The 47,769-nt window shown below is 44.1% G+C and carries 51 protein-coding genes (1 of these 51 cut by a window edge); 3 read left to right on the forward strand and 48 right to left on the reverse strand.

Features of this window, described 5'->3' with window-relative positions; translation table 11 throughout:
• From AC6CHU_RS16995 to AC6CHU_RS17070, 16 genes are all read right to left on the reverse strand, one after another.
• Nucleotides 1–177, reverse strand: partial view of a response regulator gene (locus AC6CHU_RS16995; protein WP_498122472.1) — the 5' portion only. 510 nt of this gene lie to the left of the window's left edge; the window shows 177 of its 687 coding nt (coding positions 1–177); the start codon lies at nt 175–177; its stop codon lies beyond the left edge, outside the window.
• Nucleotides 178–199: 22 nt separating this feature from the next.
• Nucleotides 200–1,786 carry a sensor histidine kinase gene (locus AC6CHU_RS17000; protein WP_498122474.1) on the reverse strand — a complete coding sequence of 529 codons (1,587 nt, stop codon included), beginning with the start codon at nt 1,784–1,786 and terminating at the stop codon, nt 200–202.
• Nucleotides 1,787–2,004: 218 nt separating this feature from the next.
• Nucleotides 2,005–3,315 carry a UDP-N-acetylglucosamine 1-carboxyvinyltransferase gene (gene murA / locus AC6CHU_RS17005; protein ID WP_159863220.1) on the reverse strand — a complete coding sequence of 437 codons (1,311 nt, stop codon included), beginning with the start codon at nt 3,313–3,315 and terminating at the stop codon, nt 2,005–2,007.
• A 33-nt stretch (nt 3,316–3,348) separates the two neighbouring features.
• The gene (locus AC6CHU_RS17010) at nt 3,349–4,089 is read right to left on the reverse strand and encodes a YwmB family TATA-box binding protein (RefSeq protein WP_159863221.1); all 741 of its coding nucleotides are present in this window, start codon (nt 4,087–4,089) and stop codon (nt 3,349–3,351) included.
• A gap of 271 nt (nt 4,090–4,360) precedes the next feature.
• Nucleotides 4,361–4,612, reverse strand: a complete 252-nt coding sequence (locus tag AC6CHU_RS17015) for a DUF1146 family protein (protein ID WP_251283427.1) — start codon at nt 4,610–4,612, stop codon at nt 4,361–4,363.
• Between the two features lie 281 nt (nt 4,613–4,893).
• Nucleotides 4,894–6,408, reverse strand: a complete 1,515-nt coding sequence (gene nuoN, locus AC6CHU_RS17020; RefSeq protein ID WP_498122477.1) for an NADH-quinone oxidoreductase subunit NuoN — start codon at nt 6,406–6,408, stop codon at nt 4,894–4,896.
• Nucleotides 6,409–6,414: 6 nt separating this feature from the next.
• Nucleotides 6,415–7,932 carry an NADH-quinone oxidoreductase subunit M gene (locus AC6CHU_RS17025; RefSeq protein WP_251283429.1) on the reverse strand — a complete coding sequence of 506 codons (1,518 nt, stop codon included), beginning with the start codon at nt 7,930–7,932 and terminating at the stop codon, nt 6,415–6,417.
• The gene (gene nuoL / locus AC6CHU_RS17030; RefSeq protein ID WP_498122479.1) at nt 7,929–9,797 is read right to left on the reverse strand and encodes an NADH-quinone oxidoreductase subunit L; all 1,869 of its coding nucleotides are present in this window, start codon (nt 9,795–9,797) and stop codon (nt 7,929–7,931) included. The genes AC6CHU_RS17025 and nuoL overlap by 4 nt, the downstream gene beginning before the upstream one ends.
• Before the next feature lie 146 nt (nt 9,798–9,943).
• A complete protein-coding gene (nuoK, locus tag AC6CHU_RS17035) occupies nt 9,944–10,258 on the reverse strand; it encodes an NADH-quinone oxidoreductase subunit NuoK (protein WP_159863226.1) in 315 nt (104 codons plus the stop codon).
• Nucleotides 10,255–10,776: an NADH-quinone oxidoreductase subunit J gene (locus AC6CHU_RS17040; RefSeq protein WP_251283431.1), complete on the reverse strand. Its 522-nt coding sequence runs from the start codon at nt 10,774–10,776 to the stop codon at nt 10,255–10,257. Before AC6CHU_RS17040 ends, nuoK begins: the two co-directional genes overlap by 4 nt.
• The gene (gene nuoI, locus AC6CHU_RS17045) at nt 10,773–11,192 is read right to left on the reverse strand and encodes an NADH-quinone oxidoreductase subunit NuoI (RefSeq protein ID WP_009332200.1); all 420 of its coding nucleotides are present in this window, start codon (nt 11,190–11,192) and stop codon (nt 10,773–10,775) included. Before nuoI ends, AC6CHU_RS17040 begins: the two co-directional genes overlap by 4 nt.
• Nucleotides 11,193–11,424: 232 nt before the next feature.
• On the reverse strand, nt 11,425–12,432 hold the full coding sequence (gene nuoH, locus AC6CHU_RS17050; protein ID WP_251283432.1) for an NADH-quinone oxidoreductase subunit NuoH: 1,008 nt from the start codon (nt 12,430–12,432) through the stop codon (nt 11,425–11,427).
• The gene (locus AC6CHU_RS17055) at nt 12,432–13,532 is read right to left on the reverse strand and encodes an NADH-quinone oxidoreductase subunit D (protein ID WP_159863229.1); all 1,101 of its coding nucleotides are present in this window, start codon (nt 13,530–13,532) and stop codon (nt 12,432–12,434) included. Before AC6CHU_RS17055 ends, nuoH begins: the two co-directional genes overlap by 1 nt.
• Nucleotides 13,533–13,534: 2 nt before the next feature.
• Nucleotides 13,535–14,917: an NADH-quinone oxidoreductase subunit C gene (locus AC6CHU_RS17060; RefSeq protein WP_251283433.1), complete on the reverse strand. Its 1,383-nt coding sequence runs from the start codon at nt 14,915–14,917 to the stop codon at nt 13,535–13,537.
• Between the two features lie 3 nt (nt 14,918–14,920).
• Nucleotides 14,921–15,433: a NuoB/complex I 20 kDa subunit family protein gene (locus tag AC6CHU_RS17065; RefSeq protein WP_035327895.1), complete on the reverse strand. Its 513-nt coding sequence runs from the start codon at nt 15,431–15,433 to the stop codon at nt 14,921–14,923.
• Entirely contained in the window at nt 15,424–15,798 is a 375-nt protein-coding gene (locus tag AC6CHU_RS17070; RefSeq protein WP_159863231.1) for an NADH-quinone oxidoreductase subunit A, read from the reverse strand. Before AC6CHU_RS17070 ends, AC6CHU_RS17065 begins: the two co-directional genes overlap by 10 nt.
• 532 nt (nt 15,799–16,330) lie before the next feature.
• On the opposite strand from AC6CHU_RS17070, the gene AC6CHU_RS17075 reads away from it, so the two are divergent.
• The gene (locus AC6CHU_RS17075) at nt 16,331–17,053 is read left to right on the forward strand and encodes a LysM peptidoglycan-binding and 3D domain-containing protein (RefSeq protein ID WP_159863232.1); all 723 of its coding nucleotides are present in this window, start codon (nt 16,331–16,333) and stop codon (nt 17,051–17,053) included.
• Nucleotides 17,054–17,103: 50 nt separating this feature from the next.
• On the opposite strand, the gene AC6CHU_RS17080 is transcribed toward AC6CHU_RS17075, so the two are convergent.
• Nucleotides 17,104–17,331, reverse strand: a complete 228-nt coding sequence (locus AC6CHU_RS17080) for a hypothetical protein (protein ID WP_159863233.1) — start codon at nt 17,329–17,331, stop codon at nt 17,104–17,106.
• A 221-nt stretch (nt 17,332–17,552) separates the two neighbouring features.
• On the opposite strand from AC6CHU_RS17080, the gene AC6CHU_RS17085 reads away from it, so the two are divergent.
• On the forward strand, nt 17,553–17,738 hold the full coding sequence (locus AC6CHU_RS17085; protein ID WP_159863234.1) for a hypothetical protein: 186 nt from the start codon (nt 17,553–17,555) through the stop codon (nt 17,736–17,738).
• A gap of 138 nt (nt 17,739–17,876) precedes the next feature.
• Here AC6CHU_RS17085 and ftsZ read toward each other — a convergent pair whose 3' ends face one another.
• The 31 genes from ftsZ to prfA all read right to left on the reverse strand — a co-directional run bounded on the left by ftsZ (nt 17,877) and on the right by prfA (nt 46,511).
• Nucleotides 17,877–19,043, reverse strand: a complete 1,167-nt coding sequence (gene ftsZ, locus AC6CHU_RS17090) for a cell division protein FtsZ (protein WP_159863235.1) — start codon at nt 19,041–19,043, stop codon at nt 17,877–17,879.
• 271 nt (nt 19,044–19,314) lie between these two features.
• Nucleotides 19,315–19,722: a F0F1 ATP synthase subunit epsilon gene (locus AC6CHU_RS17095; protein WP_035327916.1), complete on the reverse strand. Its 408-nt coding sequence runs from the start codon at nt 19,720–19,722 to the stop codon at nt 19,315–19,317.
• 22 nt (nt 19,723–19,744) lie between these two features.
• The gene (gene atpD, locus AC6CHU_RS17100; RefSeq protein WP_159863236.1) at nt 19,745–21,166 is read right to left on the reverse strand and encodes a F0F1 ATP synthase subunit beta; all 1,422 of its coding nucleotides are present in this window, start codon (nt 21,164–21,166) and stop codon (nt 19,745–19,747) included.
• Between the two features lie 255 nt (nt 21,167–21,421).
• Nucleotides 21,422–22,279, reverse strand: coding sequence for a F0F1 ATP synthase subunit gamma (locus AC6CHU_RS17105; RefSeq protein ID WP_144544404.1), 858 nt, complete (start codon nt 22,277–22,279; stop codon nt 21,422–21,424).
• 155 nt (nt 22,280–22,434) lie between these two features.
• Nucleotides 22,435–23,943, reverse strand: a complete 1,509-nt coding sequence (atpA, locus tag AC6CHU_RS17110; RefSeq protein WP_159863237.1) for a F0F1 ATP synthase subunit alpha — start codon at nt 23,941–23,943, stop codon at nt 22,435–22,437.
• A gap of 24 nt (nt 23,944–23,967) precedes the next feature.
• The gene (locus tag AC6CHU_RS17115; RefSeq protein WP_159863238.1) at nt 23,968–24,504 is read right to left on the reverse strand and encodes a F0F1 ATP synthase subunit delta; all 537 of its coding nucleotides are present in this window, start codon (nt 24,502–24,504) and stop codon (nt 23,968–23,970) included.
• Nucleotides 24,501–25,022, reverse strand: a complete 522-nt coding sequence (locus AC6CHU_RS17120; RefSeq protein WP_159863239.1) for a F0F1 ATP synthase subunit B — start codon at nt 25,020–25,022, stop codon at nt 24,501–24,503. The genes AC6CHU_RS17115 and AC6CHU_RS17120 overlap by 4 nt, the downstream gene beginning before the upstream one ends.
• Before the next feature lie 149 nt (nt 25,023–25,171).
• Nucleotides 25,172–25,384 (reverse strand): F0F1 ATP synthase subunit C, encoded by a 213-nt coding sequence (atpE, locus tag AC6CHU_RS17125; protein WP_009332220.1) that lies wholly within the window; start codon nt 25,382–25,384, stop codon nt 25,172–25,174.
• A gap of 75 nt (nt 25,385–25,459) precedes the next feature.
• Nucleotides 25,460–26,173, reverse strand: coding sequence for a F0F1 ATP synthase subunit A (gene atpB, locus AC6CHU_RS17130; RefSeq protein ID WP_159863240.1), 714 nt, complete (start codon nt 26,171–26,173; stop codon nt 25,460–25,462).
• Between the two features lie 21 nt (nt 26,174–26,194).
• Entirely contained in the window at nt 26,195–26,569 is a 375-nt protein-coding gene (locus AC6CHU_RS17135) for an ATP synthase subunit I (protein WP_159863241.1), read from the reverse strand.
• A gap of 5 nt (nt 26,570–26,574) precedes the next feature.
• Nucleotides 26,575–26,796 (reverse strand): AtpZ/AtpI family protein, encoded by a 222-nt coding sequence (locus AC6CHU_RS17140; RefSeq protein ID WP_498122484.1) that lies wholly within the window; start codon nt 26,794–26,796, stop codon nt 26,575–26,577.
• A gap of 297 nt (nt 26,797–27,093) precedes the next feature.
• Nucleotides 27,094–29,358, reverse strand: a complete 2,265-nt coding sequence (locus AC6CHU_RS17145; protein ID WP_498122486.1) for a S8 family serine peptidase — start codon at nt 29,356–29,358, stop codon at nt 27,094–27,096.
• Between the two features lie 77 nt (nt 29,359–29,435).
• Nucleotides 29,436–30,725 (reverse strand): serine hydrolase, encoded by a 1,290-nt coding sequence (locus AC6CHU_RS17150; RefSeq protein WP_251283436.1) that lies wholly within the window; start codon nt 30,723–30,725, stop codon nt 29,436–29,438.
• 170 nt (nt 30,726–30,895) lie between these two features.
• On the reverse strand, nt 30,896–31,135 hold the full coding sequence (locus tag AC6CHU_RS17155) for a hypothetical protein (RefSeq protein WP_159863457.1): 240 nt from the start codon (nt 31,133–31,135) through the stop codon (nt 30,896–30,898).
• Nucleotides 31,136–31,224: 89 nt separating this feature from the next.
• Nucleotides 31,225–31,800: a hypothetical protein gene (locus AC6CHU_RS17160; protein WP_251283437.1), complete on the reverse strand. Its 576-nt coding sequence runs from the start codon at nt 31,798–31,800 to the stop codon at nt 31,225–31,227.
• 505 nt (nt 31,801–32,305) lie between these two features.
• Entirely contained in the window at nt 32,306–33,457 is a 1,152-nt protein-coding gene (wecB, locus tag AC6CHU_RS17165) for a non-hydrolyzing UDP-N-acetylglucosamine 2-epimerase (protein WP_498122489.1), read from the reverse strand.
• A 58-nt stretch (nt 33,458–33,515) separates the two neighbouring features.
• The gene (gene upp, locus AC6CHU_RS17170) at nt 33,516–34,145 is read right to left on the reverse strand and encodes a uracil phosphoribosyltransferase (protein WP_159863459.1); all 630 of its coding nucleotides are present in this window, start codon (nt 34,143–34,145) and stop codon (nt 33,516–33,518) included.
• Between the two features lie 163 nt (nt 34,146–34,308).
• Nucleotides 34,309–35,550, reverse strand: a complete 1,242-nt coding sequence (gene glyA / locus AC6CHU_RS17175; protein ID WP_159863460.1) for a serine hydroxymethyltransferase — start codon at nt 35,548–35,550, stop codon at nt 34,309–34,311.
• Between the two features lie 176 nt (nt 35,551–35,726).
• The gene (locus AC6CHU_RS17180) at nt 35,727–36,722 is read right to left on the reverse strand and encodes an anti-sigma factor (RefSeq protein ID WP_159863461.1); all 996 of its coding nucleotides are present in this window, start codon (nt 36,720–36,722) and stop codon (nt 35,727–35,729) included.
• Nucleotides 36,715–37,248: a sigma-70 family RNA polymerase sigma factor gene (locus tag AC6CHU_RS17185; RefSeq protein WP_159863462.1), complete on the reverse strand. Its 534-nt coding sequence runs from the start codon at nt 37,246–37,248 to the stop codon at nt 36,715–36,717. The genes AC6CHU_RS17180 and AC6CHU_RS17185 overlap by 8 nt, the downstream gene beginning before the upstream one ends.
• 193 nt (nt 37,249–37,441) lie before the next feature.
• Nucleotides 37,442–38,008 carry a TIGR01440 family protein gene (locus tag AC6CHU_RS17190; RefSeq protein WP_159863463.1) on the reverse strand — a complete coding sequence of 189 codons (567 nt, stop codon included), beginning with the start codon at nt 38,006–38,008 and terminating at the stop codon, nt 37,442–37,444.
• Between the two features lie 21 nt (nt 38,009–38,029).
• Nucleotides 38,030–38,470, reverse strand: a complete 441-nt coding sequence (rpiB, locus tag AC6CHU_RS17195; protein WP_035327960.1) for a ribose 5-phosphate isomerase B — start codon at nt 38,468–38,470, stop codon at nt 38,030–38,032.
• A gap of 105 nt (nt 38,471–38,575) precedes the next feature.
• Nucleotides 38,576–39,871 carry a methyl-accepting chemotaxis protein gene (locus AC6CHU_RS17200; RefSeq protein WP_159863464.1) on the reverse strand — a complete coding sequence of 432 codons (1,296 nt, stop codon included), beginning with the start codon at nt 39,869–39,871 and terminating at the stop codon, nt 38,576–38,578.
• A 16-nt stretch (nt 39,872–39,887) separates the two neighbouring features.
• Nucleotides 39,888–40,328, reverse strand: coding sequence for a low molecular weight protein arginine phosphatase (locus AC6CHU_RS17205; protein WP_159863465.1), 441 nt, complete (start codon nt 40,326–40,328; stop codon nt 39,888–39,890).
• Nucleotides 40,329–40,504: 176 nt separating this feature from the next.
• Nucleotides 40,505–41,056: a manganese efflux pump MntP gene (locus tag AC6CHU_RS17210; protein WP_159863466.1), complete on the reverse strand. Its 552-nt coding sequence runs from the start codon at nt 41,054–41,056 to the stop codon at nt 40,505–40,507.
• Nucleotides 41,057–41,169: 113 nt separating this feature from the next.
• Entirely contained in the window at nt 41,170–42,213 is a 1,044-nt protein-coding gene (locus AC6CHU_RS17215; RefSeq protein ID WP_498122494.1) for an L-threonylcarbamoyladenylate synthase, read from the reverse strand.
• A 176-nt stretch (nt 42,214–42,389) separates the two neighbouring features.
• Complete coding sequence (locus tag AC6CHU_RS17220; protein WP_159863468.1) at nt 42,390–42,836, reverse strand: GNAT family N-acetyltransferase; 447 nt, start codon at nt 42,834–42,836, stop codon at nt 42,390–42,392.
• Between the two features lie 179 nt (nt 42,837–43,015).
• Nucleotides 43,016–43,396: a KGG domain-containing protein gene (locus tag AC6CHU_RS17225; RefSeq protein WP_159863469.1), complete on the reverse strand. Its 381-nt coding sequence runs from the start codon at nt 43,394–43,396 to the stop codon at nt 43,016–43,018.
• Nucleotides 43,397–43,773: 377 nt separating this feature from the next.
• Nucleotides 43,774–44,448, reverse strand: a complete 675-nt coding sequence (gene spoIIR / locus AC6CHU_RS17230) for a stage II sporulation protein R (protein ID WP_236566187.1) — start codon at nt 44,446–44,448, stop codon at nt 43,774–43,776.
• A 127-nt stretch (nt 44,449–44,575) separates the two neighbouring features.
• Nucleotides 44,576–45,430 (reverse strand): peptide chain release factor N(5)-glutamine methyltransferase, encoded by an 855-nt coding sequence (gene prmC, locus AC6CHU_RS17235; protein WP_251283451.1) that lies wholly within the window; start codon nt 45,428–45,430, stop codon nt 44,576–44,578.
• A 7-nt stretch (nt 45,431–45,437) separates the two neighbouring features.
• Nucleotides 45,438–46,511 (reverse strand): peptide chain release factor 1, encoded by a 1,074-nt coding sequence (gene prfA, locus AC6CHU_RS17240; RefSeq protein ID WP_159863472.1) that lies wholly within the window; start codon nt 46,509–46,511, stop codon nt 45,438–45,440.
• Nucleotides 46,512–46,780: 269 nt separating this feature from the next.
• On the opposite strand from prfA, the gene AC6CHU_RS17245 reads away from it, so the two are divergent.
• Nucleotides 46,781–47,743 carry a DMT family transporter gene (locus AC6CHU_RS17245; protein ID WP_159863473.1) on the forward strand — a complete coding sequence of 321 codons (963 nt, stop codon included), beginning with the start codon at nt 46,781–46,783 and terminating at the stop codon, nt 47,741–47,743.
• Nucleotides 47,744–47,769: the final 26 nt, after the last annotated feature.

Raw genomic sequence — 47,769 nt, forward strand, 5'->3', positions numbered from 1 at the left:
ATATATGTCCAGCAGCAGCAAATCCACTTGATGGACGTTCAATAAATTCATGGTTTCCCTAGCATTTAAGGCCTTCCCGACTAACTTCATGCCCTTAACCCTTGATAAAAATTCTTCATGGATTTGCGCAATTCGGAAATCATCCTCAGCAATTACAACATTGATTACCCCACTCAAATTCCCCCTTTTTAAGAGATAATCATTTTGGCAAGTAGACAGTGAACACCGTACCATTTTCTTCATTACTGTCAAATTCAATCATTCCGCCTAATGATCGTGCTTCATCGTTTACATTCCCAAGTCCATATCCCCTATGTTTTCCCTTAGAAGAAAAACCGGTTTGAAAAATAAACGGCTTATCCTCATCCTTAATTCCATTGCCATTGTCATTGATTTCAAAAATTACATCATTTCCGATATCTGTCACAAAGAAATGAACCATATTTTTTTCTTTTTCTGCAACGGCATCAAATGCATTATTAATGAGATTTCCCAAAATAATTATCAGGGAAGATAGCTTGAATTTTTCCGGTAGGGATTCCAGCGAGCTTTCTGAGTCAATAACAAAGTTTATCTTCTTTTCCGATGCCTGCGCCATTTTCCCTAATAGGATGGCCTGGACTTTTTCATCTTGTATTTTCGATAGTAATAAATCTTCCTCTATTGAATGGATATGTGCCTCATTTTTAATAAACTCAATCGCTTCCCTCTTCTTATTCAGCTGAAGTAGGCCGAGAATGGCATATAGCTTATTGGTGAATTCATGAGCTTGAGCTCTCAGATCATCGGAATACTGCCTAACTTCTGATAGGGCATCAATCATATGCTTGATCTCTGTTCGATCACGAAAGCTTCCAACCACCCCTTTCTTTTGTTCTTCTTCAATAATTGGCTCAGTGCTGACGATCATAATTTTATCTTTGTATTGTATTTCAACATTCATTTGTTTTTCATTGTTTGAAAGGATCTTTAACATTTCTGAGGAACCAATTACTTCAGTTAATGGCCGACCTTCTGCCTGTGCCTCAATATCAAGCATATGCTGTGCAGACGAGTTCATCATAGTGATAACTCCTTGTGCATCCACAGCAATGATTCCCTCTCGCACCGATTGTAGGATTGCATTTCTTTCTCTGAACAAAGCGGCAATTTCATATGGCTCCAGATTGAGAGTATCTTTACGTATACTGTTGGCCAATAGAAAGCTTCCAAAAATTCCAATGATTAAGATCAATACGGAGGCCTTTAGAATCTTTGCGATGTCATCCCAAATAGATATATATATCGCATCCATTTCATATAAAACAACGACTGTACCCTCGACTTTTTTATATGGCCCATAATCCACCATAACTGGAGCAATCGCTTTAAGCACCTTTCTACTATTTTCCATTGTTTGGAGTACGTAATAGCTCCCATAAGTAAGTGCTTTATCTGCATTGTCATTATTCAGCTTTTTATATAAACCCTGTTCATCTGTTGAAGCAATCAGCCTCCCATCACGGCCCTGAAAAAATACAGTCATGGGCTTGGATTGATATTTAATCTGGTCCATCAATATATTAATATTTTCATATTCGCCGCCATGCCGAAAAAAATCTTGCAGGGCAGGCATATAAGACAGGGTCTTGGCCGTTTCCAAGGAAATTTCCCTTGCCTTTACCACATCATCAGCCTGCTTCATATAAATAAATAGGCCTGATAAAGAAGTGATGATAAATATAATCAGCATGAGGACCAATCCCAGAATTTTCACCTTCAATGAAACCTTTAGGAATTTTTTCATGATATCTTCATTAGCTGTTCCCTCACATACCTCTCTTTTTCTCTAATAGTAGTATAAACATTCAAAATTTTCCATGAATCCTTCTTACTAGTTGGTCAAAATGAAAAACCGCAGAATCGATTTGTCAGTCCTCTGACAGCTCGATTCTGCGGTTTCAGTTGAAAATGCACGTAAGGCGACTATTTTGACGACTCTAAAAGCCGCCTTGATTGCATTGCTTATGCGTTCATGTCAGAAACAAGACCGTTGTTAACAGGTGTTTCTTCCACTTCTGTAATACGTTCAATATCTGCTCCAAGGCCTGCAAGCTTTTCGTGGAAATTCACGTATCCGCGATCCAAATGCTTCAGCTCTGTTACGCGTGTTACGCCATCTGCCACCAATCCAGTCAGGATTAGGGCTGCGGCTGCACGAAGGTCTGTCGCAGCTACTTCTGCGCCCTGCAGATTGCTTGGTCCGTTCATAATCACAGAACGGCCTTCAATTTTAATATCAGCGTTCATGCGGCGGAATTCCTCCACATGCATGAAACGGTTTTCGAATACAGTTTCTGTAATCACACTTGTACCCTGAGCATGAAGCAATAGGGCCATCATTTGTGATTGCATGTCTGTCGGGAATCCAGGATGAGGCATTGTTTTAATATCAACAGCCTTCAACTTGTCTGGGCCCAATACACGGATGCCTTCAGCTTCTTCAATGAAGGTAACACCCATTTCTTCCATTTTGGCGATTAATGAAGCAGAATGCTCCATAACGGCACCCTTTACAAGAACGTCTCCGCCTGTAATGGCAGCTGCCACCATGAATGTGCCTGCTTCAATGCGGTCAGGAATGATGTTGTGCTCTGCACCGAACAGTACGTCCACTCCTTCGATGCGAATCGTGCCTGTTCCTGCTCCCTTAACCTTAGCACCCATTTTATTAAGGAAGTTAGCCAGGTCCACAATTTCAGGTTCCTTTGCTACGTTTTCCAAAATCGTTGTGCCTTTGGCTAGTGTTGCAGCCATCATAATATTCTCCGTAGCACCAACGCTAGGGAAATCGAGATATATTTTTGCTCCATGCAAGCGGCCTTCGGGTGCTTCCGCTTCAATAAAGCCATTACCAACCTTTACTTTCGCACCCATCGCTTCAAAGCCTTTTAAATGCTGATCGATCGGGCGGGAACCGATTGCGCAGCCCCCTGGCAATGCCACACGGGCACGGCCATTTCTTGCTAATAAAGATCCCATGACTAAAACTGAAGCACGCATTTTGCGTACATATTCAAATGGTGCTTCTACCTTCAACTCTCGAGATGCATTTACTGTTACTGTATTATTTTCAAACTCCACTTCGGCGTTTAAATAGCGTAATACTTCATTAATAGTATATACATCGGAGAGTGTTGGGACATCACGAATTACGCTTTTGCCATCACTTGCTAACAGTGTTGCGGCGATAACCGGTAAAACAGCGTTTTTTGCTCCTTCTACTTTGACAGAACCGCTTAACCTTTTTCCGCCGCGGACGATGATTTTATCCAAAGTGTATTCCCCTCCGCGTCCAATTTCTCTATATTAATATTCAATCGTTATGATGGGTGTGCCAATAACTATGTTTGTCTTGGCGCCCATTCCATTTGTCCGTAATCCAAGCTGCATGTTCATTTTATTGCCATTTGTCTCAATCGATTCATCAAAAATCGGTGAATGTGCTGATGTTGAAATAAATTGTTCTTCTTTTAATGACTCTATTTCTGTCGCATTAAAAGCGTCCAGTAATTGACTTGCAATATCAGGCAAAGACTTATTAATCTTACCATTGAATTCACCCTGGATACAAGAGAAAATTGTGGCATTTCCTCGAAAAATGTCAGAAATCTTGCTATTTATTTCTGCAGCCCGTTTGCTCTGTTCTTGTTTCCACCCCTGACCTTTGGCCTCATAAATGACATACGTCTGAACTTGACCTTTTGTGGGGGTTGATAGAATTTTTACTGCTTCTGACTGAGCATCTGTTTGCTTAATAATAGCTTTTGCTTCCCAGGATTTTTCTGTTTTCTGAAAGCTCCATTCCCAATCAGGATATTTTAACTGCAGTTCATCGGTGAATGCTTTTACTTCCTGAAGGTTCTGGTTTTCCATTTTTTCTCTCGCATGCAAAGTCCAATCTTTGATTAAAATATTCTCGCCCTGTAAAACCGAGGCCATCGATAACAGGTCAAGCTCCCCTTTGGCTACAGTCGTCTTATTCCCAATGTTTATCATCATGAAACCAATAATGGCAATAATAGATAATGTAATGAATGTTTTTTTCATCTGTAAACTCCTCCCCTTAGTACCATTGTTACCAAGGATAGAGTGAGCATACTTGGGAATTGTCGTCACTTTTTGACAAACAGAAAAGGCAGCAAATCACTGTGATTTCCGAGGCTCTTTTTGCCTTTTTATGCATACTTTGAAAACCATTTCACAAGATAGTATGTATGCAGGAAAACTAGCAACAAAAAGATTTTACTCAATAATTGACTAATTGAAAACATGTATGAAGACCTATATTTATGAAAAAATTTGACCGGTCTTGCATCACCTAAAAAAGTGTAATGTGCTGCAGTATAAGCGGGAGCTGCTGGGACCATAAAAGGTAGTCGAGAAAGAAGTTGCTGACAGATGATCCAATTACAATCGAAAGCAGAACATACAATACACGTGCCTGAAAAACATGATTTGCCCGCAATAGGGTTTCAAACCGTAATGCCTGAAGCGCCCACCAGGCCAGCGCAATAAACACCAGATGAGACATAATGCTGATGAGTGCCTGCTGCCCAAATCCTGATATCATCTTCTTCCCTCCTTTAATTCATTGCCACTTCGCTTACCTGCTTTGTGCGCTACAATACCATTTGACGTTTATACTATCAGGTAAGTTTCATAACTGGTTATTTTTTGAAAATTAAGTTTCTTTCTTTTTCGCCGTTTGTATCTCCATTATATCGAAATTGTCGAAAAAACACGAAGTTTAAAGAAGGGCAAACAAAAAGAAGGGGATATCCCCCTCCTATTTTATACCCCTTTTGTCCCTTTTTCGTAAATGTTTTTTAAAACCCCATTTTAAAAAGACCTTTATTGAAAGAAATCAGTAAACTGATTAAAATTGCCCTGCAGGAAATCTAATGCAATATTCGGTGCGACTCCAAACAGGATGGTGGCCGCCAGGCTGATGCCGATAACAGCTGTTAATGCAGCCGGGATCTTAACCCTTCCAGTGTCAGCTGCCGGCCTGAAGAACATTTGCACCATAACACCGAAATAATAGAAATAGGAAACGACAGTTGTCGCAATCATAACCGATACCAGTACATAATGGCCTTCATTCGGCACTAATGCACCCATGAAAATATTCAGCTTGCCAATAAACCCGGCTGTTCCCGGAATGCCTGCAAGTGAAAGCAGGAAGACAGCCATGGCAATGGCCAGGAACGGTGCACGGCGGTAAAGCCCGGCGAATTGGCCGATATCTTCTGAACCCGATTTATGTGTTACATGCTGGATGATTGCAAAAGCGCCCAGGTTCATGAATAGGTAGGCTCCAAGGTAAAACCAGAGCGTATCAAACATGAATAGAGACATGCTTGCAATAACAACCAGCAGGTACCCTGCCTGAGCGATGCTGGAATAAGCAAATAAACGCTTGATATTCCGCTGTCTCAGCGCAATCAAGTTTCCAATAATCATCGTAGCTCCTGCCAGGAAGGCAATGTAATCCTGAAGAGCCAGGATCATCGGAAGACCTTGTGCATCACCGGATGGTGCATTTGCAAAGATTGAAAACAGAATGCGGATTATAATGATGAATCCGGCTGTTTTGGAAACTACGCTTAAAAAAGCTGTTACCGGTGTAGGTGCACCCTGGTATACATCAGGTGCCCACATATGGAACGGCGCTGCAGCCAATTTAAAGGAAAGTCCCACCACAATCATAAAGAAGGCAAGGCCTAACAGGTAAATATGCTGTTCATTATAGAGGGATGTCAAAAATCCGGACATTTCTATTAAGTTCGTCGTCCCAGTTAATCCGTAAACATAACTCATTCCGAACAAAGTGATCGCTGTGGCGATACTGCCGTTGATCACATACTTCATGGCCGATTCGTTTGAATGCAGATTTCTTTTTCTCATGCCTGCCAGAATGTAGGACGAAATGGAAAGCAGCTCAAGTCCCACAAACAGAGTAATCAAATCTCCGCTTGAAGACATGATCATTGCCCCAAGCAATGCCGCCATGAACAGATAGAAAAATTCCCCCCTGAATTCTTCCAAGCCTTCATCTGGCTCATAGCCTAAGGCAATCAGCAGGACCATAGCAGATCCGATTAAGAGCAGCAGCTTAAACGCTATAGAAAAGGAATCCAGCCTGAACGTATCTAATAAAATGGATTCCGGACTATGCCCGAGCAGGCCCAGTAAAGAAACGAGAGCCGCGAGTATTCCGGCAAAGCCGATCCAGCCGAGGATTTTCCGGCTTTGGGATTTCGGCATAAACAAATCCATTAGTGAAAGAGCGGTCGCAACACCAAGGATGATGAACTCCGGCGTCATTATGCCCCATTCATAAGATAATAATGTTTCGAGATCCATCCTTCATCACCCTCCTATCCCAAGCATGATCGTTTCAAGTGTTGATGTCAGCGGTTCGCTCAGTACACTTGGATAAACACCAATCAGGACAATTAAGCCGACTAAGACCAGGACAGGCACGAACTCAAACTTTTTCATATCCGTTATGCCGGCAAAGTCACGATGCGATTTGCCGTATGTGATACCCAGTACCGCGCGAAGCAGGTATACAGCTGTCATAATGATTCCAATTGTACCGACTGCAGCGAGAATCGGCATTTCTTTAAACAAGCCAAGGAAGGCCATAAATTCACTTACAAACCCCGACATGCCAGGCAGGCCGAGTGAGGCCATGGCCCCTGCAAGCAGGAATCCTGCCGTAATCGGCATCCCTTTTGCCAAACCGCCAAGATTTTGAATATTGGAGGTTTGGAAGCGTTCATATAAGACACCTACAAGGAAGAACAATAGTGCTGCAATTAACCCGTGAGAAACCACCTGGAAAATCGCCCCCTGAATCCCTGCCTCATTTAATGCGCCTAACCCGATTAAAACGATTCCCATGTGGGAAATAGAAGAGTATGCCAGCACCATTTTGAAATCAGTCTGAACAAATGCCAGGAACGCTCCATACAACAAGTTCACGACTCCAAGCACAGCCAGCCATACAGCAAGGCTTTGGAATTGCTCAGGAAATATTCCCATACCGAAACGGATTAAACCGAATGCCCCTATTTTCAAAAGTACCCCGGCATGCAGCATAACAATCGATGGCGGAGCTTGTACGTGAACCCGGACCATCCAGCTGTGAAGCGGGAAAATAGGAAGCTTCACACCGAAGGCAATTAAAAGCGCAATCAGCATACCCATTTTCATATTTTCAGAGATTGGCGCAACCAGCTGCGGATTATCCGCGTTCATGGCGGCCATCAAAGCATCAATATTAGCTGTTCCGGTTCGGGCAAACAGCACCATAATGACAATCAGCAGAACAGCAGATCCAAGTCCGTTATAGATCAGGAAGCTGTATGCTGCATTTTCCTTTTCAAAGTAACCCCATTTCCCGATCAGAAAGAAGGTCGGAATCAAGGTGATTTCAAAGAAAATAAAGAAAAGAATCAGGTTCTCAGCTGCAAATACACCCAGCATGCCGACTTCAAGCAGCAGAAACAGCATGAAGTAGCCCTTCCATTCTTTTTTAATATGAATAGAAGCAATCGCTGCCAGTGTAGAAAGAACAGCTGTCAGAACAACCATGATCAGGGAGAATCCATCAAGCCCCAATTCATAATCAATGGAGAAAAGATTTCCGAGCTGGCCCGAATCACCAAACTGAATCCAGCTTACCTTTTCATTCAGCTGTTCAAGCCCTGCACCTGCCCGGTATTGGAAAAAGGCGATCAGGGACAATATCAGCGCAGGGAGTGTTGCCAGGAAGCCAACTGTCTTGATCAATGATTCCTGCGTTCTCGGCAGGAACGATAACACTAAAATACCAAGCAGCGGGGAGAAAACTAAAATGGATAGAAAATAAGCTAAGTTCATTTTAAGTACCCCCCTGTAAACGCGTAGATGACGACTAAAATAGCCAGGCCGACAAACGCCACGGTTCCATAGGTCTGAATCTGGCCATTTTGAAATTTAGAGCCGAGTCTTCCGAGTGCAATCGTAATTCCGGTTACACTCTTTACAAGGCCTTCAACCAGGAATACCTCCAGGAAGCGCAGGAATGAGCTGATAAATTTAGCCCCATTCACTACAGTCAGAGAATAAAATTCATCGATGTAGTATTTATTGTACAGAACATTGTATGAAAGCGGCATTCTGCTTGTAAGCCAGTCACGGGAAAGCGAGCGTTTGCCGTACATGAGCCAGGCAAGGAAGATTCCAAGCAGGGATACAGCTGTTGCCATAATCATTATCCAGGCAGGCCCTTCAATATGGCCATGGCCCAGGGTATGGTTATCTTCCACGAGCCAGTCACCGAGAAAGGTTCCAAACCAAGGTGTATTTACATATCCAGCCACGACAGCCAGGACCCCAAGCACTATCATCGGCAGTGTCATGACACTCGGCGATTCGTGGACATTTTTCATATCGGTTCTTGCTTCACCAGCGAAAACCATAAAGAACAGACGGAACATATAAAATGCCGTAAAGAATGCGGCAATTACCGCGAGCCAGAACAGGGCAGAATTCCCATGCGCCCACGCAGCAATTAAAATTTCATCTTTACTGAAGAACCCTGAAAATAAAGGCACCCCGCTGATCGCCAGTGTCCCGATCAGGAACAGAGGGCCGGTCACTCGCAGCTTTTTCCACAAACCACCCATATGTTCAATGTTTTGTGTATGAACTGCATGGATGACACTTCCCGCTGCAAGGAACAGCAAAGCCTTAAAGAAGGCGTGTGTCATTAAATGGAACACGCCGGCTACATATCCGGCAGATCCCAATGCCAGCATCATATAGCCAAGCTGGCTGACGGTTGAGTAAGCTAGCACCCGCTTAATATCCTTCTGGACAAGGCCGATGCTTGCCGCAAAGATAGCCGTAAAGGCTCCTATGACAGCAACAGTCATCAATGCTGTTTCACTTGCTGCAAACAGCGGGAACAGCGCCGCCACTAAATACACACCTGCAGCTACCATTGTCGCTGCATGGATTAATGCGGAAACAGGCGTTGGCCCCTCCATCGCGTCAGGAAGCCAGGTGTGCAGTGGGAACTGGCCCGACTTTCCGACAGCCCCTACAAAAATAAGAATGGCTGTTAACGTAATCATCGTGCCTGAAATGTCACCAGCTTTAACTGCTGCAAAAATCTCATCATACTCAAAGCTGCCAGCCTGCCAGAACAATAGAATCATTCCGATCAAAAGGCCGACGTCCCCAATACGGGTCATAATAAATGCCTTTTTGGCCGCTGCCTTTGCTTCCTCTTTGTAAAAATAGAAACCGATCAGCAAGAAGGAACCAAGGCCGACAAGCTCCCAGAAGAAATACGTCTGAAGCAGATTAGGCGAGATGACAAGGCCCAGCATGGCAAATGTAAATAACCCTAAATAGGCATAGAAAACAGGAAAACGGTCATCCCCCTGCATGTAGCCTTTCGAATACGTATGTACCAGGAAACTGACAAGTGATACAATCACCAGCATCAGTGCATTTAACTGATTAACTTCAAAACCCGCTGTTAACTGAAAATCCCCTATAGTCAGCCAAACGCCTTCTGCTTTATAAGTTGGTGCCGAAAACCGGTCAAATAGCACCAATAAGGAATAGACAAGCGATGCCAGGGTAAACAGAATCCCAATATAAGCACTCGCTTCTTTTAGCCGTTTGCCGAATAAAATAAGGAACAAAAACGATAAAAGCGGGAAAAGCGGTATGATCCATGCATTCTCCATCATTATCACAATCCCCTTTTTTGAACACACCCTGTAGCCCGGCGTGTCAGATTTGGACCTTTATCCAGGTCCATTAAGGCTTTGCCGGTTATGGCCGCCTTTTCTTTTTCTCAAGCAGGCGCCAATCCGACTGCATCTTTCACATGTCTTTAGTGCTTCATGGCATCCATTTCATCAATATTAACGCTCTTTTTGTTGCGGTAAAGTGAAATCAGGATGGCTATACCTACTGCCACTTCTGCTGCGGCAACCGCAATGACAAATAGCGTAAAAATCTGCCCGGTAATGGACGGAGTGATGCCAAACTTGCTGAATGACACCAGATTAATATTTACTGCATTCAGCATCAGTTCGATTGAGATCAGGACAATCACAGTATTTCGCTTAGTCAGGGCCCCATACAGACCAATGCAGAAGAGGATTAAAGCCAATGCCAGGTATGCTTGAACGGGAACTGTACTCATTCCTTTTCTGCCTCCTTTTCATCGTCTTTTTTAGCCAGAACAATGGAACCAATTAAAGCGACCAATAGCAGGACAGATGTTACTTCAAACGGAATAATGTATTTTGAGTAAAGTTCAATTCCGATTTGCTCTGTATTATTGACATGAAGGTCATTCGGCGCTGACGGCAAATCAAGGTTATAAATCCCGATGTAGACCGCGAAAGCAAAGCCCAGCACCCCCACGAATACTAACAGCTTACGCCAGCGGCCAGCTTTGGGCTCGCTTGTATCGTTATGGCGTGTCAGCATGATTCCGAACAGCATGATGATTGTAATCGCCCCTGAGTAAATCAGTACCTGGACGGCAGCCAGAAATTCAGCTGAAAGCAGGACATAAATTCCGGCAATACTTACAAATGTAAATACAAGGGCGACAACCATATGCACGACTTTGGTAAGGTTCAATAAAAGCACGCCGCCGATGACCGCAACTAAAGCAAGAGACATAAACGCTAAAAACTCACCTGAAAACGTCATGCTTTATTCACCTTCCGTATATTTTCATCATTTTCATCGAGCCATTCAAGGTTTTTAAACAGCTCATCACGGCTATATTCCGCCAGTTCAAAATTATTTGTCATAATAATCGCTTCGGTAGGACAGACCTCTGTACACAAGTCACAAAGGATGCAAATTTCGAAGTTGATATCATAGGTATCAATGATTTTTCCCTTTTTGGCAGGGTCCGGATGCTTTTTCCCTGTCAGCTGGATACAATCGGTTGGACAAATGTTTGCACACTGATTGCAGACAATGCATTTTTCAGGGTAGAACTTCTGAATTCCCCTGAACCGGTCCGGAAGCGGAAGCGGCTCATTCGGATAGTCATAGGTTACCTTTTTGCGTGTCAGGTTTTTAAGGGTATACGATAATCCTTTCGCTAAACCAAGCATGTTTTTTCACCCCTTTTTAGAAATGCGGAAGGCGCCCGCTTATTAAGGAACGCAGACTAAGACCGCCACGTGGCAACGTCTGCATGACCCGCCTCCTGCGGGCCTCAAGCATAAGACGAGCCTCCCGGAAAGGCGTCCTTTGCCTTTTTGGGAGGATTGGCTTGTGACCTCGAGGATGCGAGTGCAGGCGCTGGAGCTGAACTGTTCTCAAATTCTTAAGACGGCTCACAAATTAAAATATATTCAGCCACTCTTTCAGCAAAGCTGTTAAGAAGATATTCGCAAGCGCAACCGGCAGCAGAACCTTCCAGCCAAATTCCATTAGCTGATCTGCACGGAGACGCGGGAATGTAACACGGAACCAGACCAGGACAAAGATTACAGCCGTAAACTTAAGCGCAAACCATACGGCACCCGGAATGAACTCCAGGAATGGCAGCGGAAGCCACCCTCCAAGGAATAATACGGTTGTCAATGAAGCCATTGCAAAGAAATATACATACTCCGCAAGCATGAAGAACGCCCAGCGGAATCCGGAATATTCAACATGGAAGCCGGCAACCAGCTCTGATTCCGCTTCAGGCAGGTCAAATGGAACCCTGTTCAGCTCCGCTGTGGAAGCTATCAAGAAGACGATAAAAGCAATAGGCTGCCAAATAATGAACCAGCCATTTTTTTGCGCTTCAACAATTTCATTCAGGTTTAGACTGCCTGTTAAAAGGATAATACCTAACACAGACATAACCAGCGGAATTTCATATGAAATCATCTGGGCCGCGGCACGCATCCCGCCAAGCAAAGCATATTTATTATTGGAAGCCCATGATCCGGTGACAATACCGACTGTTGTCAGTCCGGATATAGCAATATAATACAGAAGCCCAACTCCAATATCAGCAAACTGCAGTTTGTCTGTAAAAGGAATTGTTGCGAGAACCATGAATGCCGGTGCAAACGCAATAACCGGTGCAAGAATAAACAGCGGCCTGTCTGCTAGCTTAGGAATGGTGTCTTCCTTTAAAAGAAGCTTTAATACATCCGCAACGGTCTGCAGCAGTCCCCAGCGTCCGCCAACCTGATTCGGCCCATGGCGCAGCTGCATAAATCCCATGACTTTACGTTCCGCCAGTATAGCGTAAGTAACAAATCCTAAAACGACTAACAGCAAAACGGTGGCAAGCAGGAAGAAAATGCCGAAATTCTGCAGACCAGCTTCGGAATAAAGGAGTTTTTCTACCATTAGCCGTCCACCTCCCCAAGGACAATATCAATTGCCCCTAATATAGCAATCAAGTTTGCAATATTTTCGCCTTCAAGCAGTTTAGGGAGAATTTGAAGATTATAGAATGATGGCCTCCGGAATTTTAAACGGTATGGCTCCTTCTTTCCATCACTAGCGATATAGCAGCCGATTTCTCCCCTTGGAGATTCGATTCTGACAAACGCTTCTCCTTTAGGCGCTTTGATGATCTTCGGCACTTTTGCCAGAATGTCGCCTTCTGACGGGAATTGCTCCACCGCTTGTTCAAGGATTTTCAATGATTCCTCCATTTCCTGCATGCGCACATGATACCTGGCCCAAGCATCCCCGCCGTCCTGAACGGCAACATCGAAATCAAAGCGATCATAAATGGAGTATGGCTCATCTTTGCGGAGATCCCATTTTACGCCTGTGCAGCGGAGATTGGCACCGCTCAGCGAGTAGTTTAACGCATCCTCTTTCGTATATTTCCCTACTCCCTTGACACGGTTCATGAAAATTTCATTTCCGGTTACCAGCTGATGGTAGCCTTTGAGCTGTTCACGCATATATGGAACAAACTCTCTTACTTTATCAATCCAGCCTTCGGGAGCATCCCATTTAACGCCGCCGACACGCATATAGTTAAACGTTAAGCGGCCACCGGATATCTCATTCAGCATGTTGATGATCATTTCACGCTCTCTGAATGCATACAGGAATGGGCTTGTTGCCCCAATATCCAGCAGATATGTACCCCACCATACGAGATGGCTGGCAATCCGGCCAAGCTCCATGGTAATGATCCTCAGATATTCAGCCCGATCCGGAATCTCTAAATCCATCATCGTTTCAACCGCATGGACAAGAATATAATTATTCGTCATGGCGGCAAGATAGTCCATTCGGTCTGTATAAGGAATAATTTGCGTATACTGCAGGTTTTCAGCCAACTTCTCCGTTCCGCGGTGCAAGTAGCCGATGACCGGTTTCGCTTCTTTGATGATCTCACCATCAATTTTCAGAACTAGGCGAAAAACACCGTGCGTACTTGGATGCTGAGGTCCAACATTCAATAGCATTTCTTCGGTTCGCAGCATGGTTACACCTCCACATCGTACGGTTCATAGTCTTTGCGCAGCGGATGCCCGATCCAGTCTTCCCCCAGCATGATTCGATATAAATTTGGGTGTCCCCTGAACTTGATGCCCAGTAAATCATACGTTTCACATTCCGGCCAATTCGCTCCGGCCCATAAAGGCTGCAGTGAATCAACAACCGGCTCATCGCGGTCAATTTTGACCTTCAATGCAACAGATTGGCTATTTTTGTATGAGTATAAGTGAGCATACACTTCCATGTGGGTTTCAAAATCGGTGCCATGAAGCTCTGATAGATAATCAAAGCCAAGCTGTTCATTATATTTCAGAAATTCTGCCAATTTAAAATATGATTCAGCCTTCGCAACCAAAGTCGGCACTTCCTTGGAGAGACTATTTATATAGTAGTCTTCAAGAACATTAGGCCCAAGTTTCTCTTCTATTACCTTCACATATTTATCAAGGTATGGCTGATTAACGGATGGCGCTTTCTCTACAACTGGTTCAGAGTCAGCCTTGCCTCCGGCTGCTTTTGCCTTCGCTGCGGCTGCAGCTGCGGCCTTTGCTTTTGCAGCAGCAATTGCCTTGGCCTTTTCGTCATCAGCAGAACCTCCAGCTTTGCCTGCTGCAGCTAATTTTGCTTTTGCGGCGGCTGCGGCTTTTGCCTTGGCTGCTGCAATGGCTTTTGCCTTTTCGTCATCTCCACCAGCTTGTTTTGCCTGGGCAGCAGCTTTCGCCTTTGCCGCAGCAGCTGCCTTTGCCTTTGCGGCTGCCGCGGCCTTTTGCTTCGCCAGATCCGTGTCTTTTTCTGCCAAAGATTCTTCCTTGGCTTCTCCCTGCTCTTTCGCTTTCAGTTTAGCCAGGGCGGCTGCCTTCGCTTTTGCCGCTGCTGCGGCCTTTTGCTTCGCCAGATCCATATCTTCTGCAGGCGGTTCTTCCTTGGCTTCCTCCTGCTCTTTCGCCTTCATTTTAGTCAATGCGGCTGCCTTCGCTTTTGCCGCTGCCGCGGCCTTCTGCTTCGCCAGATCCATATCTTCTGCAGGCGGTTCTTCCTTGGCTTCCCCCTGCTCTTTCGCCTTCATTTTAGCCAGGGCGGCTGCCTTCGCTTTTGCCGCTGCCGCGGCCTTCTGTTTCGCCAGATCCATATCTTCTGCAGGCGGTTCTTCCTTGGCTTCCCCCTGCTCTTTCGCTTTCATTTTAGCTAGGGCGGCTGCCTTCGCTTTTGCCGCTGCCGCGGCCTTCTGCTTCGCCAGATCCATATCTTCTGCAGGCGGTTCTTCCTTGGCTTCCCCCTGCTCTTTCGCTTTCATTTTAGCTAGGGCGGCTGCCTTCGCCTTTGCGGCGGCTTCTTTTTTCAGCTGTTCAAGATCCTTTTCTCCGCTCATAGGTTAGATCACCTTCTTCCCAGTCTTAGCCTCATAACGGATTTTCTCTTTTAGCTTATTAATTCCATATATTAATGCTGCCGGGTTTGGCGGGCATCCTGGTATGTATACGTCAACAGGGACAATCTGGTCGACCCCTTTTACAACTGAGTAAGATTTCACATAGGGTCCGCCTGCAGTTGCACAGGAGCCCATCGCGATTACCCATTTTGGTTCAGGCATCTGATCATAAAGACGGCGGACAATTGGCGCCATTTTCTTTGTTACTGTACCTGAAACAATCATGACATCAGATTGACGGGGAGATGTACGGAAAAAAGAACCAAAACGGTCCAGATCATAATGCGACGAACCTACACCCATCATTTCAATGGCACAGCAAGCAAGCCCAAAGGTCATTGGCCACAATGAATTGCTCCGCGCCCACGCTTTAATCTGCTCCAAAGTTGCCATAAATACATTACGCTGCAATTCTTCCATTTCTTCCGGTGTAATATTATCCAACTTTAAATCCATTTCAGCACCTTCTTTTTCCATGCATAAACAAGCCCAATTATTAGCATAAATACAAAAATCAGCATCTCAATCAATGCAAAAATACCAAGCTTCTCATATGCCACAGCCCACGGATACAAAAATACTGTTTCCACATCAAAAATGACAAACAGCAGGGCAAAAATATAATAGCGGACATTGAACTGCACCCTTGAATCATGGAATGGCTCAATCCCGCTCTCATATGTGGTATACTTCGTATCATATGGCTTATAGGGCCGTAAAAGCTTGCCCAAAAACAAAGCCACCACAGGCAGTAAAACACCCAGGCATAAAAACACAAAAACTATCAAATAGTTATTCTGGTATAAATTCCAAAGCTCCATGCCCATCCCCTCCAATGCTGAAAATTTTCACAACATTTAAACATGTAACCGTAACCATTATACACCCTACTCTCCCATGTGTCGACACAACCTCAGACTATTATTGGAAATTCTCCCCTAACACTAAAATAGGGTCTCCAAGGGAGAGTTTACATACCTATCATTGATACACCTTCCTTAGATTATATGAGCTTGCCCCCTGTCAATATCCATTAAATTCTTCATTATATTTATCTACCATTAAAAAACAGACTCTCTGCTTTGTCAGTGAGATATGTAACACCTTAAAAATATTTCATCTAATACCGCTACAAGGAAAAACTTTCTATTTAACCCATCTTAAGGTTCGAATGTATCAATTATGACTATTTCTAATGCTTTTCGTCCATCTAGTATGAACATTATGTTGTTTTGCCATTTCTTCGTTATTTTCCTGAAATGTGCGTAATTTAATTATAACTTCCCTGTTCTTTTTCTCAGAATTTTCTGTGCTAGCATAATAATTGTCAACCAAGTTAATAGGAGGTTTAACATGAAAAAGTATTTATATTGTCTGCTCGCGAGCTTAATCATCTGGAGCACAGCAGGAGTAAGCGCATATGCAGAAGAAGTAACTGTAAAAAAAGGGGATACCCTTTGGTCCATAGCACAAAAACATGAGGTGTCCGTTCAGGATATTAAAAACTGGAACGGTCTATCAGGGGATTTGATTCATCCAAATGATAAGCTTGACGTTTCACCTGAAGAGATATACATAGTAGAATCTGGTGATACTCTCTGGAATATCGCCAAAACATATGGGACTAATGTACATAACCTTAAAAAATGGAATCAGCTTAAATCCGATCTAATCAAACCTGGTTTGGAGCTCATCATCTATAAAAATGACTCAATGAAAGAAAAAGCGGCTAACCCTAAGACGGTTGTAAAAGCAGCAAAAACCAATAAGCCTGCAGCAAAAGCAGCGAAAAGCCTGACAGTCACGGCAACTGCCTATACAGCCAGCTGCGAAGGATGCATCGGCATTACAAAAACTGGGGTTAATCTGATCGACAATCCGGATGAAAAAGTAATTGCAGTTGATCCGGACGTCATTCCTTTGGGCTCTAAAGTATTTGTAGAAGGATATGGCTATGCAACTGCCGAGGATATTGGCGGCGGAATTAAAGGAAATGAAATTGATGTGTTTATTCCTGAAGAACAGGATGCAATGCAGTGGGGAAGAAAAGATGTAAAGGTTACGATCCTAAACTAAACAAAGAGAGGTCTCTCACTGCAGGGACCTCTTATCAATTTTTAAGGCTGCTATTTGACCATGTATGTTTCAGATACCCGGCAAAAGGCTTTTAATAGATTATGCATACATCTTATCCGGATCGACTCATCAAATAAGAATACGTTGAATATCTCCGTTTCAAGCATGATGAATATTTTCATAGTTGCATCATCTTTTTTGCTTATATGATTATTTGTAAAATAGCTGATTAATTCTCTTTCATAATATTCTATCGTTCCAAATAATACAGTCGACAAGGATATCACCCCCTGGTTATCACAAGCCTTGTCTTTCTAAGCACATGTTGATACTATATGACTCTACCCTCAAATTTCAACAAATTCTGACACATTTAACGAAATAGTTAAATTAGTTAAAGTGACCTTTGCATTTTAATATAAATGAAATATAGCTGTTTCCTTTGAAATTTAGTTTTGTGATAAGGTTATAGTATGAGCTTAGGTTAGGAGAAATACTTATGACTAAAAACAACTGCCCGGCTGTTCAAAGATTCAATGAGCTCGTTACTAAAAGCAATGAGCTAAAAAGGGAGCTGGATGTGACTCCTTTTGAAGATAAACAAAAGTTCATGAGCCTTCTTAAAAAACTCATGACCGTGCATAAGAATTTGGATCAGTTAACCCTATACGATCAGACAAAATAAATGAAGGACAGGCATATGCCTGTCCTTTCTTCATGAATGAGCATCAACCACTCAACCACCAACATATCAACCATCAAAAAAATTCACCTAAAAAAACAGGCTGCCCTCTTTATGGCAGCCTGTTTCTAATATTAAAAATTAGCGTCTTCTGCGGTTTCTAAGGAATGCCGGTGTATCAAGTGACTCTTCCTTCGGGTCTGAGTGGACGCGGTAGTTATCCTGAACAGGTTCCCGATATTCTCGAGGCTCTCTAACCTGCCGGCGAGTGGCTGGTTCTTCTGCATAATGATATGTATGATCATATTCTTTTTCTGCCGATGGCCTTGAGCTCGGTTTTGCTCTTAACTCCTCTTGTTCATTGAAGCCAGTAGCAATAACCGTAACAAGAATTTCTTCTTTTAGTGCATCATTAATGACTGATCCAAAAATCATATTCACTTCTTCATCTGAAGCAGAAGCAACAATATCTGCAGCCTCCTGAACCTCATACAAGCTGATATTAGCCCCGCCTGTAATGTTCATAATAACTCCGCGGGCTCCGTTAATGGATGTTTCAAGCAGCGGACTTGAAATGGCTTTACGGGCTGCTTCAGCCGCGCGGTCCTCCCCGGTGGCAATTCCAATTCCCATCAATGCTGTTCCTTTGTGGGACATCACCGTTTTGACATCGGCAAAATCAAGATTGATTAAACCGGGAACGGCAATCAGGTCAGAAATGCCCTGAACACCCTGTCGAAGAACATTATCTGCTTCCATAAATGCTTCAAGCATTGGTGTTTTCTTATCAATAATCTCTAGTAAGCGATCATTTGGAATAATAATTAGTGTATCAACAGCTTTTTTCATGGCTTCGATGCCTGCATCAGCATTGGCTGCACGCTTGCGTCCTTCAAATTTGAAAGGACGGGTTACCACACCGATGGTCAGTGCACCCACTTCGCGTGCAATGCGAGCAATAGCAGGAGCTGCACCTGTTCCGGTTCCGCCGCCCATTCCTGCTGTAACAAATACCATATCAGCACCCTTCAGCACTTCACGAAGCTGGCTTTCACTTTCCTCAGCTGCTTTTCTGCCCACTTCAGGATTTGCCCCTGCTCCCAGGCCCCTTGTTAAGGCTGCACCGATTTGCATGGTTACTTCTGCCTTTGATTGATTTAGAGCTTGTCCGTCAGTATTGACAGCAATAAACTCTACTCCCTCAACTCCATGTTCAATCATCCGATTTACAGCGTTGTTCCCCCCGCCGCCGACTCCGATGACTTTGATCGTAGCGTATTGGTCTATATTTGTATCAAACTCCAGCATTGCGGCTCCTCCTTTTATTCAAATAGACTTGCATAATTACTTTAAAAAAGAGAGTAACCTTAAAGGTCTACTCTCTTCTATTGTAAAGGCCTATATAAAAGAATTCGAGTGATTTATCTATTTTTTGGGGAAATTTTCTCAAAATTTGTGTGGTAAATATTTCTGAAACATAATCGGAAGCATCCACAAAGTTTTTCACATTGTTCAAAATTAGAATTTCCTATGAAACAAAAAACACCCCCCAGCTATGCCAGGAGGTGTTGGTTCTTTGTTAGAACTTTCTTTCCGAAACTTCGATACGGTTAATCGCACGCTGCAATGCAAGCTCTGCACGGCGGAAATCAATGTTTTCACGCTTCTGCTCATTCAGGCGCTGTTCAGCACGCTGCTTCGCACGAACGGCACGCTCTACATCAATCTCATCTGCCTGCTCAGCAGATTGCGCTAAAATCGTTACCTGCTCCGGACGAACTTCAAGGAATCCGCCGCTTACTGCCACGAAATCAGTTTTTCCGCCGTTTTTTAAACGAACGGCTCCAATTTGTAACGGTGCAACCATTGGAATGTGTCCAGGTAAAATTCCAAGCTCACCGCTTTGAGCTTTTGTGCTTACCATTTCCACATCTGATTCATACACCGGGCCATCGGGAGTAACAACACTGACTTTAATCGTCTTCATTTTTTACCCTCCTGGTCCAGAATTAGACCTCTACGCCCATTTTCTTTGCACTCTCGATAACTTCTTCGATTCGGCCGACAAGTCGGAATGCATCTTCTGGCAGGTGGTCGTACTTGCCTTCAAGGATGTCCTTGAAGCCTTTAACTGTTTCTTTAACCGGTACGTATGAACCTGGCTGGCCAGTAAACTGCTCAGCAACGTGGAAGTTTTGAGATAAGAAGAACTGGATACGGCGCGCACGTGCTACGATTAGCTTATCTTCATCAGAAAGCTCATCCATACCAAGGATCGCAATGATATCCTGAAGTTCTCTGTAACGCTGTAATGTCTGCTGCACCTGGCGTGCAACTGAGTAGTGCTCTTCGCCTACGATTTCAGGTGACAATGCACGTGAAGTGGAAGCTAATGGATCCACCGCTGGGTAGATACCCATCTCAGAAAGCTTACGCTCAAGGTTAGTTGTTGCATCTAAGTGGGCGAAAGTTGTAGCCGGAGCCGGATCCGTGTAGTCATCGGCTGGTACGTAAATCGCCTGGATGGAAGTAACAGAACCTACGTTAGTAGATGTGATACGTTCCTGTAATTTACCCATTTCAGTAGCAAGTGTCGGCTGGTAACCAACGGCAGATGGCATACGGCCTAATAGGGCTGATACCTCTGAACCTGCCTGTGTGAAACGGAAGATGTTATCCATGAAGAAAAGTACGTCCTGTCCCTGGTCATCACGGAAGAATTCTGCCATAGTCAAACCAGTCAGGGCAACTCGCATACGCGCTCCCGGCGGCTCGTTCATCTGACCGAATACCATCGCTGTTTTCTTGATAACGCCTGAATCCGTCATTTCATGATAAAGGTCATTACCTTCACGTGTACGCTCACCAACACCGGCGAATACGGAAATACCGCCATGCTCCTGAGCGATGTTATTGATTAATTCCTGGATTAATACGGTTTTACCTACACCGGCACCACCGAACAGACCGATCTTACCACCTTTAATGTATGGAGCAAGAAGGTCTACTACCTTAATTCCAGTTTCAAGAATTTCTACTTCAGTAGAAAGCTGCTCAAATTTAGGAGCTTCTCTGTGGATAGAATCACGACGGGCATCTGCAGAAATTGCAGGATCTAAGTCGATTGATTCACCAAGCACGTTAAATACACGTCCTAGTGTTACATCACCTACTGGTACAGAGATAGGAGCACCCGAGTCAACAACTTCACTTCCGCGCTGTAAGCCGTCAGTAGAAGACATTGCAATGGTGCGGACTGTATCATCACCTAAATGAAGGGCAACTTCAAGGGTTAAGTTGATGTCAACTTCAGATTCGTTACGCGCTGGGTTTGTAACAGTCAATGCATTATAGATCTCAGGAAGCTGGCCGCTTTCGAACTTTACGTCAACAACCGGACCCATAACTTGAAGAACGCGTCCTTTATTCATCTTTTTCCCTCCTCTTTCATTTCACGTAATGGGAGACTAAAGGCATCAACCCGTTCTCCACATTTCGTTTGTGTCTAGCTCCAGCGCCTAGCCCCTCGAGGTCATAAGCCAATCCCTTCCGGAAGGAAAGAACAACTTCCAGAAGGGCACGCCTTATGCTTGAGGCCCGCAGGATGCGGGTCATGCAGACATTGCCACAGGACGTGGCGGTTTTAGTCTGCGTTCATTGGCTCGAGACGCTTCCGCTTTTCGTTTTTATTCTAACGCGGCTGCTCCGCCGACGATTTCGGTAATTTCCTGCGTGATGGCTGCCTGACGTGCACGGTTGTAGCTTAAACTTAACGAGTTGATAAGCTCTTTAGCGTTATCCGTTGCATTCTGCATTGCTGTCATCCTTGCAGCATGTTCACTTGCCTTACTGTCTAAAAGCGCTCCGTAGATTAAGCTTTCAGCGTATTGAGGCAGCAATACTTTTAAAATTTCTTCAGCGGAAGGTTCAAACTCATAAGATGTAAGCTTTTTCGAGCTGGAAATATCCGTAAGCGGAAGAAGCTTCTTCTCTGTTACATCCTGTTGAATCGCGCTGACATAATGGCTGTAGTACATATATAATTCGTCAAATGTCTCATCAGCGAACATGCCAACTGTTTTACTGGCAATATCCTTGATTTCAGCAAATGCAGGCTGGTCCGCAACAGCAACAATATCCAGAATAACGTTCATATTGCGCTTTCTGAAAAAGTCGCGGCCCACACGTCCGATCGCAATGATTGCATACTCATCCGGTGATTTATGGCGCTTTTGAATTGTCTGATAGACATTTCGCAAAACGTTACTGTTATAAGCTCCCGCAAGTCCGCGGTCAGAAGTGATTACAAGGTAACCAGTTTTCTTGACTGGGCGGCTGGTCAGCATTGGATGTGATACATCTTTGCTTCCCAATGCGATGCTTGCCGTAACTTCCTGGATTTTCTCCATATAAGGCACGAATGACTTTGCATTCATTTCCGCCTTATTCATTTTCGCAGCCGATACCATCTGCATTGCTTTTGTAATTTGACTCGTTTTCTTCGTAGAAGTAATACGATTTTTTATATCGCGTAATGATGCCACAGGTTCTCACCACCCTTTTTCAGATTAGGCCAGCTGCAGCGCCCAGCCCCTCGAGGTTATCTCCGGGGCTGACCAAGGCGCTTCCGCTTTTAAATGTTTGTCAGAACCGAATGCAAACGGAAGGGGGGATTGGCTCCCAGCCCTTACCAGCTCTATTATTCGGATACTGCGAAAGTTTTCTTAAAGTCGTTGATCGCAGATGCCATATCGTCATCAGAAGGAAGTTCTTTTGTAGTTACAATATGGTCTAACAAATCTTTGCGGTTATGGTCTAACCATGAAAGGAATTCAGATTCGAAACGGCGAATATCCTGTACAGGAATATCATCCAGGAAGCCGCGAGTCAGGGCGTAAAGGATTGCAACCTGCTTCTCTACTTTTAACGGCTTGTTAAGATCCTGCTTTAGAACCTCTACTGTACGGGCACCACGGTTAAGTTTAGCCTGTGTTGCTTTATCAAGGTCAGAACCGAACTGGGCAAATGATTCAAGTTCACGGTATGAAGCAAGGTCAAGACGCAGTGTACCAGCAACCTTTTTCATTGCTTTGATCTGTGCAGATCCACCTACACGTGATACAGAAAGACCTGCGTTGATCGCCGGACGTACACCGGAGAAGAATAGGTCAGACTGAAGGAAGATTTGTCCGTCAGTGATTGAGATAACGTTTGTTGGAATATAAGCAGAAACATCGCCTGCTTGTGTTTCGATAAACGGAAGCGCAGTGATTGAACCTGCACCTTTCGCATCGCTTAGCTTTGCAGCGCGCTCAAGTAAGCGGCTGTGCAAGTAGAATACGTCCCCTGGATATGCTTCACGGCCTGGAGGACGGCGCAATAGCAATGAAAGCTCACGGTAAGCAGAAGCTTGCTTTGTTAAGTCATCATACACAACAAGAACGTGCTTGCCGTTGTACATGAACTCTTCCGCCATTGTTACACCGGCATAAGGAGCCAGGTATAGCATTGGAGCAGGCTGTGATGCAGATGCTGTTACAACGATTGTGTAATCAAGTGCACCTTGCTTACGAAGTGTTTCTACTGCATTACGAACTGTAGATTCTTTTTGTCCGATTGCCACATAAATACATACCATATCCTGATCTTTTTGGTTCAGGATTGTATCGATTGCAACTGATGTTTTACCTGTTTGACGGTCACCGATGATTAACTCACGCTGTCCGCGGCCGATTGGCACAAGAGCGTCAATCGCCTTGATACCTGTTTGAAGCGGCTCGTGTACGGATTTACGATCCATAACACCTGGTGCCGGGCTTTCAATCGGACGTGATTTTGTTGTGTTAATTGGTCCCATGCCATCTACTGGCTGTCCAAGAGGATTTACTACACGGCCGATTAGTTCTTCACCAACCGGTACCTCCATGATGCGGCCCGTACGGCGTACTTCGTCGCCTTCACGGATTTCTGTAAATGGTCCTAAAATGATAATACCGACGTTATTTTCTTCTAGGTTTTGTGCCATACCCATAACGCCGTTTGAAAATTCAACAAGTTCTCCAGCCATGACATTGTCGAGGCCATGAGCACGAGCGATACCGTCACCAACAGAGATAACCGTACCTACATCACTCACTTGAATTTCCGACTGATAGTTTTCGATTTGCTTTTTTATCAGCGCACTGATTTCTTCAGCATTGATGCTCATGAGTTTCACCCCTATCTACGAATCTTAGCCTAACAATTGACGTTCAAGACGCTCTAGCTTTCCGCGCAAGCTGCCGTCGAAAATCCGGTTTCCGATTCGAAGCTTGATGCCGCCGAGCAAGTTAGTATCAACTATATTGTCAATACGAAGTGATTTTTTTCCTACCTTAGCTGCAAATGACACAGATAATGCTTCCTTCTCTGCTTCAGTCAACGGACGGACAGTGTATACTTTTGCATCCGCAATTCCTTTTTTGTCATTCGCCAGGCTTATAAAATGATCTGCCACATCAGAGATATGATCCTCGCGGTGGCGTTCAATTAATATCATTAACGTGTTTAGTACAAACGTGTTCACAGATGCAAATGCTTCTTTTAAAATCTCTTTTTTCTTCTCAATTGAAAGCTTTGGAGATTTCAAAACAGACTTTAAATCTGAGTTATGGTTTACTACTTCTTTCACTGCACGAAGCTCTTCTTCCATTTGGTCAAGAAGCTGGTGTTCATTCGCAAGCTGGAAAAGAGCCAACGCGTAGCGCTTTGCTACTGTGGAGCCCGTCATCGCTTTTCTCCTGCCTCTTGAATGTATTCATTGATCAGCTTTTCCTGATCAGCTGCACTTAGTTCCTTCTCGATAACCTTGGAAGCAATTAGGACAGACAATGAAGCGACCTGCTCGCGGATAGCGGCAACCGCTTGTTCTTTCTGCTGCTCGATTTCAAGCTTAGCAGATTCCTTAATGCGTTCAGACTCTGTGCGGGCAGCCGCAACGATCTCCTCACGCTGCACATCGCCTTGTTTCTTCGCATTTTCGATAAGGCCCTGTGCTTCAGTACGTGCTTCTTTTAAAAGATTTCTTTGCTCTTCTAATAGCTTCTTTGCTTCTGTACGGCTTTCTTCAGCCGCTTGAATTTCACTGGCAATGTGTTCTTCACGCTGCTGCATAATGCCCATTAAAGGACCCCACGCGAATTTTTTCAGCAATGCCAACAAGATAATGAACATAACCAGCTGGTACAAAATGTCCCCGCCGTTAAAACCGCCGCCTGCAGCGCCTAATACTAGACTGTTTGTTAACACCCTCGATTCACTCCCTTCAAGAGTTGTTCCACTTATGAAACGGAGTCATATGCATGATTCCGAATTAGTTTACGGTAAAAAAACATAAAGGAATGGCGAAGGTTCATGGAATGATCTTCGCCATTTTTGAACGATTGGTACAGTATTAATTAACCGCCGATAACCATGAACGCGATAACAACGCCAATGATCGGAACGGCCTCAACTAGTGCAACCCCGATGAACATTGTAGTTTGAAGCATACCGCGAGCTTCTGGCTGGCGAGCCATACCTTCAACTGTTTTTGATACGATAAGACCGTTACCGATACCGGCACCTAGTGCTGCTAAACCGATTGCAATTGCTGCTGCTAAAAGACCCATTATTGAGTTCCTCCTTAAATTGTATGAAAATTTATTTGTTTAAAATGTTTTGTCCATAGAATGAACAGGTATATATTAATGGTCCTGGCTCACTTTGTGTGCCATATAAACCATTGTTAACATACAGAAAATGAATGCCTGGATAGATCCGACAAAGATTGAGAATCCCTGCCAAACAAGTGTTGGTATAACTGCGGCAAGCATTCCGCCTACACCGGCATGTGCAAGACCTCCGACAAGCAATGTCAGCAGGATCTCACCGGCGTAAATGTTACCGTAGAGACGAAGTCCCAGTGTCAGAGTATTTGCAAACTCTTCAATGATTTTCAATGGGAACAAGAAAGGCATTGGCCTGATAAAATCCCGGCCATATTCTCCTACTCCTTTAAGCTTTACGCCATAGTAATGCGAAAGCCCGACTACCATTGCCGCTAATGTTAAGGTGATAACAGGATCGGCTGTTGGCGATTTCCACCATAAAGTGTGATCATAAGTGATCGCGAACGGAAGTCCGAGCATGTTTGATACAAAGATATACATGATCAGGGTTAATCCAAGGATATGGAATCTTCCGCCTGTCTTCCAGTCCATCGTACTGTTAATGATATTCTTAACAAAATCCATAACCCATTCGAAGAAGTTTTGCATCCCCGTTGGTTTCATGGCCAATCGACGGGTTGAAAGCAGAGCAATAATGAAGACAATAGCACTGGCCACTGTAATCATCAGTATGTTTGATAAGTTAAAATTCAATCCTAAAAATTCTTTTATAGGAGCTTCATGATGCAATAGTGTTCACCTCTCTTCCCGCTATTTACGTAATTGAAAAGATTGAAGAAAATAATCTATCATAATGACAATATAGGATGTCATTAATCCAAATACCACACTGATCAGATGCAGCTTTTCAGGATATTCCAGAGCGATCATAACAGCAAATACTGCTGTAGCCATCCTGGATACCGTTCCAAGTGAACGCACCTTCTCGCCTCTCTCGACTGCCTCTCCAAATTGCAGCGCCTTTCGTGAAATCAGCCACAAATTGAACAGACTTAAGCATGTCCCGAAGATCAAGCCCAGAAAAATAGATTGATAAGGTGTAAAACCCCAGCCGAGAACATATACAGACAACAAAAGGAATATGTATTTTCGCTGTCTTTGAAAAGTTGCTTTGATTTCCGGCATGATGTTCATTCTCCTGTGAAAAAATGTTGGATTAGGCGAAGCATGGCGTAAATCCCGACGCCCAGCCCAATGAACAAGCCGATTAATAGGAATAAAGGCTCAGTTCCTGCCTTGCTGTCAAGCCATCTTCCGGCGAAAATGCCAATGAGCGTGGAACCTACTAACTGGGAAAGAATGGCGGACATTAAGGCCATCGCCTTAAATGGGTTGCGGTCTTTTTGACGCATTAAAACGCATCCTCCCTTAAAGAGAATGGTAAGAGGGTTTTGAGGCCGTAAAAAATCAGTTAAACATCATGCAGAAGTGGGAAATATGTCTGCAAAAATATTTTGAAAACCCTATCATCTTTTACCCTTTGTAAGCATACAATAGGGCTTTGTCAATGTCAATGCGTTTGGAGTGAAAAAGTTCACAAACAAAAAGGTAAAAATATGGTATGTTCACATATTTATCACATTTAATTTTCCCCTTTTATATTGAAAAAGGAGCGAGAATCTGCATCGCTCCTGAAAACCTTTTTTCGCTTACTTTTTGATCTCCTCTGCTTCTGAAGGCACCGGATCCCCCAGCTGGCCATCCGGCCTCACAAATATATAAGTTTCAAGCCAATCTTCCCGGCCAGCCTTTTTAGCAAACACCTTCGCCAGGTAAAGACCCGGCCCTGGCAGCTTTTCTGCAGGGATTTCCTGCAGCAGCTGTCCCTTGCCGGCATTTCTTTTCCAATCCAGAAATCCCATGAACCGAAGGCTTTCCGAATCAAACATCGCAATTCCGAACTCCTCCGCACCGCCAGGCAGATATACTTCATACCGATACGTTCCCGGTTTATCCCCTTTGCCAATTCCGAATCCCATCACCCTTGGGTAATCAGGCTCCTCAAGTACATACAGGTATGGAACATGGATACTTTCAGAACCTGCTTTCAATAGTAGGTACCCGTCATGGATCTTATTCTTTAAAAGGGTCGGATCTGCAGACATTTTGATTTCGACCTTTTTCTTTTCACCCGGATTCAATCGGAAGGTCATTGGCATTTCCCAATTGATGCCCTGCTCCTTATAAGGTACGGAAAAGGAATAAGACTGCGTTTTTCCACTTATATTTTCAACCGTTATAAAACTGCTGTGGTCATGCAGCCTGTCTGCGATCTGAAATTTGCCGAATTGCATGGAAGCCGGTAATACAAGCGTTTCTGCCTTCAGCGCCTGATCAAGCTGTATCCTGCCGGCCCCCTGCTCATAGGTTCTATATGTCCGTCCTTCCGAGTTCCTTATTAGCTTAGCGGTATTCATGAGTGCTGCCTTAATCTGTTCCGGTCCCCATTCGGGATGTGCCTGTTTCAGGATGGCACAGGCACCAGCCACATGCGGAGCGGCCATACTTGTCCCCTGAAGCGGCAGGTAGCCGCCGGGAATCGTGCTATTTATGGCGACCCCCGGCGCCACAACATCCGGTTTAATTTCCCATGTGGATGTAACAGGTCCGCGGGAGCTGAAGTCGGCCAGGATGTCCCTTTCTTCTATTATATTAGTCCGGGCAAGGAGCCTTCCCTTTTCTTTTAAAAGCTTCTTGATCCTCTCGCCTTCTTCCTTTGAAAGCGCCGCTGCCGGAATAGTAACCTCGCTGTCCAGATTGCCGAAGAATCTGCCTTTTGTGTTATTATAAATAATAATTCCCTCTGCGCCTGCTTCCATCGCATGGACAGCTTTATCCGTAAACGTCATTTCCCCTCTTTCCACCAGTACGATTTTTCCTTCCGCATTCTTCAATTCAACCGTATGCCCGAGTCCTCCATCGACAATTTCATATGAGCGATCAAATTCCCACTCCCTTGAACCCTGCAGCAAATCAAGGCGGATTTCGTGTCCATTTATACTCAATATCGGCACCTTGATTGTTGGTGTAGAGGCTCCGACAGAAATTGCTTTCGACGCCGTTCCTGGAGATCCCACTGTCCAAATATTTGGCCCCGAATTTCCTGATGAAGTGACAGCCGTTATTCCTTTTTCAACCGCTTTATTCAGAGCCATGCTTATCGGAAGGTCTGGCCCGTTTACGTTGTTTCCCAATGAAAGGTTTAACACATCCACTTTATCCTTAATAGCCTGTTCGATGGCTGCTATTACTTGTTCTGTTGTTCCGCTTCCGCCTGGTCCGAGAGCCCTGTAAGCGATAATAGTTGCTTCCGGTGCAACGCCCTGAATCCTGCCATTTGCCGCAATAATACCCGCGACGTGAGTGCCGTGCAGCGTGCCTTGTCCCCCGGCAGCCTTTGTTTCCATCGGATCCTTATCATTATCCACCAGATCGCGCCCGCCGCCGTAGCTTCTTCGCAAGTCAGGATGGTTGTAATCAATGCCGGTGTCAATCACGCCGACTTTCACACCCTTGCCTGTGAGACGCTGATTATTTTCATCATAATAGCCTCTGGCATTAAGGCCGCCAATCAGCTTGATATTGTCATTGGAATGAACATGGTACGTATTAACCGGTGAAACAGAAGTGACTGACTCTAGCTTTTGCAGACTTTGCAAAGCAGATGATTTTCCTTTAACCGAAAAGCCGTTTAAAGCCTGATTGAATGTATGCCTGATTTGCAGCTCAGGATTTTGTTCGATCATTTGTTTTATTTCCTGTTCCTTCTTTGCGTCACTTAATACAACGATTGCCACTTTTTCTATATCAGGTGACTCTTCCGGTATAGGAGGGTGTGAAAGTGTCCGGGCAGAAACAGGAGTTTGACTGAAGAATAATGACATGACGGTTAGAAGCAGAAACAATTTTTTCATATAAAAACCCACCCTCTTTTTGTTTTAGGGTGGGCTGTATTGATGCCTTGTATGCGTAAATCAATATAAAATTAAGGCTAGTTCAGGGATTCATAGACAATATTAGCAACTTGTTTAGAAAGAGCACCTGTACTCCTGTAAGATCCGCTTGATAAAGGACCATTGTTTTGTTTGTTCGTCAGCAGGATAATCTGAAGGTTTTCCTCTGGGTCTATAATAATCTGTGTTCCAGTAAAACCAGTATGGCCAAAGGCTTTGTCAGAATAGTGATCTCCCATGTACCAGCTTTTGTCCAGCTCCCAGCCATATCCCTGGCCAAAGCGCTGAGGAGAGGTAAAGAGATCAATCACTTCTTTATCATACATGTTTGCTTTTCCATATGTTCCGCCATTTAACATGGTCTGGCCCAATACAGCAAGGTCCCTTGCTGTCGAAAATAAACCGGCATGGCCAGCAATACCTTTATTGCCATAGAAGCTATTTCCATCATTAACTTCTCCAACTAGGGTGTAATTCCTCCAGTATTTAAACATATCCGGGCTTTCTTCAACATAGTAACCGAAATTAGGATCATCAATCATTTTATACTCATAAGGATTTCCCCAGGAGGTAGCCGCAATTTTTTTCTTGAAATGTTCTGGTGGAGTAAACATCGTATCATTCATTTTTAAAGGTTTATAAATATTTTCTTCTAAGTACTTATCCAATTTTTGCCCGCTGACCTCTTCAATTAAAAAACCCAGCATCATAAAGCTAAAATCACTATATCTCCTGTCCGTGCCAGTCGGATATTCAAGTGGCAGCTGATTTATATAATTCAGAACCTCTTCCGAATTATCAGCATAAAGGTATGTCGGCTTCCAGGGAGTTAAACCAGAGGTATGTGTCAGCAGGTCAGCTACAGTAATATCTTCTTTTCCATACTGAGCAAACTCAGGAATAAAGTCAGATACCCTGTCATTGACTGAGAGTTCACCCTCACTAACAAGTTTCATTATACCTTGGGTTGTTCCCATTACCTTCGTAACGGAAGCAAGATCAAACATTGTTTTCTTTTTCATTTTTCTAGGGTTTTTAAGCGTTTCCCCCATATCATACTTTTGTGCATTTCCATACGCTTCCTCTTTGACAATCTTTCCATCCTTGGCTACAAGAACTACCGCACCCGGTGTAACACCATCAGCAATAGCCTCCGTAATGGCTTTATCAATACCCTTCAATTGCTCAGGATCAAAGCCAGCCTTTTTCGGGTGGCTATGACTCAATTTCTGGCCGGACCGTTCTTTGGCATTTACCATATTTCCGGAAAAAGCTGCAGAACTTAAGACTAATGCAAGGACAATTAACAATAACCTTAACCTTTTCAAATCTTCATCTCCTTTACAGATATACCAATATACAATATTCTGTATAATTAATAGTATCTATCTTTCTATTGATTATCAATATAGTTTTTTGTATTTTCAGAAAACAGTACTTTTAGATTATAAGAAAAATAAAAAAGCCATCAAATATGATGGCTTTCTTCCTTTATGTATTAAAACAGCTGATTCGGTTCCAGTTTTCCTTTTTGAATTAAACGGTCCCGCTTTTTATCTCTCCACATATCCGTTATGGTGGCCGCTATTAATAATACTGTAAACAGAATTCCCTTTCCTTCTGCCAGCTTAAATACCAGGGCGATAAGACCTTCGGACATGAAAGTGCTCATTAATGAACCCAGCAGCATGATGATCCAGACAATCAATGCTCCTTCTAAAATGGCTAATGCTCTCATTTATTCGACCTCCCGGGTATATAAAATCATTTATGCCAATACCCCGCAGACAGCAGTCTAAACGTGAATCTTGCAATTTGGGCATTCCTTTACTTTCCAAATATCTTCTGCCAGATGCTTTTGCTTTTTTCAGCCTCTAATGCACCGGCTACTTCTTCTACAGACTTCTGTGTCGCCATCAGTTTTTCATAAAGGGAAGTGACTTTTTCACTCTCTTTTTCATAGCCTTGTGCATGGGCATTTCTTAAATCTTCAATAGTGAGTTTGAGCTCATGCACCTCATGTATCAGCTGTTTGTTTTGTTCTCTGATTTTATTCTGGGTAAGACGGGATTGCTCATTTTGCTGCACGAGGAAGCTGACAAGCTTTTTCATATCTGTCAGTTCAGAATTCACATTCACAAGTGAGGTGGTGCTGCTTTCTTCCTCATCCTCCACCGTAATGATGACCGGAATCCCTGCATCCTCAAGCTTTGCTGTGACTTCCTCTTTTTTAAGCCCATCTGAATATAATTTCCGGATAAATTTCAGCTTTTCAATTTCAGAAGCCTGAATTTTATAGCGATTATGTTCTTTCCGGTAGTTTATGTATTCTGCATGCTCCTGCAAATAACGCTTTAAGCTATTTTCAGGTATGTCCGGAAGCGCTTCCTTAAGCTCCTTCATTGTCAAATACTGATTTGCCAACGTCCTCAGCACCTTTCTTGGTATCTTGCCCATCACCCGGCTTCCACCGGGCATTACCCATGACTAACCACCTAACCGCCAACAAAACCACCATGGTTATTTTTGCGGTAAATGCGCCTTTAATAACGTCTACTCTCCCGCTTTTTTATCAACCATGACTACCACGTTTAATCACTTAAGACCATCTGGAAACATTGATATATCAACATTTTGCAAATAACCATCCAACCATCAACCTATTAACCGTTAATTTATTCGTTTTGTTCTGCCTTCCATTTCTTCTATACTCTATCATAACTTTTCCAGCTTTGCGGGGAAAGAGACTTTTAACATAAAAATAAAATAGATTTCTCTGCCCATCATCAACCACCCAACCACCAACATATCAACCGTGGTATTCCTGGGTCAATTATGCCGCTTCTCCCCTCCCCTTTTTGAAAAACTAAAATAAATGCACCTCTTTTTTAAGAGAGGTGCATTTATTTTAGTTTTGCGGTTTATATTCTTGCGGACGATCAATCGTCTGTTTGAAATGGTAGCGGATAGCATCGCAAATTCTCTTGGAAGCATTTCCGTCTCCATATGGATTTACGGCTTTCGCCATTTTTTCATAAGCTGCCCCATCCGTCAGAAGCTCAGTTGCCAGATCATAAATTGGCTGTTCCTCAATGCCGGCAAGCTTAAGGGTGCCTGCTTCAATTCCTTCAGGCCTTTCCGTTGTATCGCGCAGAACAAGAACAGGCACACCAAGTGACGGTGCTTCTTCCTGAACTCCGCCCGAATCGGTCAGAATCAGATGAGCTCTTGAAGCAAAGTTATGGAAGTCTATGACGTCAAGCGGCTCAATCAGATGTATGCGGTTATCGCTGCCAAGAATTTCTGATGCGATTTCCCGTACTGCCGGATTCATATGAACAGGATATACCACTTGGATATCTTTCTGTTCTTCTACCAGCCTTTTAATAGCCGTGAACATATTGCGCATCGGTTCGCCCAGGTTTTCTCGGCGGTGTGCAGTCAGTAGCACAAGGCGGTCATCGCCGATTTTTTCCAGGACTTCATGGTGATACGTGTCTTTAACCGTAGTTTTAAGCGCATCAATGGCCGTGTTTCCGGTGATGAAAATACTTTCGCTCTTTTTATTCTCATTTAAGAGGTTTTCAGCTGACTTGGATGTTGGCGAGAAGTGCAGATCTGCCATGACACCTGTAAGCTGGCGGTTCATTTCCTCAGGAAATGGAGAGTATTTATTCCATGTGCGCAGTCCTGCTTCCACATGGCCGACGACAATTTGGTTATAGAAAGCGGCAAGGCTTGCAATAAACGTTGTAGTGGTATCACCGTGAACAAGCACGATATCCGGCTTTACTTCCTTCATAATCTTATCAAGGCCTTCAAGTCCGCGTGTTGTCACATCCACCAATGTCTGGCGGTCTTTCATGATATTCAGATCATAATCTGGTGTGACCTTAAAAATATTTAACACCTGATCAAGCATTTCGCGATGCTGTGCTGTTACAGTCACAATCGATTCAAAATGCTCAGGGTATTTTTGAAGTTCAAGAACAAGGGGTGCCATCTTAATAGCCTCAGGCCTTGTCCCGAAAATTGTCATCACTTTAATCGGACGATCCATTTCAGCATCCTCCTTTTTAAAAGATATTTTCAATCTTTCCGGTTCACTGAAGCAGAAATTATTTTGTACCGAATAAACGGTCGCCTGCATCGCCAAGACCAGGAACAATGTAGCCTTTTTCGTTCAACTTTTCGTCTAATGCTGCAATGTAGATGTCTACGTCAGGGTGAGCTTCTTTAACAGCTTCTACGCCTTCAGGAGCTGCAATCAGGCACATGAATTTAATGTTTTTGCCTCCGCGCTTTTTCAGAGAATGGATGGCTTCAACCGCAGAGCCGCCTGTTGCAAGCATTGGGTCAACGACGATGAAATCTCTTTCTTCTACATCACTTGGAAGCTTTACATAGTATTCAACGGGCTGCAGGGTTTCCGGGTCGCGATACAAGCCAATATGACCTACTTTTGCTGCTGGAATCAGCTTCAGGATCCCATCAACCATTCCAATTCCTGCGCGCAAAATTGGAATGATTCCCAGCTTCTTGCCTGCAAGCACATTGGATTTCATCGTGCTGACTGGTGTATCAATTGTGATTTCTTCTAAAGGCATGTCACGGGTAATTTCGAATGCCATCAATGTCGCCACTTCATCGACAAGCTCGCGGAATTCCTTTGTTCCTGTACTCTTTTCACGAATGTATGTAAGCTTATGCTGAATTAATGGATGATCAAAAACGTAAACCTTTGCCATAAGTATCTCTCCTTTTTCATTATGCAGATTAGTCGAACCACACTTCGTCTAATTTTACAGAAAAACAATTCCATCGGCAACTATGATTCGTATTTGTAAAAGAAAAGTCATTATTTTAGCTTAGACTATAAAAGCCGGCCTCAAGCTGAGACCGGCTGTTTGATTAATATTCTGGATATAAAGTGAAGCTGCCTGATAAAGCTTCTACGCGCTGTGCAGCTTCCTGAAGCTTTCCTTCATCTTCATGATTTTTCAGTGTGAAGGCGATGATAGATGCAATTTCCTGCATTTCTTTCTCGCCAAAGCCGCGGGATGTAACGGCTGCTGTACCGATGCGGACGCCGCTTGTAACAAATGGGCTTTCCGGATCGAATGGTATGGTGTTTTTGTTGACCGTAATGCCAACCTCATCAAGTACTTTCTCAGCCACTTTCCCTGTTAAGCCAAGGGAGCGGAGGTCAACCAGCAGCAGATGATTGTCTGTGCCCTGAGATACAAGGTCGATTCCTTCAGCCTGCAATGCTTCCGCCAGCTTTTTAGCATTGGAAATGATATTGCCTGCATACGTTCTGAAATCATCCTGAAGCGCTTCGCCGAAGGCAACCGCTTTTGCCGCAATGACGTGCATTAAAGGACCGCCCTGGATTCCAGGGAATATGGATTTATCAATTTTCTTCGCATATTCTTCTTTGCAGAGAATCATGCCGCCGCGCGGTCCGCGCAATGTCTTGTGAGTAGTCGTTGTCACAAAGTCCGCAAACGGAACCGGATTCTGATGAAGCCCAGCAGCTACAAGGCCTGCAATATGAGCCATATCAACCATCAGCATGGCACCGACTTCATCGGCAATTTCACGGAAACGCTTGAAGTCAATTTCACGCGGATAGGCACTTGCACCTGCTACAATTAGTTTCGGTTTATGCTGACGGGCCTTTTCAAGCACATCATCATAATTGATTCGATGAGTTTCTTTATCCACCCCATATTCGACGAAATTATACTGCACGCCGCTGAAATTAACAGGGCTGCCGTGTGTTAAATGTCCGCCATGGGATAGATTCATGCCAAGAACAGTGTCTCCCTGTTCTAATACAGTGAAGTATACAGCCATGTTTGCTTGTGCACCTGAGTGCGGCTGCACGTTCACATGCTCTGCACCGAAAATTTCTTTCGCACGGTCGCGGGCTAAATCTTCGACTACATCCACATGTTCACATCCGCCATAATAACGTCGGCCTGGATAGCCTTCAGCATACTTGTTTGTTAAAACAGAACCTTGTGCTTCCATTACCGCTTCACTGACAAAGTTTTCAGAAGCGATTAATTCAATCTTTGATCTCTGGCGTCCCAATTCTTCCTGGATCGACTTGAAAACCTGCTCATCTTGCTGTGCTAAATGCTTCATAAGAATCCTCCCTTTTCTCCAACACACTTTTAATAAAGGAAAGCCTCGTTAAGGCCCGCCATTATATGTATCGATCTTAATGTGAAAATTCGTCTTTATTTTAACACGTTTTTTGAAAAAGTGACAGGCACCTATACCAGTTTGGCAGATTGGTATAGGTACCTGTCACCATCCTTTTATTCCCAGTTCCAATAATCCATTTCACCGAGGCGGGGAGAACGAATTTGCTTTTCTTCTTTTAGTTTTAATAGTTCTTTTACCGGGCCGGTGACGACTGCTCCATAGACGGTAAAGCCATTTTTTTTCAGATATTGATGGCGTTCTTTCAGGTGATCGAGTCCTAAAAAGTTTTCATAATAGCTTTGCGTTTCACTTTTTAATAGAGATTCCATCTGCTTCAGCATCAACTTTTTATTTTCTTCTATAAATTCCTCAGTCAGGGTCAATCTAGATTCTGACATATAATCTTCCCCTGCTTCTCTTCCCCCCGTGAGGCCATAAATGGATGTTAATTCAATTGAATTCCCTCCGCTGCCATACCCTGTCTTAAATTCCTTCAGCTCTCCAGTATACAGCGGCATCCACAGGACTTCCAGGTCATAGGGCTTTAAAAGGTTCAGAAGCTCCTCGGGTTCCATGAATGATTGTGTGGAAAAAGCCATTTCCGCCACAGTCCCCTCGTGTACTTTTTCAAGAGATGTCCAGGCACCCGGGTTCACTTCAGCAGAAAGCTTTTTACCGTTATTCGGATTTTCAGGCAGAGAGAAACGGAAAATGTTCTCATTTTGTGGCTCGTATTTCTCGATTTTAACAGTTGAATATGAATTTAACAGCCTCTTTTCAATGTGAACCTCTCCGATTGTCTGAGGTTCTTTCCCGATCTGGCGGGAAATCGGGAAGGACAATTTCTGTGTCAAAAAAGGCGTTAGTTCTTTATGAACAAACCCGCCAAAATCTTCATATACATTCGGATGCTTCCAATCAAGAGCCAGCTTGCTGTAAAAAACATGCTTCTTTTCACTATTAGCAGCATCGGAGATTATGTTCACAGCCATCATATATGCCCAGAACAAAAGCAGACAGGCAGCGATAACCCTTATTACTCTAAATGATAAAGTATACCGGTATTTGACCATGATTTTCTTTTCACGTTCTTTGTTCCAGTCATTCATGTTTTTCCCTCCATTTTTCATCGGCGAGCTGTGACAGCTTTTTCCGGGCCCGATGCAGTGTCACTTTCACTTGATTTTCTGTTAGATCCAGTGCTTCCTGGATCTCACTATAGCTAAAAGACTCAAACTCTCTTAAATATAAAATAGAACGATATTGTTCCGGCAGACAGCTCATAAGGTCTGCGACATTTTCCTTTGATTCTTTGTATAATGCTGAATCCTCAGGCAAGCCGTATGGACTGATCATTTCTCCCTTGGAAAATAAATAGCCGGCAAAAGGAATTTTATTTCTTCTCTGCCGTTTCCGCCATTCATCCAGATAGGCATTCCTGGCCACCTTAAAAAGCCATGCTCTTACATCCTCCTGCTTATAGAAAGAGAGAGAAACCGTTGCCTTAATGAATGTTTCCTGAGTTAAATCTTCAGCTATTTCTTTAGAGCCGGACATCTTATACAAATAGTAATAAAGCGTTCTGGCATAATTACGGTATAAATCATCCAGCCGATTCCCCCTGCTTTCCTTCAACGGCTTCTTCCCCCTTTCTCATTAAAAGCTGCACTATATACACGTTCTTCCTGGTTGAATGTTACACGTTATATAAAAAAAAGTGACAGGTACCTATACCAGTTGATGAAGTGGTATAGGTACCTGTCACCCAACGGAATATTTAAAGCCCCAATCATCAAATGATCGGGGCAGCTAATTGGTATTAAATCTTCTATCTGCAGGATTCGTTATCAGATTTTCGTTCATAGATAGCCCGGGCCCCGCCGATGAGTTTCGGCCTAGTTTTGGCCAGGGTGACGTGCGCCTCGCCGATTGATTTTTGAGAGGTCCTGATGGGAACCGCTACATGCTTCAGGTGCATGCCGATCAGGGTATCTCCGATGTCGATGCCCGCATCTGCCTTGATAAATTCGACCATGACGGGATCTTCAAAATGTTCATAGGCGTATGTCGCCATCGCGCCGCCAGCCTTGCGGTGAGGAATGACAGCCACTTCCTCCAGGTTTTTCGCCTCGGCCACTGCCCGTTCAACCACTAATGCCCTGTTCAAATGCTCACAGCATTGAAAGGCAAGAGCAGCCCCTGTGTCCTGGCGGAGCTTGTCCAGCCGCTCAAATATCATTTCAGCCACTTGTTCCGTTCCGGCTGTGCCTATTCTTTTCCCGGCGACTTCACTTGTGCTGCAGCCCACTGCAAGAATATGCTTTTCATTTAAAGGAACTTGTTCGATGAATTCACGAATGATTGTATCCAACTCTGTTTTCCATTGATCGATCAAAAAGCCCACCCTTTCGAAAGTTTACTTCGTTTCGTAAGCAGTAATCTTTCCGACACGGTTTTCATGGCGGCCGCCTTCAAAATCTGTTGAAAGCCATACTTTTGCAATTTCCCGGGCAAGGCCAGGGCCAATTACCCGTTCACCCATAGCGAGGATATTGCTGTCATTATGTTCACGGGTTGCTTTTGCACTGAATACATCATGCACGAGCGCACAGCGGATTCCCTTCACTTTGTTGGCAGAGATGGACATGCCGATCCCGGTTCCGCAGATCAGAATGCCTTTATCAAATTCACCGCCTGCAACCTTTTCAGCAACAGGCAATGCATAATCCGGATAATCTACCGAAGTTTCGCACTCACAGCCAAAATCCTCATATTCAATGCCCATTTCATCCATCAGGTTTTTTATTTCTTCGCGGAGATTAAGTCCCCCATGGTCTGATGCAATTGCAATTTTCATAATGAAACCCTCCAGTTTGAAGCCGCTTTATTTTTGACACATTATGCTCTTATTTTGACACAAAACCTTGAAAATATAAAGAAAGGGAGCCTTATTTGGGCTCCCTTATAGTTTAAATTTAGTAATAGTGCTGTTTAATTTTTCTGCCTGCTCCTTTAGCTCGATGGCGAGCCTTTCCACATTGCCGATTACAGCTGTCTGCTGCTGAGTGGCAGCTGAAACCTCCTGTGCTCCTGCTGATGTTTCTTCCGCAATGGCCGCTACTTCCTGTGTTTGGGTAGATGTATGCTGGATGCCTTCCATTTGGTTATCCACCAGCCCTGAAATGGCAGACACTGAAGCAGCCATTTCATTGACCACTTTCGCCATTTCCTCAATTACTTCATTTGTTTTTGTGCCTTTTTTCACTTCATTATTAGCAGTCTCCACCTGATAAGAGATTTGCGTAACAACATTACGGACCTCTTCCTGAATGTTTTTTATCAGTTCAGAAATGCCCTGGACTGCCTGCGCACTTTCATCTGCAAGCTTCCGAACTTCTTCAGCGACCACGGCAAACCCTTTGCCATGGTCCCCCGCACGGGCTGCTTCAATAGAAGCATTTAAAGCGAGAAGGTTTGTCTGTGCGGCAATGTCACCGACCAGCTGGATTATCTGCTCTACCTTTACGGCGTTTTGCTCAAGTCGCTTTACTGTCTGGAGTGATTCCTCATTATCCTGAGCCAGTTTTTCTATGCCGGAAATAAGTGAATGAATCACTTTCTTTGATTCCATCAGGTCCTGAACCATTTCACCGGAAACATTTTGTGAGGCTTTTGCTGTATCCTGAACTTCCTGGGCTATGCGCAGGACATCTTCCATGGATTCAGCTGTTGACTGAATGGACACGGCTGAGCTATCTGCTCCCTGGGAAATCTCACTGATCGTTCTGGCAATTGCATCTGCCTGCTCTGCAGCTGCAGAGGACTCAGAAGACATGGCAATGACTTTTTCATTTGTTTCTCTAAAGTTCTCGTCAATCTTATGAACCATATCTCTTAAATTGGAAAGCATATGGTTGAACGCAATGCCCAATGACCGGATTTCATCATCCGATGCTGCAAGCTCTGCATCCTGGCCGATATCGCCATTGGCAGCCATGAGTGCTGTTTTTTCAAGTTTCTGCAATGGTTTGATGATAAAGCCTGCAGCAAAAAAGGCAAGAACCCCTGACCAGAAAATCCCCATCCCTAAGGTTAATATAGTAAAAACAGCCTCTCCAAATGGAAGCATCTCATCTATGCTTGGATATAAAAAATAGAGAAATCCAGCACTTGTTGTGTATGTAATGATGGCCAGCAACGTGATGAATAATACGAGTTTTTTTCTAAGGCCGAACTTATAGACCTTTTTCTCCCCCATTATAGTATCCCCCTGATTAATCTTGTCTCTTTATGCGATCCAAAATTTGATCAATCGCTTCTGTCAGATCTTTAAAGGTACTTCTATATATCTCAACCGGTCCCCCATATGGATCAATAATATCTCCCGCAGCACCAGCAAATTCTTTTAATGTAAAGGTTTTGCCCTCTGCTTCAGGAAACATGGACAGGACCGTATTTTTGTGGCCGGCTGTCATCGTTAAAATATAGTTCGCCCATACTATTAAATCTTCACGCATACTGGACGACTGATGCTGCAGCTGAATTCCGTTCTCCTCCAGTACACTTTTCGTATTCGCGGACGCCTCACTGCCGTCTGCTGCAAATACGCCGGCTGACTTCACTTCCACACCGGGAATCGTTCTGCTTTTTAAAATGGCTTCTGCCATCGGGCTTCTGCATGTATTTCCCGTACAAACGAATAATACATTGGCCATAGAATCTCTCCCTCCTTTATATCGGTTTATTACGATAAATCTTTATCCAACTTTTCTTACATTATAAGACAAATTTCCCATAAACACCTATAGCTCCCAAGCAAAAAAAGAAAAAAGGGCAGCCCGCACCCTTCTCATTTTTCACAAAATATTAACATTTAAACACAGACGAACTTCTATAAAAATAACAGCTTTACCCCGAAAGCCAGGAGGATGGCGCCTCCTAGAGCTTCGCTGTAGGAGCCGATCCAGCTTTGTACTTTTCTGCCGGTGAGGAGGCCGGCCCATGTGAGGATGGCAGCCCCAGCTCCGAAGAAAACGAGCACCAGGAAGGTTTTAGCTCCGTAGATTCCGAGGCTTAGGCCGACTGAAAAACTATCAAGGCTGACACTCAGTGCAAAAATCAGGAGCCCTATGCCAACCGGTGTTATTAAGCTGTCTTCATCATCTCTGAAGCTTGACCAAATCATCTGCACGCCTAATAAAAGGAGCAGGCCCCCGCCAACGTATCCGGCAATGGCTCCAAATGTATTCGAAAGAAATCTCCCTGCTATCATTCCTATTAACGGCATCAATACATGGAAAAGTCCAATGGTGATGCCGATTTTAGCTATTTGTCTGAGGCGGAGTTTGTACATCCCCATGCCAAGACCTACTGAAAAAGCATCCATCCCCAATGCGAATGCCATTAAACCTAATGTTAAAACTTCCCCAATCATTGCAGACATTTTTCCTCCCCCTCGGACTTGCTAATTCAGCATATGCACGTCCAAGCGGATTTAGAATGCCAGCGTCTTTTTTACAAACTAAAAAACCGCTTCATACTGAAACGGTTTCTTTATTATCTGCTGATGACCCTGTGACCAGCTGCCTTCATCAGGCGGTTCATAATGGCATGCCCGACACCTTCCCCCGGAAACATCTCACAGAAAATAACCTCAGCATCTGTAGTATTGAAATATCTTAATGCTTCATAGAGGGAGCTCGCTACGGTCTCAAGCTTTTCCCGCTGTCCGCAGGCATATACATAGTCAGCATGATAGAATTCCCGATTTTCCACTGTCGTCAGAACGCCAACTGAAAGACCTTCCTGCTTCTTATCATCAACAAAGTGCTGGATATCCTCTCTTGTTCCTTCTACTAAATACAGAGGTGCATCCGGTGCATAGTGACGGTACTTCATCCCCGGAGATTTCGGCGCCTGACTTTCATCGGCTAAGGCCGGGTCTACGCTGACATCGCCCACAACCTCTTCCAGCTGTTCTCTTGTAATGCCTCCTGGCCTTAGGATCACCGGCACTTCCCCCGTACAATCCACAACGGTTGATTCCACACCAACACCAGTCGGACCTCCGTCCACTAAACCGGCAATTCTTCCATTCAGGTCCTCCCAGACATGCTCAGCCGTTGTCGGGCTTGGCCTTCCTGATCTGTTTGCACTTGGAGCAGCAATCGGAAGACCCGTTTTCTTCAGAAGCTCCAATGCCACCGGATGATCCGGCATTCTCACAGCCACTGTGGATAAACCCGCTGTTGCATATTGGGAAAGAACCCCACCCTTCAGAATAAAAATGAGCGTAAGCGGTCCCGGCCAAAATACATTCATGAGTGCCTGTGCATTTTGGGGAATTTCAGTTACAAACCCGTCCAGCTGGGCTTTGTCAGCAATGTGGATAATCAGGGGATTATCACTCGGACGTCCTTTTGCTTGGAATATTTTTTTGACTGCATCGTCATTTTCCGCATTTCCGCCTAGTCCATATACGGTTTCTGTTGGAAAAGCGACCACTTCATTATTTTTTAACAGATCGGCAGCCTGTGAAAACTGTGAATAACTGCCTTCTTTATCCACACTGTTATCCACCGACCATCTTTTTGTAATCATTGTTATCCACCTTCACAAAAAATGTTTTTTTGCTGTCAAAATTCCTTTGTTTTCGACATTTTTTTGAACATTCCTTTGGAAAGTATAGTAGAAGAAGCTGGATAACTCAAGTTTTATCCACAAATTGTGTATAAATAAGATGAATTTGTGTATAACTTTGGAAAGATACCCACAATTCACATGGATAATTTCAAAAAGAAAGAGTTATCCACAGTCAGGATGTGTTTAACGTGCTCTGAGTGGAATAAAACTTCCGGCAAGTCCGCTGTTTCTTCCTGTGTAAAGCCAAGCAGGCTGAAAAAGGCCAGCGAATTCCGCTTATTCGATGCAAGATACAATGCCTCCATGCCCCGATCCCTGGCCAGCATTAATATTTGCTCAAATAAAATAAATAAATCTTTTTCAGTTGCTGTCGGAGTCATCACAAGCGATCTCAAAAGACCGACCTTTCCATGAGGTTCAATTCCCAGGGTAGCCTTAATATCCCCGGAATCATTCTCCATAATTAAAAAATATTCAATTGCTTCTTTTATCCCGTCCGTACTTAAGTTTGCCGATTCCAGAAATGATGCCAGATTCTCCACATCTGAAGCATGAGCACATCTCACTACACCTGTTTCCATTTCTTCACCCCATTTTCGAATTGTCACTCTATGAATATGAAAAAATAGAAAAAGTAGAACTAGAATCAAAAAATATTTTTACATTATGAAAGACTCTATAAAAATGAAACACGGCAGCTGTCTGATACGGCTGCCGTGCTTATATTATTACTATCATATGCATTTTTCCTGCGGCAGGTTTAGTCGTTCGAGTTGCCGCCTTTTCTTCCGATTTCTTCATAGAAATCGCGGTCATGATTTTCACTTGTTGCTTCTCCGCCTTTGCGTCCAATTTCCTGGTAGAATTCTTTGTCATGATTTTCGGATGTTGCTTCTCCGCCTTTTTGGCCTATTTCCTGGTAAAAGTCCTTGTCATGGTTTTCAGCTGTTGCTTCTCCGCCTTTGGAGCCGATTTCCTGGTAGAAATCCATGTCATGGTTTTCAGCTGTTGCCTCTCCGCCTTTGGAGCCGATTTCCTGATAGAATTCCTTATCATGGTTGCGGCTTGTTGCTTCTCCACCCATGCGTCCTCGTTCCTCACGAGACATTTTATCGTTGTTATTATTGTTGTTTTTAGCCATAATCTTTCATCTCCTTTTACGTTTGTGTTTTGTTGTTACACTACTTTAAATATCCGTTTCTAGTAGATTCAAACGCTTGAAAGGAAGATGTTATATGCTTGTCTTAATTGTAATTTATTTTCCACTTTTTAAAACGATTCTAAAGAGAATTGGACGGTGGACTCTGGGTGGTTTTTTGTTGTTTCTGTGTTTGAAGTTGGAACAGGTTCTGACTCTGTGGGCGCTTTTTTGTACTTTTGTATCACAAGTTGGGCCAGGTTCTGACTCTGTATCCCCTTTTTTGTTTCTGTGTCCGAAGTTGACCTTCAAATCCACTTTTTCCGCTCCCGAAATAGACTGAAGGAAGTCCGAAAAAAAACCCTGCTCTGCAGCAGGGCTTACCCGAAGATTTTTTCCCAGATTTCTACTAAGAAAAATTTTACTTCTGCTGGTTCTTCATCTTCCTCTGTATAAACCGGAGGGGTTTCCTTTTCGGAGTCTGTGTCAGCAGCGATTTCTTCTGCTTGCACTACTCCCTTCTTGTCTTCCTCTTCAAAGCCTTCGCTTACAGCTACACCGTTTGAGAAGTCAAGGAAGCATAGTGGAGGGAATAGCACGCACCACCAGTTCGCACCTTTTCCCTCGCCAAGAGTGATTAAGATTGCTTCGTATTCGCCTGCAGGATATAAGAATTGTCCATATAATTTCGTCGGGAAGCTGACTTTTCCAAAGTCGGCATTTACACTTTGGTTCGCTCCTTCTTCAGCTACTACTTGTTCTGCAATCTTCTGAATCTCAGGCAATCTGGACTGGATCAGTTCGCGGGCATCATCGATAGAGGTCAGCTCTGACACCCACTCTGTGATTTCTGCATTTACTGCGTCTCTTACTTTTCTTTTAACTGCCTGGTCCTCTTCATTATCGCTGTTGGCCAGAATGCGCAGCCTGATGGCCTCATTTGGTATTACCATCGGTTCATCAGCTGTCACTTCTGTTTGCGGTATATATAAACTTAAAATGGTTCCTAAGGATAAAATCAGTACATATAATTTCACAATCGTTTTTGTGTTCATCATTTCCGCCACCATCCCTTCACTATCCACAGTGTGGACAGGATGGCAAATTCTTAAACTATTAAAATTAATATTTTTCTAGTTTCTATTAATTTTATTCTTTTCGACAAAATTCGGGTGGTGCCTGTCACCCGATTTCCGCAAAAACCATTCGGTCTTTGCCGTTTATGTCGTAGATGGTTTCGATAGCAGCCTGTGGGAAGGCTTTTTGCAGGAGTGCAGATACTGCTTCACTTTGTCCTGCACCTACTTCGAAGCCGATGAGGGCACGGTCTTTAATGACAGCCGGCAGCTCTGCCGTAAAGCGCTTGTACAGATCCAGCCCATCTTCCCCGGCAAAGAGGGCACGATGCGGCTCATGCTCCGTGACTACATCTGACATCCACTCAATATCCTTTTCTGGGATATACGGAGGGTTTGATAGGATGATATCAAATTTCTTTCCTTTTAAGATAAGGGGCTGCAGAAGGTCTCCTTTGACAAATTCGATTTCAGCGCCATTCTGTTCTGCATTTCTTTCCGCTAGCTCAAGGGTCGGTCCATAGATATCTGTGGCCGTGACCTTCAATTCCGGTTTCTCAAGCTTCATCGTAACAGCAATCGCCCCGCTTCCGGTTCCGATATCCGCCAGTTCAAGACCATTCACAGAGCAGAACAGCTTGTTGATTTTCTGCAAAGCATGATATACCAGTTCTTCTGTTTCCGGCCTTGGAATCAGCACATTTTCATTCACCTCGAAGGTGCGCCCGTAAAATTCCTCAGTGCCGATGATATACTGAACAGGCTGGCCCTCTGCGTGTGCCTGCACAGCACTCTGGAACTCAGACAGGACTTCGGAATTCACTTCTTCACGCAGATTAGCAAGAAAGCTTGCCCTGCTCATCTTCATAAAATGCTGCAATAGCAGCTCACCAGCATTTTCATCACGATTGGACTTCTTTAAAAAAGAAGAAGCCCAGTTGAGGGCTTCGTATACTTTCATTGTTGGATTACTCATTGGATGCACTGTCCAGCTTGGCAGATTGCTCTTCCACGATTAGCGCGTCAATAACCTCATCAAGCTTGCCTTGAAGGATCTGATCAAGCTTCTGAATCGTTAAGCCGATGCGGTGATCGGTTACACGGTTTTGAGGGAAGTTGTACGTACGGATACGCTCAGAACGGTCTCCAGTACCTACAGCTGATTTACGCTGCTGGTCATATTCCGCCTGTGCTTCCTGCTGAAACTTATCATAAACACGCGCACGAAGTACCTTCATCGCTTTTTCTTTATTCTTGATTTGTGACTTTTCATCCTGGCAGGATACAACCGTCCCTGTCGGCAAGTGAGTCAGACGAACAGCTGACATCGTCGTGTTAACACTCTGTCCGCCCGGTCCGCTTGAAGCAAATGTATCCACGCGGATATCTTTTTCATGAATGTCGATTTCCACTTCTTCTGCTTCCGGAAGAACCGCCACTGTTGCAGTAGAAGTGTGGATGCGCCCGCCGGACTCTGTCTCCGGTACACGCTGAACACGGTGTGCGCCATTTTCGAACTTAAGCTTGGAATAGGCGCCATTCCCATTGATCATAAAGATGATTTCTTTATATCCGCCAACACCCGTAGAGCTGGCTTCAATGACATCGATCTTCCAGCCCTGCGCCTCGGCAAAGCGGCTGTACATGCGGTATAAATCCCCCGCAAACAATGCAGCTTCATCACCGCCGGCAGCACCGCGGATTTCCATAATAACGTTTTTATCATCATTCGGGTCTTTAGGAATAAGAAGGATTTTCAAGCGTGCTTCCAGTTCCTCTTTTCTTTCCTCAAGCTCAGCCAATTCTTCTTTTACCATTTCGCGCATTTCTGCATCCAGCTTCTCTTCCAGCATTGCGCGCGCATCCTGATACTGTTCTTTCACTTCTTTATATTCTCGGTAAGTGTCAACAGTTTCCTGAATACCGGACTGTTCTTTTGAATATTCGCGAAGCTTTTTCGGATCATTGACAATTTCCGGATCGCTCAAAAGCTCATTTAATCTTTCATAACGGTCCTCGACAGATTGAAGACGATCAAACACAGCCATTCACCTCAATTTTTTATCCAATAACCGCGGGATTTCCCGTCGGGGTATAGTTCATTTTATTTAAAGCCGCAGCTCCATAACATTCTAATTATAGTATAGCTCATAGTCACAGTCAAAACGATTCATGGCTTTCTTTTGTACAGGAGTTTTCTGAAAAGTCATTGCCTGATGGGACCATTTCCTATATATTGGTTTTATTCTTTAGAAAATATGGAAGCTGGCAGAAGGACCAGCTTTTTTAAATGGAAATGGGGTGAACCGGCATGAAGGCCATTTTATTAGGGATTTGCTCCGCCTTTTTCTTTGCTTTCACTTTTGTATTAAACCGGGCAATGGAAATGGATGGCGGCAGCTGGCTTTGGAGTGCATCGCTCCGCTATTTTTTCATGATTCCTCTGCTCGGTGCTATTGTGGCATTCAGGGGGAATCTGCGGCCTTTATTTGCTGAAATGAAAAAGGCTCCAGGTTCATGGCTGCTATGGAGTTTTGTAGGATTTGGTTTATTTTACGCACCTTTATGTTTTGCAGGAGTCTATGGACCCGGCTGGCTGATTGCCGGAACCTGGCAGATTACCATTATCTCCGGGTCCTTGCTTGCACCGCTTTTTTTCGTTGCGTATCAAACCGGAAGTGGAACGGTGAAGGTAAGAGGGAAAATCCCTTTACGCGGAATGGTGATGAGTCTGGTTATTCTCCTTGGAGTTGCGGTTATGCAGGCTGAGCACGCATCCTCCATTTCAATAAGGGATACGCTGCTTGTCATCATTCCCCTGATTATCGCATCCTTCGCCTACCCATTAGGCAACCGCAAAATGATGGATGTGTGTGAAAATCGGCTGGATGCCTATCAGCGTGTGCTCGGGATGACAATTGCCAGTCTTCCCTTTTGGTTCCTGCTTTCAGCTGCCGCCCTGGCAACAAGCGGAGTGCCCAGTTTCAGCCAGGTCACTCAATCCGGTTTAGTCGCTCTTTTTTCCGGTGTTTTTGCCACTGTACTATTCTTTGCAGCCACAGACCTGGTCCGCGGCAATATGCAGAAGCTGGGGGCTGTGGAAGCAACCCAATCTCTCGAGGTCCTTTTTGCTGTTCTCGGTGAAGTGCTGCTGCTGGCAAGCCCGCTTCCATCCGGAATCTCTTTGACAGGTATGGCCCTTGTCGTTATTGGCATGGTGCTGCACAGTTATGTAACCTCGAACAAAGCCATTGTAAAAAGAAAAGCTGCGTAAAAAAATGCCCTGGTAATCAGGGCATT

The organism is Cytobacillus sp. GQ23 (assembly GCF_059758675.1).

Excerpts from the sequence above, each read along its gene's own strand:
- rpiB (WP_035327960.1), bottom strand. The coding sequence starts at position 38,470 with ATGAAAATTGCAATTGCATCAGACCATGGGGGACTTAATCTCCGCGAA.
- atpD (WP_159863236.1), bottom strand. The coding sequence starts at position 21,166 with ATGAATAAAGGACGCGTTCTTCAAGTTATGGGTCCGGTTGTTGACGTA.
- AC6CHU_RS17015 (WP_251283427.1), bottom strand. The coding sequence starts at position 4,612 with ATGATATCAGGATTTGGGCAGCAGGCACTCATCAGCATTATGTCTCAT.
- AC6CHU_RS17215 (WP_498122494.1), bottom strand. The coding sequence starts at position 42,213 with ATGATTACAAAAAGATGGTCGGTGGATAACAGTGTGGATAAAGAAGGC.
- AC6CHU_RS17095 (WP_035327916.1), bottom strand. The coding sequence starts at position 19,722 with ATGAAGACGATTAAAGTCAGTGTTGTTACTCCCGATGGCCCGGTGTAT.
- ftsZ (WP_159863235.1), bottom strand. The coding sequence starts at position 19,043 with ATGCTGGAGTTTGATACAAATATAGACCAATACGCTACGATCAAAGTC.
- AC6CHU_RS17065 (WP_035327895.1), bottom strand. The coding sequence starts at position 15,433 with ATGGATTTAAAGTTGGATAATATTACACCGGAAGAAATGGAAGAATTG.
- spoIIR (WP_236566187.1), bottom strand. The coding sequence starts at position 44,448 with ATGAACACAAAAACGATTGTGAAATTATATGTACTGATTTTATCCTTA.
- AC6CHU_RS17225 (WP_159863469.1), bottom strand. The coding sequence starts at position 43,396 with ATGGCTAAAAACAACAATAATAACAACGATAAAATGTCTCGTGAGGAA.
- AC6CHU_RS17070 (WP_159863231.1), bottom strand. The coding sequence starts at position 15,798 with ATGGAGCTTTGGAATTTATACCAGAATAACTATTTGATAGTTTTTGTG.
- AC6CHU_RS17115 (WP_159863238.1), bottom strand. The coding sequence starts at position 24,504 with ATGACGGGCTCCACAGTAGCAAAGCGCTACGCGTTGGCTCTTTTCCAG.
- AC6CHU_RS17010 (WP_159863221.1), bottom strand. The coding sequence starts at position 4,089 with ATGAAAAAAACATTCATTACATTATCTATTATTGCCATTATTGGTTTC.
- AC6CHU_RS17025 (WP_251283429.1), bottom strand. The coding sequence starts at position 7,932 with ATGAACTTAGCTTATTTTCTATCCATTTTAGTTTTCTCCCCGCTGCTT.
- nuoN (WP_498122477.1), bottom strand. The coding sequence starts at position 6,408 with ATGGATCTCGAAACATTATTATCTTATGAATGGGGCATAATGACGCCG.
- AC6CHU_RS17000 (WP_498122474.1), bottom strand. The coding sequence starts at position 1,786 with ATGAAAAAATTCCTAAAGGTTTCATTGAAGGTGAAAATTCTGGGATTG.
- AC6CHU_RS17200 (WP_159863464.1), bottom strand. The coding sequence starts at position 39,871 with ATGGGGGAGAAAAAGGTCTATAAGTTCGGCCTTAGAAAAAAACTCGTA.
- AC6CHU_RS17075 (WP_159863232.1), top strand. The coding sequence starts at position 16,331 with ATGAAAAAGTATTTATATTGTCTGCTCGCGAGCTTAATCATCTGGAGC.
- AC6CHU_RS17180 (WP_159863461.1), bottom strand. The coding sequence starts at position 36,722 with ATGAATGACTGGAACAAAGAACGTGAAAAGAAAATCATGGTCAAATAC.
- AC6CHU_RS17040 (WP_251283431.1), bottom strand. The coding sequence starts at position 10,776 with ATGACGTTTTCAGGTGAGTTTTTAGCGTTTATGTCTCTTGCTTTAGTT.
- nuoL (WP_498122479.1), bottom strand. The coding sequence starts at position 9,797 with ATGATGGAGAATGCATGGATCATACCGCTTTTCCCGCTTTTATCGTTT.
- upp (WP_159863459.1), bottom strand. The coding sequence starts at position 34,145 with ATGGCAAAGGTTTACGTTTTTGATCATCCATTAATTCAGCATAAGCTT.
- AC6CHU_RS17205 (WP_159863465.1), bottom strand. The coding sequence starts at position 40,328 with ATGGCCAATGTATTATTCGTTTGTACGGGAAATACATGCAGAAGCCCG.
- AC6CHU_RS17160 (WP_251283437.1), bottom strand. The coding sequence starts at position 31,800 with ATGAAGGAGCTTAAGGAAGCGCTTCCGGACATACCTGAAAATAGCTTA.
- AC6CHU_RS17060 (WP_251283433.1), bottom strand. The coding sequence starts at position 14,917 with ATGAGCGGAGAAAAGGATCTTGAACAGCTGAAAAAAGAAGCCGCCGCA.
- nuoI (WP_009332200.1), bottom strand. The coding sequence starts at position 11,192 with ATGCTTGGTTTAGCGAAAGGATTATCGTATACCCTTAAAAACCTGACA.
- prmC (WP_251283451.1), bottom strand. The coding sequence starts at position 45,430 with ATGAAAGTATACGAAGCCCTCAACTGGGCTTCTTCTTTTTTAAAGAAG.
- AC6CHU_RS17055 (WP_159863229.1), bottom strand. The coding sequence starts at position 13,532 with ATGCTGCGAACCGAAGAAATGCTATTGAATGTTGGACCTCAGCATCCA.
- atpE (WP_009332220.1), bottom strand. The coding sequence starts at position 25,384 with ATGGGTCTTTTAGCAGCAGCAATTGCAATCGGTTTAGCAGCACTAGGT.
- wecB (WP_498122489.1), bottom strand. The coding sequence starts at position 33,457 with ATGGATCGTCCGATTAAAGTGATGACAATTTTCGGGACAAGGCCTGAG.
- AC6CHU_RS17085 (WP_159863234.1), top strand. The coding sequence starts at position 17,553 with ATGACTAAAAACAACTGCCCGGCTGTTCAAAGATTCAATGAGCTCGTT.
- AC6CHU_RS17140 (WP_498122484.1), bottom strand. The coding sequence starts at position 26,796 with ATGCGTCAAAAAGACCGCAACCCATTTAAGGCGATGGCCTTAATGTCC.
- AC6CHU_RS17245 (WP_159863473.1), top strand. The coding sequence starts at position 46,781 with ATGAAGGCCATTTTATTAGGGATTTGCTCCGCCTTTTTCTTTGCTTTC.
- atpA (WP_159863237.1), bottom strand. The coding sequence starts at position 23,943 with ATGAGCATCAATGCTGAAGAAATCAGTGCGCTGATAAAAAAGCAAATC.
- AC6CHU_RS17135 (WP_159863241.1), bottom strand. The coding sequence starts at position 26,569 with ATGCCGGAAATCAAAGCAACTTTTCAAAGACAGCGAAAATACATATTC.
- nuoK (WP_159863226.1), bottom strand. The coding sequence starts at position 10,258 with ATGAGTACAGTTCCCGTTCAAGCATACCTGGCATTGGCTTTAATCCTC.
- AC6CHU_RS17145 (WP_498122486.1), bottom strand. The coding sequence starts at position 29,358 with ATGAAAAAATTGTTTCTGCTTCTAACCGTCATGTCATTATTCTTCAGT.
- AC6CHU_RS17220 (WP_159863468.1), bottom strand. The coding sequence starts at position 42,836 with ATGGAAACAGGTGTAGTGAGATGTGCTCATGCTTCAGATGTGGAGAAT.
- AC6CHU_RS17210 (WP_159863466.1), bottom strand. The coding sequence starts at position 41,056 with ATGTCTGCAATGATTGGGGAAGTTTTAACATTAGGTTTAATGGCATTC.
- nuoH (WP_251283432.1), bottom strand. The coding sequence starts at position 12,432 with ATGGTAGAAAAACTCCTTTATTCCGAAGCTGGTCTGCAGAATTTCGGC.
- AC6CHU_RS17155 (WP_159863457.1), bottom strand. The coding sequence starts at position 31,135 with ATGAGAGCATTAGCCATTTTAGAAGGAGCATTGATTGTCTGGATCATC.
- glyA (WP_159863460.1), bottom strand. The coding sequence starts at position 35,550 with ATGAAGCATTTAGCACAGCAAGATGAGCAGGTTTTCAAGTCGATCCAG.